Below are 47,334 nucleotides of genomic sequence, written 5' to 3'. Positions count from 1 at the left end.
ACAACTCATAACTCGAAAACACTCCTTTGTAGATTTTTATTGTCAGTCTTAAATCTTATGTCTTATAACTTATTACTCAAAACTCAGAACTTAAAACCCGCGTTAGGGATAGCAGTGGAAATCCTTTTGTAGAAATTGTATTTCCTGTAATCACTTCTAATCTTCTTTTACAAAAGATTGCAACGGATAGCCCGACCGAGCGATTTGCATTAGCTGTGTTTGTATTATTTTGCTTATTCTATGAATAATATAAATGGAAGGCAAAGAGCGAGGGAACGCCCAAATTTATTATCTTTACTCAAAACCTATATATTATGGAAGAAAATCAGTATGATAATCAATTGTTACCAAAGGAAAGTTGGTTTAAACGTAATTGGAAATGGGTTGTGCCTGTTGGCTGTTTGTCGTTTGTGATTTTATTTTTTGGATTGTTAATTGGTGGTGCTTTTTGGGGTTTTAGTAAGATAACTTCGGATAGTGATGTAACGAAACATGCAATTAATATTATTAATCAAAATGTTGAAGTTCAGCAGAAATTGGGTACGGATGTTAAAACGAACGGAGTTTTTACTGGAAATATTTCTATTACAAATGATATTGGTGAAGCTAACATTTCTGTACCTATAAAAGGAACAAAAGGTTCTGGAACTGCAATTATTGTAGGAGAGAAAGAATTTGATAAATGGAATTATGAAAAGATTGCGGTTCAGGTTGATGAAACTGGAGAAGTGATCGAAATAAATAAAGTAAAAGAATAAGCTAACGAATGAGTTAGCTTTTTTTATTTAGCTATTATTGATAAAGATTTAATTGTTTATTCAAAATAATAATTTTACTTTTGATTAACATTTGGTGCGAACTTAACCGTTCGGTAACAGGGAATCAGGTGAAAATCCTGAACAGACCCGCTGCTGTAAGCTCCATATTTTTTAGATACATTATATCCACTGTTTTTAATGGGAAGGATTTCTAAAAAAGGAGTAAGTCAGAAGACCTACCAAAATGATAAATGTTGAATGCTTTCGGGGACTAAAGCGTGAAGTTCAAATTTTGGATAGGTTCGTCCTTTCAATACTTCTTCATATACTCTCGTTAGCAACAATTGATTATTGCTAAATGAGAAATCTAAAAACTATAATTATTTGTTGCAGCTTGATTTTGCTTTCATGTCGCATAGCCTCTGCGCAAATTATTCATGATAGTATTTTAGAGCTTCAGCAAGTTAATATTTTAAAAAATAATGTAAAAGCCGTTGTTCCTGTTCAGGAATTGAAAGGAGCGGAACTAGAGGCTTTAAATAGCCATTCTGTGGCAGATGCTGTTCGTTTTTTTGCAGGAGTGCAAATTAAAGATTACGGTGGAGTTGGAGGTTTAAAAACTATTGATGTTCGTGGGATGGGATCTCAACATGTTGCAGTTTTTTATGATGGAATTCAACTTGGAAATGCGCAGAATGGAATTGTCGATTTAGGAAAATTTTCTTTAGACGATATGGAAATGATTTCTTTATATAATGGTCAAAAAAGTAATATTTTTCAATCAGCGAAAGATTATGCTTCTGCTTCTGCTATTTATCTTCAAACCAAAAAACCTGTTTTTATTGGTGATAAAAAAACGAATGCTACACTTCGTTATAAGTTAGGCTCGATTCAATTAATCAATCCTTCTATTCGTATTGAACAGAAAATTACGGATAGATTATCAGCTGTTTTGAGTGCAGAATATGTTAAAACGAATGGTATATATAAATTCCGTTATCAACGCAAAAATTTGGATGGAACTACTGCATACGATACACTTTTGAAACGTAGAGATGGACAAGTTGATGCAAAACGTTTGGAATTAGGATTGATCGGAAAAGGAAATCAATCGAATTGGAATGTAAAAGGATATTTGTATGATTCGGATCGTGGAATTCCTGCTGCAATTGTGCGTGGTCGATTTGATGGACGTGGACAAACTTTGGTTGATAGAAATTATTTTGTTCAAGGTAAATATGAGAAACGATTCAGAAATTTTCAATCGAAGATAAACGCAAAGTTTGCTTACGATTTCACCCATTATACAGATACAGTTTCGACAGTAAAAATAGAAAATAAGTACACACAACGCGAGTTTTATGTGTCTTGGGCGAATCTTTATTCGATTACAGATAATTGGGATGTGAATGTTGCAACAGATTATCAGTTTAATAATATGGGAGCAGATTTAAAGAATTTTTCTTTTCCTACTCGTCATACAAATCTTGTTGCGTTCGCGTCTACTTATCGTCTTGGACGTTTGAGTTTACAAGGAAGTTTATTTGGAACTTTTGTAAAAGAATCAGTAGAAATGAACACAAGTGCGCCTGATAAAAATATATGGACGCCAACGATTATCGCCAATTATCAACCATTCAAATCTCACGATTTTAATATCAGAGCGTTTTATAAACGTATTTTTAGAATGCCAACGTTCAACGATTTGTACTACACAGACATTGGTTATGCGAATCTTCGACCAGAATATTCTACACAATATAATGTTGGTTTTACTTATTCTAAATCATCTCAAAATTTCTTCAAAAATATTACGATTCAAGCCGATGCTTTTTACAATGAAGTAACTGATAAAATTGTGGCTGCGCCTTCTGGAAGTTTGTTTCGTTTCACTATGCTCAATTTGGATGAAGTCAGAATAAAAGGGTTGGATGTTAAAATTCGATCAACATTTCAATTAGGAGAAATAGAGGTTTCGCCAATGCTTAACTACGGTTTTTTGCAAGCGTTAGATTATTCGAATCCTAAAAAAAGTTACTACAAAAATCAAATTCCATATACACCAAAACATAGTGGCTCTTTTGTTTTAGCGGCTTCTTATAAAACATGGAATTTTAATTACAGTTTTATTTATGTGGGAGAACGTTACAATGTTCATCAAGATAATATTAAAATAAATCGTCTTAATCCTTGGTTTACAAATGATTTAGGGATACATAAAGAGTTTAGGTTGAATCAAAGTCTATTCAAAGTTTCTTTTGAATTAAATAATATTTTGAATCAACAATATGATGTGGTTTTAAATTATCCAATGCCAGGAAGACAATTCAAGCTAATATTAAGCGCAAACTTATGAGAAATTTCAAACAATTATTCGTCTGTTTTTTAACAGCAATTACTTTTTATGCTTGTCAGCAAGATACTTATTTGATCGAGAAAGAGGAAGAAGGTGTAACCGATCCCGAAAAAACAGATGTCGTTGGTTTTTATTTACTAAACGAAGGAAAAATGGGAAGTAATATGGCTACGGTAGATTATATGGATTTTACAACAGGAACCTATAATAGAAATATATATGCAACCGTAAATCCTACTATGGTAAAGGAATTGGGAGATGTTGGGAATGATATCAAAATTTATGGAAATAAGTTATATGCGGTTATCAACGTATCAAATTTTATCGAAGTAATGGATGTAAGAACAGCCAAACATCTGGGAACAATTCCTTTAGAAAATGGTCGTTACATCACGTTTGCAAATGGGAAAGCGTATGCATCTTCGTATGCTGGTCCTGTTACAATCGATCCGAAAGCGCCTTTGGGAAAAGTGGTCGAAATAGATACGATTAATTTATCGGTTACGCGACAAGTGACCGTAGGTTATCAGCCAGAAGAATTAGAAGTTGTTGGGAATAATTTGTATGTAGCAAACTCAGGAGGATATCGAGTTCCTGAATATGATAAAACGATTTCTGTGATTGATTTATCAACGTTTAAAGAAACTAAAAAAATTGATGTTGAAGTAAACCTTCATCGTTTAAAAAAAGATGCAGATGGCGATTTATATGTGACTTCTCGTGGTGATTATTACAACGTTCCATCAAATTTATATGTGTTGGATAGTAAAACGCATCAAATCAAAAAGAAATTTGATATTCCTGTTTCTAACTTTACAATTGTTGATAACAAACTCTATTATTATTCAAACGAATTTAGTTACACAACTTTCGAATACACAAAAACTTATGGTGTAATTGATACCAAAACAGAACAAGTTATCAACAAAACATTGGTCAATGATCCTGTTATTAATGAAATCGAAACGCCTTACGGAATTGCTGTAAATCCTCAAACCAAAGATCTTTTTCTAACCGATGTCGGAAATTATGTTTCGATGGGTTACATCTATTGTTTTGATAAAAATGGTGCTTTTAAATGGAAAACTGCTGCTGGAAATATTCCTGCTCACTTTGCTTTTGTCTATAAATAAAATTTACATATGAAATATTCTAAAATCTTACTAACCGCACTAAGTTTTGCTTTAATACAAAGCTGTAGTGATGATGAAAACATTATCGAGACTAATCCTGATAATGCTACTTTACAAGTATCTTATGATGCAGCACGTTTAAAAATTGTTTCAATTGAACCAACTGTTTCTGGTTTCGAAAATGCAACATATACATGGAAACTTGGCAATGAAATTATTGGTAATGAGAAAACCTTAGGTTTTGTTTCTGATAAAGTTGGTGCTTACGATTTAACATTAGAAATTACTTCAGGAGTAACTTCTAAAACGATAAAAACAAAGGTTAATGTTACACAAGAATTATCTACTTACAGTAAATATATTTCTCAAGTCTTTGATTATTTGCCAGCAGTTGGACAATTCACAAATGCTTTACCATCTTATGTAACAGGAGAAACTCAAGCTGATATGACAGCCAAAGCTGCTAAGGCTTTAGTAGGAGAAAAATCTACAATGATTACACTTGGAGGTTACGGAGGATATGTGGTATTTGGTTTTGACCATACGATTATGAACCAACCAAACAAACGCGATTTTAAAGTTTTAGGAAATGGTTTTGCTGGATCTTCTGAACCTGGAATTGTGATGGTTGCATATGATAAAAATAAAAACGGAAAACCAGATGACGACGAATGGTACGAAATTGCAGGAAGTGAGTACACGAATCCAAATACAATAAAAAATTATAGTATTTCTTATCAAAAACCAACCGAAGAAGATAAAATACCTAATCCTGAATATGTAAAATGGACAGATAATCAAGGAAATTCAGGTTATAAAACTAAAAATTCTTATCATAAACAATCATATTATCCATTGTGGTTTGGTTCGGATCAGTTAAAATTCTCAGGTACACTTTTGGCAAGCAATTATACAGAGAAAAATGGTATTTGGACTGGTAAACAATTGGCTTATGGTTATGTAGACAATGCACCAAATAACAGCGAAGATTCAAATATTGATATTGATTGGGCTGTTGATAAAAATGGAAATCCTGTTAAATTATTAGGAATCGATTTTATCAAAGTTTACACAGCAACAAATCAAGAAGCGGGTTGGTTAGGCGAAATCTCAACAGAAGTTGCAGGTGCTTATGATTTGCATTTATAATATAACAAAACTAAATAAAATGAATTTTAATTTTACAAAGAAATTATTCTTTAATTTCTTATTTGCTACATCATCAATCTTTTTATTGACTTCTTGTAATAATGATGACGACAATACTGAATTAGTAGATCAACAAAAATATGAAACTTTAGATTTATCAAAGTTTGATTTAACAAAAGGAACTGCTACAGCCGGAGGAAAAATTTGGGAAGGTACTTATACAGAAGACGCTGAATTAACTTCAGGTATTTTCAAGTTTAAACATACAGCTTGGCCAGAGTATTTAACATGGATGGGATTCACGGTTTCTAATAGTAATGACAATTCTGATCAAATAGATAAAGAAGGCGGTTGGTTAGATAATCAATGGGGTACAATGGCAAAAGGTGGTGCAGATGGACAAGGAACACCATTTTTAGTCTCTTTCGCTGATCACAAACCATCTGAGAAAGTTTTGAAATATGGAGAAGAAGTTAAGATTGACAGATTTTCGAGTGTAGTAGAAATTACTGATACAGCTAATAAATACAAAGCAAAAAATGTAAAGTTAGCTATTAGTCCGTGGCCATATTATGGGATTTTGAATGGTGATGCATATGCAAGAAAGTTTGTAAAAGGAGATTATTTCGCGATTCATATTTATGGTGTTTCAGCAAATAAACAATTGACTACAGAAAAACCTGTAACTCATTATTTTGTTGATTTTAGAAATGGAATAAATAATATTTCAACAAATTGGCAAGATGTGGATCTTTCTGCTTTAGGAGAAGTTAAATATTTAATGTTCTTTTTAGAAACTACAGATGTAGGAAATTGGGGAGCAAACACAGCATTATACTTTACAATGGATAAATTAAAAGTAGAAAAAATACAATAATCTAACATTCTAAATATTTTTATCCGAGGCTGTCATTTTTGGATGATGGTTTCGGATTTCTAAAAAAACAATACATGAAGAAATTTTTACTTTCGATTTTTACAATAGCTGCAATTCAAACAAGTTTTGCACAAACAAAAGAATATACAAACGGCGTTTTTATTGTGAATGAAGACTGGTTTGGTAAAGCAAATGGGGCAATTAATTTTATCAATGCAAATGATTCGGTTGATTATAATGTTTATAAAACAGTTAATCCTGGAGAAAAATTAGGTGTAACTTCTCAATATGGAACGATATACGGTGATAATTTTTTCATTGTTTCGAAACAAGAAAATCGTTTAGTTGTAGCTGACTCGAATACATTACAGAAAAAAGCCAGCTTCGAAACAATTGGTGGTGATGGAAGAAGTTTTGTAGGGGTTGATGCTAAAACAGGATATGTAGGAACTTCAAGTGGACTTTATTTGTTTGATATCGAAAATATGAAAATTGGTTCGATAATCGATGGAACTTCTAAAGTTGGTCAAGTAGGAAATATGATTCGTACATCTAAATTTGTTTTTGCTGTTTCAAGTACTGGAGGAATTTTAGTTATCGACCCAAAAACACATCAAATAAAACAAACGATTGCTGGAAGTTTTATTTCTGTAGTTCAATCTAAAGATGGAAATGTGTGGGGGGCTTTATCTAAAAAATTAGTCAAAATAAATCCTACTACTTTAGAAACTTCAGAAATTGCTATTCCTACGAAAACAGTTCCAGCTCCTTTTGCTTGGAATGCTGGTACTTTTTGTTCTTCAACACAAGATAATACTATTTATTTTTTATCAGGAATCAATGTTGTGAAATACGATGTAACAAATAATAAATTTGAAGAAAGTTTTATATAGATTCCTGGTCAAGATACAACACCAAAGGAAACATATTATGGAGCAGGTTTAAGAATTGATCCGTTGACAAACGAACTAGTATTAACTACTATTGGTTCAGGTTGGGGAACTAATTCTCAAATTAATTTTGTGCATAGATTTTTTGATAATGGAACTCTTAAAGAGTCGGTGAAATTAAGTGAGTATTATTGGTTTCCTTCAATGCCTGTTTTTCCAGATAATGCGGCACCAATTATCAATGATTTAGAGACAACTTATCAAATTAACACAGCAACAACAATTGATTTGAAAGATAAAGTTTCGGATGTTGATAATTTATCAGCAGCGATTGTAAAAGATTTAGAAATCATTGAAAATGATGATGTAGCTGAAATTTCGATTAATGATAAGGAAGAATTAGTGATTAATCCACTAAAAAATGGAACAGCTAAAATTAAACTTTCTTTCAATTCGAATGGAAAAGTTGTTTCACAAAACATCACAATTTCATCAGCCGTTTTAGGTACAAATGATTTAGCTAAATCTGTTGTAAATGTTTATCCAAATCCTGTTAATAATGTATTGTTTATTGAAACAAATGAAGCTTCAAAAGCCGAAATTTTCGCTATTACAGGAACTAAAATGACAGAGAAAACACTTCAAAAAGGGAAAAATCAATTAGATGTTTCCTCTTTACCAAAAGGTGTTTACATCATAAAAGTTAACAATTCTACTTTCAAGGTAATCAAAAAGTAGTGTGTTATTTATTTGTGGAAAAAAGGTTGAGCATTGCTCAACCTTTTGTTTTTTTTTTTAAATATTGATTCCGTACGTATTTTTTATTTCAGCCATCACAAAAGAGCTGTGCGTACTCCCGATGCTTTCTAAAGCGCCCAATTTATTGAAAACAAAATCTTGATATTGCTTCATATCCAAAACTTGTACTTTTAAGATAAAATCATATTCGCCCGAAATATTATAACATTCCACCACTTCATCAATCAACAAAATATCTTCCACAAGTTTATTCCCAATCGTGCGATCATGTTGTTTTAGCTTAATGCTGCAAAAAACCATAAAGCCTTTGTTCAGCTTTTCTGCATCCAAAACCGCTCTATAATTTTTGATATAACCTTGTTGTTCCAACCTTTTTATACGTTCAAAAACGGGTGAAGGAGATAAATTAACTAAAGCAGCAATTGCTTTTACTGTCAATTTCGAATCTTTTTGTAGAATTCTTAATAATTCTAAATCGGTTTGATCTAATGTTTCCATCCAAATAATATTCTTTTCAACACGATATTTTATCGTTGTTTAAGTGTTTTGTTTTGTAAAAATATTAATAATAAGTTGTATAATCTTATTTTTTCAAGTTTTACAATCGTTTATTTTGTCTTGTTACATTTGTAAAGAAATAAACAACAAATTATTGGGGAATCGTGTGAGAATCACGAGCTGTCGCGCAACTGTAAGTAATGCAAATTACAAGTCAGATTACCAATAGAAACAAAAGATGATACTTTCGCGATTTGAAGTCAGTCTGTCACAATAGGTTTACTATTTATCAACTCGCGTTTGTGTTTTTGAACATTAAAAAACAATCAAAATGCAAACACAAATTTTAGGTTATCCAAGAATTGGCGCTAACCGTGAACTAAAAAAAGCCTGCGAAAACTATTGGGCAGGTAAAATTGAACTACAAGCTTTATTGCAAACAAGCCGTACAATTACCAAACAAAATTGGGCATTGCAACAAGCTGCCGGAATTGATTTAATTCCGTGTAATGACTTTTCTTTTTATGATCAAGTTTTAGATTCTACGTTATCAGTTGGTGCAATTCCAGCGCGTTTCAATACGGTTGCGTTAAATAAAAAGAACACAGAATTAGACTTGTATTTTGCGATGGCAAGAGGTTATCAAAAAGATAATTTAGATATTACAGCGATGGAAATGACAAAATGGTTTGATACCAACTATCATTATATCGTTCCGGAATTTGTAAAAAATCAAGAATTTAAATATTTCTCAAACTCAATTGTAAACGAATTTATCGCTGCAAAAAAAGAAGGTTTTAATCCAAAAACTGTTTTAATTGGACCGATTACGTATTTATTATTAGGAAAAGAAAAAGAAGAGGGATTTGATCGAATTGATTTAATTCAGAATTTATTGCCAGTTTACTTTGAAATTATTCATGATTTAATCAATCATGGAGCAAATACAATTCAGTTCGACGAACCTTTTTTAGCTTTAGATTTAGACGAAAAATCGAAAACAGCTTATCAAGAAGTTTACAAAAAAATAAGAAAAGAATTTCCTCAACTTACAATTCAGGTCGCAACTTATTTTGATGGATTGAAAGATAATACAGCTTTAGCAATCAATTTACCAATTGATATTTTGCATCTTGATTTGGTTCGTGACGAAAATCAAATCGATGAAATATTGAATCTAATTCCTTCTCAATTAAAACTTTCTTTAGGTTTAGTTGATGGTCGAAATATTTGGAAAAATGATTTTCAAAAATCGCTTTCAACCATAGAAAAAGTTGTGAACAAAATTGGAGAAAAACGTGTTATTATTTCAACATCTTGTTCATTATTACATTCGCCTTGTGATTTAGATTTAGAAACAAACGAAAAAAATCTTCCGACAACAATCAAAGATTGGTTTGCATTTGCGAAGCAAAAATTAGAAGAAGTTGCTTTCTTAAAAAATTATTTTTCAAACCCGAATGACGAAAAATTGATTCAACAATATGAAGCGAATCAATTCTCTATTAATAATAGAAAAAATTCTCAATTAATTCATCAAACTCAAGTTAAAGAACGAGTAAATGCAATAAAAGATGAAGATTATAATCGTACAAATAGTTTTGGACAACGAAAAATTGTGCAACAAAATGTATTGAATCTTCCGCCTTTCCCAACGACAACAATCGGATCTTTTCCACAAACACAAGAGGTGAGAAGTTGGCGTGCGAAATATAAAAAAGGAGAATTATCTGCCGAAGAATATGATACTTTATTGAAACAAGAAACCAAGCGTACGATAGAGTGGCAAGAGGAAATTGGCATTGATGTTTTGGTGCATGGTGAATATGAGCGCAACGATATGGTGGAATATTTTGGTGAAAAATTAGCCGGATTTGTCTTCTCTAAAAATGGTTGGGTTCAGAGTTATGGAACGCGTTGTGTAAAACCGCCTATTATTTTTGGTGATGTTTATCGCCCAGTTCCAATGACGGTTTATTGGTCGAAATATGCGCAATCTATCACAGAACAAAAAGTAAAAGGAATGTTGACTGGTCCAGTTACGATTTTGCAATGGTCTTTTGTTCGCGATGATCAACCAAGATCTACGACGTGTAAACAAATTGCATTGGCGATTCGTGATGAAGTTTCAGATTTAGAAAAAGCTGGAATTAAAATTATTCAGATTGATGAACCTGCAATTCGAGAAGGTTTACCATTGAGAAAAGATGAATGGCAAAATTATTTGAAATGGACGGTTGATTCGTTCAAATTAGCTTCAAGTAATGTTGATGATTCTACTCAAATTCATACGCATATGTGTTATTCAGAATTCAACGATATTATTCAAAATATTGCTGATTTAGATGCGGATGTTATTACAATTGAATGTTCGAGAAGTCAAATGGAATTATTAAATGCTTTTTCAGATTTCAATTATCCAAATGATATCGGACCTGGAGTTTATGATATTCATTCGCCTCGAGTTCCGTCGAAAGAAGAAATGGTTGATTTGATAGAGAAAGCGGCAAAAGTTATTCCGGCAGATCAATTATGGGTGAATCCTGATTGTGGACTAAAAACGCGTCATTGGGAAGAAACCGAAAAAGCTTTGATTGAAATGGTTGCGGCGACAAAAGAATTAAGAAAAATATATACGCCAAAAGCGATTTAAGCTTAACATCCTACTTTTATGACTTAAGTAGTGTAGTGTTATTTATTTGTGAAGAAAGGTTGAGCAACGCTCAACCTTTTGTGTTTTAATAATAATTTATCGTTCGTTTTACAACATATTTCAATTCTCCATTAGTTGAAATAGAGGCTTTTATCCAATTATTTTTCGAATCATATTCATACGAAACTTGATAAGAAGTTAAAACTACTTGTCCATTTCGGAAGGATTGTTTTTTAAAGTTGACAATTTCATTTTTCGAATCGAAATCAGCTTGATAGGCTAACGTTTTATTGGCGTGAAATGATTGTAATTTAGAAATATTTCCATTCTCAAAAAACATTATTTTGCTCGAATTTCCAGCAATTTCTTCCTGAAAAATAGGCGTTTCTTTATCATAAATATAATACGATTTTCGTCCTTTTTTTCCATCAAAAGAAGTTATTTCATCCAAAACCAATAAACCATTTTTGTTATACGTCAAATTATTTTCACTAATCGTAGAACCTTCCACTTTTGTTGTGATTTTATCCAACTTATTCGAATAATTAAAAATCGTTTCATAATTAGATTTTGACGATTTCCCTTCGATTTTTTCTGTCAAGTTTATCAACTGATTTTTATTGTCATAAACGAAGTTTTTGTCCGAAGCAACTCGTTTTGGATCTTCACCATTGTTAATAACTGTATTCGTTTGTTTATCAATTAAATTTGAGTTATTGTAGTCGTAATTAACATAGTTATAAACAGCTAATTTTCCTTGATAATCCAAATAATTTGTTCGTTTTGTTAACAAACCTTTTGAATTAAATTCTAACGAAATTTGATTGTAAAATTCATTTTCTAAAAAAGGTAAAGTTGTGGTGTTTCCTTTTGCATTTGTTGCGTTTGAAGTCACTTTTTCAACCTTTCCTTTTAGATTAAAGTCAGCTAAAGTTGTTTTAACTTCATAATCATTCGTTGAAATTTTTTGTGCAAAATTAACTTGTGAGACAGCCAAACAAATTGTCGTTAAAATTATTTTTTTCATGTTTTGTTTAAAATTGATAACCGATTTTAAAGTTAAGATTTAAATTGAAATCTGTAGAAGAACCTTCTTTTTTATAATGATTTTCTAAACCGCTCATAAAATAATCAAAAATTCGAGTATCAACACTTTCTAAATTTGTAATATTCGAATATTTTACATTTCTATTTTTTACACCTAAACCAACTTTTGGCATTAGTATAAGACCTTTGTGCAACTGTATAAAAACATTATAATTAAGATTTATTCCATATTTTTCTCGCTTGTAATCGGCAGTATCATAAGAATATAAATAAGAAAAATTTTGATCATCTTTTCGATAAAATTCTCCATTTTCAAGATGATCAGTGTGATGAATATAGAAAAATTCAGAAGAAATAAGATGTTTTACTCGTTTGTTTTCGCTTAGATTGATAAAAAATTCTGGTCGAATCTCAAAAAGTTGATAATCTTCGTTGATTTTATATTTTGGTTTGTGACTAAGAGGAATGCTATGATAACTTCCGTAGCCGATTTCAGAGCCAATCCAATAACGTTCGTTGAGTTTATAAATGTATCCAAACGTCCATCTTGGAGGTGATAATGCTGCTGAAAGAACGCTAAAAGTGATGACATTTTTGCGCTCATCGCTTGATTTTTCTTGTGCTGAAATGAATTGTCCAAAACCAATAACGAACAAAAAAAGTAAAAAATTCTTTTTCATATAAATAGTATTTAAAAGAAAGAGAATCAATTGCTTAAAAGGTTGCGTGAACCAAGATTATTTTGAAGTTAATTATTTCTTCAATTCATACCAAAAGCAATCCAAATCCCACATGTCAAGATGAAAAGTTTCAGTGACTTCAAATCCCATTTTTTCTAACACATTTCGAGAAGCTTTATTATCAACATGCGTTATTGCGTTTAGTTTAATATGTGACATATTTTTTCTGTAAAAGTCCATGCAAGCTTCGGCAGCTTCAGTTGCATAACCTTTTCCCCAAGTTTCTTTTCTGTAACGATATCCGATATCAATAAAATCGAATTTATTATTCATCGATTCGCTTTCTATAATATATTTAAAACCAGTCCAACCAATCATTTTACCTGTTTCTTTTTCAACAACAGCAAGACGACCATGTCCAAGTTCTTCATATTGTTTTTGGATATCTTCAATAATTTCTTTTGTTTCTTCAATGGTTTGAATAGGTTCTGCTTTTAGAAATTCATGAACTTCTGGTTGTGAATCCATTTCAAAAAAATCTTGTAAATCATCAATCGTAATAGGTCTGATGATTAACCGTTCTGTTTCGAGTGTTGGTAAATATTTCATTGAGTTATAGTTTTGATTAAAGATAGTATAAAATATAAAATCCTCGCAATTGCGAGGATTTTATCTATATTCTCAATACTAAAATCTAGTATCTAAAATCTTTTTTTATCCAACGATATTAATGATTTTTCCAGGAACAATAATAATGTTTTTCGGAGTACGATCACCCAATTGTTTGATTGTACGTTCGTCGTTCATTACAATTTCTTGAATTTCTTCTTTCGATAACGACAAAGGTAATTCTAACAAAAATTTCATTTTACCATTGAATGAAACTGGATATTCTTTAGCATCTGCAATCAACCATTTTTCTTCGAAAACAGGGAAATCTGCATGTGCAATTGACGTTTCATGTCCTAATTTTGACCACAATTCTTCTGCAATATGCGGTGCATAAGGAGAAATAATAATAGCCAAAGGCTCTAAAATTGCACGTTTAGTTGTTTTTAATTTTCCTAATTCGTTTGCAGCAATCATAAAAGTAGAAACCGATGTATTAAAAGAGAAATTGTTTACATCTTCGTCCACTTTTTTGATGGTTTGATGCAACACTTTCATTTCTTCTTTTGTTGGTTCATCTTCCGAAACAAAAAATGTTTCTTCTGTTCCTGAATGATATAATCTCCAGAATTTTTTCAAGAATGAATAAACTCCAGATAAACCTTGTGTATTCCATGGTTTAGACTGTTCAACAGGACCTAAAAACATTTCGTATAAACGTAAAGAATCTGCTCCATATTGATTACAAATATCATCAGGATTTAAGACATTGTAGTAAGATTTTGACATCTTTTCAACCTCACGTCCTGTGATGTATTTCCCATCTTCTAAGATAAATTCTGCATTAGCAAAATCTTCTCTCCAAGTTTTGAATTTTTCTGTATCTAATTCGTCGCCTCCATCTTTTAACAACTTAACATCAATACGGATTGGTGTTGTTTCATGTTGATCTTTCAAAGATTTAGAAACAAAAGTATTTGTTCCATTAATTCTATATGCATAAGCGGTCATTCCCAAAATCATTCCTTGGTTGATAAGTTTTTTTGCATACTCATCCGTTGGAACTAAACCTTTATCGAATAAGAATTTTTGCCAAAAACGAGAATATAATAAGTGACCAGTAGCATGCTCAGATCCACCCATGTATAAATCTACATTTTGCCAATAATCAACAGCCTCTTTAGATACAAAATCGTTGTCGTTTTTTGCATCCATATAACGTAACCAATACCAAGAAGAACCTGCCCAACCTGGCATTGTATTTAGTTCTATTGGGAAAATAGTTTCGTTATTGATTAAAGTATTATCTACAACTTGATTAGTTGTTGTATCAAAAGCCCATTTTGTTGCACGCCCTAATGGTGGCTCACCTTCAGATGTTGGTAAATATTCGTCCACTTCAGGTAAAATAATTGGTAAAGCTTCTGTAGGAATTGTGTAAGGCATCCCGTCCTTGAAGTAAACAGGAACCGGTTCTCCCCAATATCTTTGACGAGAGAAAACAGCTTCGCGTAAACGGAAGTTTGTTTTTCCTTGTCCAAAACTTTTTTCTTCTAAAGCTTCAATCGCTTTTGCAACCGCTTGTTTATAATCTAATCCGTTTAAGAAATCAGAATCTTGTAATTCGAATCCACCTTTTTCTGTAAAAGCAGCTTCAGAAATATCTTGATTTTTGAAAATATTAATAATTGGTAAATTGAAATGATTTGCAAAAGCAAAATCACGTTCATCACCAGCAGGAACAGCCATTACAGCTCCAGTTCCATAAGAAGCCAATACGTAATCACCAATCCAAATCGGAATTTGTTTTCCTGTAAATGGATGAATGGCGTAAGCCCCGGTAAATTCTCCTGTAATATTTTTAGCATCCGCTAAACGATCACGTTCAGAACGTTTTGAAGTATAATCGACATAAGCATCAACTTTTGCTTTGTTTTCTGCTGTTGTAATTTGAGAAACTAAAGGATGCTCTGGCGCTAATGTTACATAAGAAACACCAAAAACAGTATCAGGACGAGTAGTGAAAACTTCAATTTTTTCATCGTTTCCTACAACATCAAAAAAGATTGATGCACCTTGAGATTTACCAATCCAATTTTTTTGAGATTCTTTGATCGGATCTGGCCAATCTAATTTATCTAAACCAGTTAACAAACGATCAGCGTAAGCCGTGATACGCATCATCCATTGTGTCATTTTTTTGCGCACAACAGGGAATCCTCCACGTTCAGATAATCCGTTAATTACTTCGTCATTCGCTAAAACAGTTCCTAAATCTGGACACCAGTTTACTTCTGCTTCTGCTAAGAAAGTTAAACGATATTTTAATAAAATTGTTTGTTGTTCTTTTTCAGAATAGGCATTCCATTGATCTGCGGTAAAGATTTCGATATCATCATCTGCCACAGCATTTACACTTGCATTACCCTCAGTTTTGAATGTTTCAACTAATTTTGAAATGGATTCAGCTTTATCGGTTGAATTATCATAATATGAATCAAATAATTGATTGAAAATCCATTGTGTCCATTTATAATATTCAGGTTCTGAAGTTCTGATTTCACGATCCCAATCGTATCCCAAACCAATTTTTTTCATTTGGTTCTCGTAACCAGCAATCACATTTCCTTGTTTATCAACACCACCTTCGATATTCGTTGTTGTTGTAATCGCAGGATGTTGACCAGTTTGAATCGCATATTGTTCCGCAGGCAAACCAAAAGAATCGTAACCCATTGGGTGTAAAACGTTGAAACCCTTTAATTTTTTGTATCGAGAATAAATATCAGACGCAATGTATCCAAGTGGATGACCTACGTGTAATCCTGCTCCAGAAGGGTAAGGAAACATGTCTAATACGTAAAATTTAGGTTTTTCTGATTGATTTTCAGCTTTGAACGTCTTGTCTTCAATCCAAAATTTTTGCCATTTTGGTTCGATTTCATTCGGATTATATTGCATTATTGGAAGTTATATTAAAATTAAATTTATGCAAATTTACATTTTTTATGTATCTTTTAGAATAGAATGGCGATATTTGTACATTAACAATCAACAACTAAACCTAATCCATGAAAAAAGAATTGATATTATATTGGTATCCTTATTTTTTTTTACTGTCCTTATTTTTTCTGTTCGTCATATTGTAAATACGACACGTATTTTTGTGGGGTACGATGATGGTTTTAATCCTATTAATATCAAATGGAATTTTGATAAAAAGGATTCAACACTTCGTGTCAAAGATCCTATTTATGTCAGAAGTGATTATTATTTGATTGATTATAAAGACAAAGCATTCTTAAAAAAAGATACTGTTCTTTATGCAGAACTTTTTGAGGATTCATTGGCTGTAAAAGGAAATGTATTGAATTTGAAACCTCCTTATTTTTTGTGGAAAGAGACTAAAAACGACACGTTGAAAGTTTTTAAACACAACATTACCTTGAAATTTACTAAGAAGCAAGAACAATATTAAGCCTTCTGTAAATAGAACGAAAAAGTAGAACCTTTTCCTATTTTACTTGTCACATAAATTTTCTGTTTATGGGCTTCTAAAATATGTTTTACAATTGCCAAACCTAATCCAGACCCGCCATTATTACGATTTCGAGATTTATCAATTCGGTAAAAACGCTCAAAAATTCGGTCAATGTCTTCCTGTTTTATCCCAACTCCTTGATCTTTTATTGAGATTTGAATTTTATCATCATATTCTTCAAAATCGATGTTAATTTCTGTATTTGGATTAGAATAATTGATGGCATTTACAATCAAATTGATTAAAACCTGTTGAATTTTCTGAATATCACCTACAACTTTTATCGGTTGATGAATAGGGTAATTTAGAGAAATTTTGATGTTATTTTTTTCAGCTTTAATTTCTAATAAATCAATCACATCTTGTACAAGTGCCGTCAAGTTGAAAACTGAAAATTCGATATTGATTCGTCCACGTTCAAGTTCTGCAATCATGTCCAAATCTTTGACTAAATAAATCAATCGATCAACCGATTTATTGATTCGGTTTAAGTATTTATCGCGAATAGATTCATCTTCAACTCCACCTTCTATCAGCGTTAACAAATAACCTTGTACCGAAAAAAGGGGCGTTTTTAATTCATGCGAAATATTTCCAAGAAAATCTCTTCTGTAATTTTCTCTCTCATTCAAAACATCAATTTCTTTGGATTGATCTTCTGTAATTGTAGAAATTTTTTGAGAAAGTTCTTCAAAATCCATTGTGCTGGATTGAAATTGTGGAATATTTTTCGAGATTTCAGTAAAATCTTTTCTTCGTTGATTTTTTAAAGAAAACCAATAAAATATTGATAATCCAATCAATAAAAGAAGCATTAAACTAATGAAAAATAGTTTTTCTTGGAGAATAAAATCAATATTTCCAAACCATAAAAAAGAGAACAAAACAAATCCTAAAGCCAAGAATAATGTACTGAGAAAGGCAAATAGAAAGATGTTTTGAACTTTGAAAGTTGAAGCCATTACGAGCTTTTAGTCATTTATTTTGTATCCAATTCCTTTGATTGTAGAGAAACGATCGTTCCCAAATTTTTCGCGTAATTTGCGCATATGTACGTCAATTGTACGTCCGCCAACTACAACTTCATTTCCCCAAACTTTCTCCAAAATTTCTTCACGTTTGAAAACACGTTCTGGATTTGAAGCTAATAAAGCAATCAATTCAAATTCTTTTCGAGGTAACAAAAAGTCTTGTCCTTGGTAATTTACTTTATAGGTTTCGCGGTTAATCTCGAAATTATTCAATTTGATGAATTCGTCTTTTGCCGCTTCGTTAGGTTGTTTTAATTTCAATAAAGCATTTAGTTTACTAATTAAAACTTTTGGTTTGATAGGCTTTAAGATGTAATCATTTGCACCAGCATCATAGCCAGCTAATTGAGAAAAGTCTTCAGCTCGAGCAGAAAGAAAAACAACTAAAGTATCCTTGAAAGAATCTAACTTTCTTAATTCGGCACACATTTCCATTCCATCCATTTGCGGCATCATAACATCTAGTAGAATTAAATCTGGACGAAAAATTTTAGCTTGTTTCAAACCTTCTAGTCCGTTTTGAGCTGTTTCTACTTCAAAACCTTCTTTTTTTAAGTTGTAACCAATAAATTCTAAGATATCTGGTTCGTCGTCAACTAATAAAATTTTAATGTTCTTCATAATTGTTTGTAATAACTAAATAAAATTAGTCGATGTAAAATTAAGCTTAAATTTTAGGAGAAATTAGGTAAAAACATTTCTTAACATTCATTTAAAGTTACGATAATTTCATAACAATTACCTAACAAAACCTTTACAATTTCTAAAAATGTTTTTCATTGGATTGAAGCAACTTTGCCATCAAACAAACACGAATTATACAATCGCAATGAAACGCAATTTAACTTTACTTTTATTATTAGGTTCGGCAGCACTTTTTGCACAGACTAATATTAAATTAGAAGGAACTTTATTTGATCAAAAAACAAACCAACCACTTTCTGAAAAAACTTTTGTGGTTGAAGGGTTAAATATTCAAGCAAAAACAGACGATAAAGGTCACTACGAAATTTCTGTTCCAGATGATACATATCAATTAGATATTAGAGTAGACGGTTATCAATCTGTTTCTCAAAATTTATCAGATTCGAATACATTAAACATGTATTTGAAACCAGAAGATTTTAAAGATGGTAAAATTGATTTATCTACAGCTGTTGTAACAGGTAGAAAAGATAAATCTGGAGAAGCTTCTTTACTTAATATACAGAAAAAATCTGTAAAAATGGTAGAGAATATTGGTGCAGCAGAATTGGATCGTAAAGGTGTAAGTGATGCGGCTTCGGCAGTTGCGAAAATGGCTGGTGTTACAAAACAAGAAGGTACAGGAGATGTTTTTGTACGTGGATTGGGAGATCGTTATAACTATACTTCGTTGAATGGTTTACCAGTTCCGTCAGAAAATCCTAGTAACAAGAATATTAAATTGGATTTATTTCCAACAGACGTTATTGATTACATTTCGTTGAGCAAAACATTCAATGTAAGAATGATGGCTGATTTTGGAGGAGCAAATATCGATATTGCATCAAAATTATACGAAGGAAATGGTTTATTAGAAATTGGAACAGGATTAAATTTAAATTCTAATGCGATTACCAATAAAAACTTCAATTTGCAAGATGGACCAAATTGGTTTGGTTTTCAAAAAACAAAAATTCCAGCAAACGCAACAACTGGATATCATTTTACAAATAGTTTCAATCCACAATCTAAATCTGCTGTAGCAGGAGGTTTCAATATAAAAGGAGGAAAAAGTTACAAGTTTGAAAATGGAGCAAAATTCGGATTCTTTGCAACAGCTGCTTTTGATAACTCAGCTCAAAGTATCGAGAAAGGTTTAGCACGTTCTGTTGATGCTCAAGGAAATAATTTGAAAGGTTTCAACGATTATACAAAAGATAGTTATAATACGAATACAACAGGAATGGTTAATTTGTATTATGATTTTAATCCAAATAATAGATTAAGAGCAAATAGTATTTTTATTAATAACACTTCTCAAAGTTTACAAGAATACAAAGGATTTATTAGAGATTTAGCGGAAGATAATAATGGATTTATTCGTCGTGGAACTTATGAAAGAAACCAAGTTTTTGTCAATCAATTATTAGGAGATCACAGATTAGATGATAAATCTGAGTTTCATTGGGGCGTTTCTTACAATACAGTGAAACAAGATATGCCAGACCGTTTACAAAATACCATGCGTTTGGATAAGCAATCTGGACAATATGTGTTAGCTTCTCAAGATGCTTCGTTAAGTAACCGTTATTATCAAAATCTTAATGAGAACGAGGTTTCTGCGAACTTGGAATATAATCGCGTTTTTGGTGGAGATTTGAAAGACTATAAAGCTAAAATTTCTATTGGATATCAAGGTAGACACAAAGAAAGAGATTTTGAAGGGAATCAATTTAACTTCAAAATTTTGAGAAGTGGAATTCAAGTTGACCCAAATAATTTAGATGCTTTCTTCAATCAATCAAATTATGGTTCAGGGTTCGAAATTACAACATTTGATATCAAATCTGACGGAAGCTATAGATCGCAAGTTTACAGTGGACAAAAAGATATTCAAGTTGGTTTTGCTGAGGTAGAATACAATTTTACAGATCGATTAACAGCAGTTTTGGGAGTTCGTGCTGAATATCTTAAACAAAGTATTGATTGGTACACAGCTTTATCACAAGGTAAAAACTCTTTCGATCAATTCGAATTATTACCAAGTTTGATGTTACGTTATAAATTAACAGATAATCAAAATTTACGCTTCGCTACATCTAAAACATATACACTTCCTCAATTCAAGGAAACAGCTATGTTTGTTTATGAAGATGTAACAGAAACTTTCCGTGGGAATCCAATGTTATATCCATCGACAAATTACAATGCAGACATTAAATGGGAATGGTTCCCAAAAAGTGGAGAAGTAATCTCTTTGGGAGGTTTCGGAAAATATATTCAAGACCCAATCAATACAACAACAATTGCTTCATCATCTAATGATATTTCTTATGCAAATACAGGTGATTGGGGATATGCAGTTGGTGCAGAATTAGAGGTTAGAAAAGCAATTTTAGATAATAAAACATCTAATCCAGAACAATTAACAGTTGGGTTTAATGGTGCTTATATGTATTCTAATCAAGAATTAAACAATGAAAAAGTATACAAAGAAACATTGTTTAATGGACAACGAATCAATACCAACTTTACAAATGCAGAAGATGCATTTACAGGAGCTTCTAAATTTATTACTAATGCAGATTTATCTTATTCTAAGAAATGGGCAAGTGGGGGAAGCGTAATGGCAACTGTGGCTTACAACTATTTCTCTGATCGTATTTATGCGCTTGGAACTGAAACAAGAGGAAATCAAGTAGATAAAGGATTTAGCACATTAGATTTCATTTTACGTTCAAAATTGAATAAAAATATCGGAATCAATTTTTCTGCTAAAAACTTATTAAATCCTACAATAGACCGTGTACAAGAGAATTTGAATGGAGATGTAAAAACATTAAGTTATAAAAAAGGAATGAACTTCGGTTTATCTGTTAACTATCAATTTTAAAACAAAATAAAACAAACACAATAAAACATTTAATTATGAAAAAATCAATTTTAAAACTATTTTTAGTAGGAGCATTTTCTACATTAGCCTTAACAAGCTGTAGTAATAACGATGATAATGGAGATATTAATACAAATCCTTCTGGGTTTGTTGCGAATCCTGCTGATTTTAAAGGTGAATTAAAAAGTGGAGATAAAATTACTTTAGATCCATCAAAAGTATATTATTTAACAGGGAAAATTCAGGTTAACGACGGTGCTGAATTAACAATTCCTGCTGGTACACAAATTGTTGCAAACGGAGGTACATCTTCTTACATTGCAGTAGCACAAGGTGGTAAAATATTTTCTAACGGAACTTCTGCTAAACCAGTTGTATTTACATCAGACAAAAAAGCACCAGGTTCTTGGGGTGGAGTAGTTTTATGTGGTAAAGCACCAATTAACAAAGCAAAAACAGCTACTGCTGAGGTTTCTGAATTAACATATGGTGGTGATGTTGCAAATGATAATTCTGGTACAATCACATATACTCGTATCGAATATGCAGGAGCAATTTATAATTCTGAAAAAGAGTTTAATGGACTTTCTTTATTTGGTGTAGGTAACGGAACTAAAATAGAATATGTACAAATGTATGCAGGTTCTGATGATGGAATCGAATTCTTTGGAGGAACTGTTAATACAAAATATATTGTATCAAATGAAAATGAAGATGATCAATTTGACTGGACAGAAGGTTGGGTTGGTACAAACGAATATTGGTACGGAAAAGAAGGCCGTAGTAAAGGAAATAGAGGTATAGAGGCTGATAACAATTCAAGTAATCATACTTTAACTCCAATTGCAAATCCTACAATTAGATATGCTACTTTAATCGGTTTAGGTAAAGATTATGTAGGAGAAGGAGAAAACCAAGCAATGAAATTACGTGTTGGTACAAAAGGAAAATTTGAGAATTTTGTTTTAGCAAACTGGGCTAAAGGTATCGATATCGAGCATGATGCTACAATTTCTTGGATTCCGAATGACTTATTCTTGAAAAACGTTCAATTCATTAACGTTGGAGTAGAAGCAACAGGTAAATCTTCTGCAGGTACTGCTGTTGATGTATCAAAAGCTTATGCAAAAGCAGATAATACTGGAGCTGGAAATGGTGTAGATACACCAACTTGGGCAAAAGGATGGACAGTAGGTTTATAATTAAAACTATATAATGATTAAACTTTTCTTATAAAAAAGTTCTTCGTGTTTGTAAATCGCTTTTTTGGGTTCTCCAAAGAAGCGATTTTCTTCTATTATAACTATTTTATTTTAAGTCATTAAAAATAGTTATTTAGAAAAATTCCACGTAAGATAAAGTATTTGTACATTTGTACCATTAAGAATTGAAACAATGGCATTAACAGAAGAACAATTAGATTCGATTGGAGAAAAATTGGTTGAAAAATTCAAGACCGTTTTTGATCCAGAGATTCCAGTAGATATATACGAGTTAGGATTAGTTTATGATGCGCAAGTAAATGCAGATGGTGAAGTAAAAGTTACCATGACTCTTACATCTCCAAACTGTCCAGTTGCAGAAAGTTTACCATTAGAGGTAGAACAACGCGTAGAAGAGATAGAATATGTAACGAAATGTTACGTAGAGATTACGTTCGATCCACCTTGGGATAGAGATATGATGAGCGAAGAAGCAAAATTCGAATTAGGAATGTTATAACTTAACATTCCTAATTTTTTTTGTATCTTAATCCAACAAATTCAAAACACTAAAACTTATGGGATATTTAGGCGTGATCGTTTTTCTTGGAATTATTTTCCTTTTTTTATTCGTCTTTACAGTAAAACAACAAACGGCGGTTGTAATCGAGCGTTTCGGAAAATTTAATAGCATTCGTAATCCAGGATTACAATTCAAAATTCCGATTGTGGATAGAGTTGCAGGAAAAATGTCATTAAAAATTCAGCAATTAGACGTTGTTGTCGAAACTAAAACAAAAGATGATGTATTTGTTCGATTGAAAGTTTCTGTTCAATATCAAGTCATCAAAACTCAAGTTTATGATGCATTTTACAAATTAGATAATCCTTATACACAAATAACTTCTTTCGTTTTTGACGTTGTTCGAGCTGAAGTTCCAAAACTTCGTTTAGATGATGTTTTCGAGAAGAAAGATGATATTGCGGTTGCTGTAAAAAGTGAATTGCAAGAAGCAATGAATTCATATGGTTACGAAATTGTCAAAACATTGGTAACCGATATCGATCCAGATGAGCAAGTAAAGCATGCGATGAATCGTATTAATGCTGCCGAACGAGAAAAATTAGCTGCACAATATGAAGGTGATGCAGCTCGTATTTTGATTGTTGAGAAAGCAAGAGCCGAAGCAGAGTCAAAACGTTTGCAAGGACAAGGTATTGCAGATCAGCGTCGCGAAATTGCAAAAGGTTTATTGGAATCTGTAGATGTTTTGAATGGAGCAGGAATTACGTCGCAAGAAGCTTCTGCGTTAATTGTGGTGACGCAACATTATGATACCTTGCAAGCAATTGGAGAAAAATCTGGAAGCAAATTAGTTTTGTTACCAAATTCACCAACTGCCGCCTCGGAAATGCTGAATACAATGGTTACTTCCTTTACAGCTGCACATGAACTGAATGAGCATCAAATAACAAAAGAAGATAATCCAACTCAACGAAAAAATAAACCAAATACAGGAGATTCGTTTACTTTTCCAGAACATCCTTAGAAGATCATTATATCAAGTATTTTCTTAATATTATATGAAAGTCAAATCCACTAAAAAAAGAAACTTAAATAAGTGTTATTTTTTGTTTTTGGTAACCGTTTTAATGACTTTTTCGTTATATGGACAATCTAATAAAACAATTAATCAGGATTCTATCAATCAATCAAAATTATATGATGAGTTTAGAATTGATTTTGATAAATATGAAAAACAATATGGTCATTATATTCAGACAGATAATGTGAAAATGCATTATTTAGAGTGGGGAAATCCTAAAAATCCTACTCTTATTTGGATTCATGGAACTTATAGTAATAGTTATGAACTTTATGAAATTATTGATAATCTTGTCAAAATGAATTTGCATGTCATTGCAATAGATTATTATGGACATGGTTTTACTGAGATTCCTAAAAAAGATGTAAGTATCTATCATGTTGTTGATGATATAAAATTCTTGATGGATAAAAAGAGTATTAAACAAGCTATTATTGGTGGTTGGTCGAGAGGAGGTACAATAAGTTCTGCATTTTATGATGCATATCCAAAATCTGTACAAGCATTGATTTTAGAAGATGGTGGCTCAGTTGCTTGGGATTTTAATGAAAAAGTGGCTAATATTGTCAAGAGTATTGAAGAGGCAAATCAGTATTATGCAAATAAAAAATCATTGATTTTCGATTCAGAATTTGACGCTTATTGGTACATTTATAATAATTGGGGAGTAAGAGGAAAACAAGATGAAAAACTTAAAAAAGAAATTTTCATTTTGTATGCAAGAATTAAAAAGAATAATCAAAACAAATTTGAAATAAATCCAGGTGCTGAAGAGCTTACAGGAGAAAATTCTGCTGAAGAAAACATTTCAATTATTTATACTCCTTTTACTTCAAAAACAGCTTTTGGAGCTTCAACACATCAATTAAATCCTAAAATTATTTACAGAAATTTAGATAAACCTATGTTAATTTTTGATCCGATAAATGATCAAGATTGGTTTGATTTTAAAGCTGAAAATGAAAAACTAACCAATGAACATAAAGCTTATATTACGCACAAAGTTTATGAAAAAACATGGCATGGAGTAAAAGATGAAAGACCGAAAGACGTTTTAAATGATATAAAGTCTTTTTTACAATCTAATAAAATAATTAAGAAAAACTAAATATCGTAATGGCAATTAACGATTTAAATCATCAATATGTTATTGCAACTGAATTTAAACTAAAATAAAAATAAAAGCCACTTCGATGAAGTGGCTTTCTAATATCTCAATACTTATATCTAAAATCTAAGTCTATCCAACTTGAACGCCGTTTGGCGTTTCTTCTTCAGGATTTACAAATGTTAATTTTCCGTCTACTTTATCAGCGAATAATAACATTCCGTTCGATTCGATTCCACGAATTTTACGAGGCGCTAAATTTGCTAAAACCATTGCTTGTTTACCAATGATTTCTTCTAATGTAAAATGTTCTGCAATACCAGAAACAATTGTACGAACATCCATTCCTGTATCAACTTTTAGTTCGAATAATTTGTCTGCTTTTTCAACTTTTTTCGCTTCTAAAATAGTTCCGATACGGATATCCATTTTTTGGAAATCATCAAAAGAAATCAATTCTTTTTGAGGTTCTGCATTTGGATTTGTCATATTATTTTTGACTTTACTTTCGTTTAATTTATTGATTTGTGCTTCGATTGCTTCGTCCTCAATTTTTGCAAAAATTAATTCAGACTGTCCCAATTGATGTCCAGCTTTTACAAATTCGTCAGTTGATTCTAAATCGTCCCAACTCATTTTTTCTACATTCATCATAGCCAAAATTTTCTCAGAAGCGAATGGAATAAATGGTTCTCCCAATTGTCCTAATGCAGCAGCAATTTGCGTTGCAGTGTACATAATTCCTTTCACAGCTTCAGGATCATCACCTTTTTTCCAAGGTTCTTGCGCTTGTAAAAATTGATTTCCAAGACGAGCCAAATTCATATATTCTGTCAATGCAGCACGGAATTCATATTTCTCTAAATGATCACCAATGCGTTTTGCAAAATATTTGATTTCAGTTAATTCTTCAAATTCAATTGTTTTTGCAGGAACAATTCCTTCGTAATATTTGTGAGAAAGAACCATTACGCGGTTGATAAAGTTTCCTAAAATTCCAACTAATTCAGAATTATTTTTAGTTTGGAAATCTTTCCACGTAAAGTTATTGTCTTTATTTTCAGGCATATTCGCCGTTAACACATAACGTAATGTATCTTGTTGATTTGGAAAATCTTCTAAATATTCGTGTGCCCAAACTGCCCAATTACGAGAAGTTGATATTTTATCATCTTCTAAATTCAAGAATTCGTTTGCAGGAACATTGTCTGGCATAATGTAATCGCCATGCGCTTTCATCATAGTTGGGAAAATGATACAGTGGAAAACGATATTGTCCTTTCCGATGAAATGAACCAATTTTGTTTCTTCATTTTGCCAATAATCTTTCCAATTTTTACCGTTTTTCTCTGCCCATTCTTGCGTGAAAGAAATGTAACCAATCGGTGCATCGAACCAAACATACATTACTTTTCCTTCAGCACCTTCTACTGGAACAGGAATTCCCCAGTTCAAATCGCGTGTCATTGCACGAGGTTTCAAACCATCGTCTAACCAAGATTTTACTTGACCATAAACACTCGATTTCCAATCATTTTTGTGACCTTCTAAAATCCATTTTGATAAGAAATCTTGGTACTGATCTAATGGCAAATACCAGTTTTTAGTTTCTTTTCTGATTGGTGTATTTCCAGATAAAGCAGAACGAGGGTTAATCAATTCTTCTGGACTTAATGTTGATCCACATTTTTCACATTGGTCTCCATAAGCATCTGTGTTTCCACATTTCGGACATTCACCACGAATGTATCGATCTGCTAAAAATTCGTGCGCATCTTCGTCATAAAATTGTTCCGTAACATCTTCTGTAAACTTGTTGTTGTTATATAACGTTTTGAAGAAATCTTGTGCAACTTCTCTGTGTTTATCTGATGTTGTACGAGAATAAATATCGAATGTCACACCAAAATTTGTCAATGTATTTTTGATATTTTCGTGGTAACGATCAACAATGTCTTGAGGTGTAACGCCTTCTTTTTTGGCACGAATTGTAATTGGAATACCATGTTCATCAGAACCTCCAATAAATGCTACATCTTTTCCTTTTCTTCGTAAAAAACGTGCATAAATATCAGAAGGAACGTAAACACCTGCCATGTGACCAATATGCAATGGTCCGTTAGCATAAGGTAAAGCCGCTGTAATTGTATATCTTTTTGGTTGACTCATTTGCTTAAAAACTATAAACGACAAAGATACGATTTGTTGTTTGTTTTGTTAAAACCTTTTTCTAATTTTATAAGGTTAATTAATTTATGATGGAATGAATATTAGAAAAGAGGAGAAGAGAGATTATGAACAAGTTTTTAAATTGATTGAAAAGGCATTTGAAAATGAAGAATATAGTGATCATCGTGAACAATTTTTAGTAGAGCGATTACGAGATTCTGATGGTTTTGTACCTGAATTGTCTTTGGTATTTGAAATGAATGAGATGATTGTTGGTTATATTTTATTGACAAAAATTAAAATTAATCATTCGGATTCTTCTTACGATTCTTTAGCACTTGCTCCTGTAGCGGTTTTACCTAATTATCAAGGAAATGGAATTGGTGGTCATTTAATAGCATTTGCTCATAATAAAGCGAAAGAATTAGGTTTTGAATCTGTTATTTTATTAGGTCATCCAACTTATTATCCTAAATTTGGTTACAGAAAAGCATCTGATTTTGATATTCAGTTACCTTTTGATGTTCCAGATGAGAACTGCATGGCAATTGAGTTGATTGAAGAAGCTCTAAAAAATGTGAATGGAATGGTAGAATATCCGAAAGAATTCTATCAATAAAAAATATTTCCTATGGAAGAAAACGCTGTTGTAACGCCAGATGAGGTGGTAACTGATACAATTACGAACTTATTTACGTATGTTAATTATTTTTTAGTTGCAGCGCTTGTTGTGTTGTTAACCTATATGACGATTCGAGACTATAAGAAAAAACAACGCGAAAAGAAATTGGCACAAGAGCGTGAAGCGTACAACAATCAGTTTGATAACGAAGACGAAAAAGAGGAATTATAACTAATAAAAATAGCCACTCAATTTTGAGTGGCTATTTTGTTTATATCAATTTAATTATTGACCTTCTTCATCAGGAATTTCATAGTTTTCGCCTACGCTTTCACTACCACTTCCTTCGATAATTGGACCTGGATCATACATTTCATCATATTGATGGAATCCGTATGTATTCGAACAATCCCAATGTTTTTCAATGTCTTTAGGTTTGTCAAATTTATCTCCAACTGTTACCCCAAATTTACCTCCTTCTTTGTAAACGCCTTGCATATAATAAGCCCAAATTGGCATAGCTGTATTGGCTCCTTGCCCTGTGGCTGTACTCGCAAAGTGAGCAAATCGGTCTTCTGCACCAACCCAAACTCCAGTAACTAAATTTGGTGTTAATCCCATAAACCAACCATCAGAGTTTTCGTTTGTTGTACCTGTTTTACCAGCAATTTCGGCAGTCATTCCGTAGCGATTTCTTAATCTCGCACCAGAACCTCTGTCTATAACACCTTTCATCAAATCAATCATAGTGTACGCTACGTTTTCATTAACAACTTCTCGTGTTTGAGGTGTATAATCTTTGATAACTTTTCCTTGTTTATCTTCTATTCTTAAGATTAATTGGGGTTTAATGTAAATACCACCATTAGCAAAAGCACTCATCGCACCAACCATTTCATATAAAGATAAGTCAGCAGAACCTAATGCAATTGTAGGATCTTTTACGATAGGAGATTCAACTCCAAGGTCCCGAGCCATTTGAATTACAGGTTCTTCACCTGTTTGCATAATCAAACGGGCAGCGACAATATTTGTTGAATAAGCTAATGCAGTTCTTAAATCTTGAGATCCACCATATTTACCGTTAGCATTTCGAGGAGACCATTTTCCTGGTATTCTCTCATTAGAAACGGTATGACAAGGTGTTAATCCTAATTGGTTAATAGCTGTTGCATAAACAAACGGTTTGAACGTAGAACCTACTTGACGACGTGCTTGTTTTACGTGGTCAAATTTGAAATAATTCCAATCGATTCCTCCAACCCAAGCTTTGATTGTTCCATCTTTTGGATCCATTGACATCAAACCAGCTTGTAAAATATGTTTGTGATATTCGATTGAATCCATCAATGTTTTCCCTTTTTTGTACTGAATTCCGTTCCATGTAAAGAACTGAACAGAGTCGCGAGGTGTATTGAAAACAGTTTCAATTTCAGCTTCAGATTTTCCTTCGGCTTTCATCTTTTTGTATAAATCTGTACGAGCCATTGCTTGCTTAAAGATTTGTGTTCTTTTTGCAGCAGAAATATTATAAAATGGTGCTAAACTACGTCCACGTTGCTCTCCAAAGAATTGATCTTGTAAAACTTTTAATTGTTTTTTAACCGCTTCTTCAGCTAAATTTTGCATTCTTGAGTCTAACGTTACATAGATTTTTAAACCATCTTTTTCAAGGTTATAAGATTTTCCTGTTTCTTTCTCATAATCAACCATCCATTGTTGAATTTCCTTTCTCAAAGCAGATTTGAAATATGCTGAATGTGATTCATCATGTTTCATAATATCTTGTTTATCTGTAACCAAAGGCGCATTTTGCGCGGCTTCTCCTTCAGCTTGAGAAATTTTGTTGTATTTCATCATTTGCTTTAAGACAAGATTTCTTTGCTTTTTAGAAACTTCAGGATATTTTACAGGATTATACGCAACAGGATTTTGAAACATCGAAACCAATGTTGCAGCTTCATCTAAATTTAATTCTTTCGTTGTTTTGTTGAAATAAACTTTAGAAGCAGATTCAATTCCTTTTGCATTATAAATAAAGTCGAACTTATTGAAATACATTGCAATAATTTCTTCTTTTGTGTACAATTTTTCTAACTGAACAGAAGTTACCCATTCTTTTAATTTCTGTAAAACACGTTTTACTTTATTAGAAGAAGGATCTTTTGTGTACAATTGTTTTGCTAACTGCTGTGTAATTGTAGAACCACCTCCAGATTCTCCTCCAGAAGTAATTGCACGAGCTGCTGCTTTTATGTCTACACCTGAGTGATCAAAGAAACGAACGTCCTCTTTTGCTAACAATGCGTCAACTAAATGTGGAGGTAAATCTTTGTAATCGACTGGTGTTCTGCGTTCTGCTTCGAAACGATCTAACAAAACACCATCAGAAGAAATAATTTCTGATGAAACATAAATATCAGGATTTTCTAAATCGCGTACATTGGGAATTTCACCTAACCATCCGTTAGATGTAGCCCAAAAGATTCCGAAAATTCCTAATACGGCACAAAAAAACAGTACCCAAATGGTAACGATTATTTTTTTGGCTAATGAAAAGCTATTGAACTTCTTTTTTGCTTTAGAAGTTGTGCTTGTTTTAGAATTTTTATTGTTTTCCATTCTGTATTATTCAGCTTTATCAACAATCAAACTAATGTCTTCGATTCCTTTCAAATTTTTTGTTCGCATACCTTGCCAAACTTTTAGTTGATAGCGACCAGAGTCTTTTATTGGTAAATTTTCGCGATAAACCAACATCATTTCTTTTGTTGTCATTCCTTTACCAATCCAGCTTCCATCGGGATTTGCAATATAATACTGTAAAGTATCAATCATTTCATTTCCTTTAGGATCGATGAATTTCGTGAACAAATATAAGTTACTATATTCATACGACGTATTATTTCTTAACACAAATCCAATGTTAACAGCCGAAGGTTTAGGATCTTTTACATCAAACGTAAAGGTTTGAGGTTGATTATTCTTCCATTCGTCTTTCACATCTTTTGTGTCTTGATAATAATGTTTAGCCTCGCAACTAAACAATAAAAAGACTAAAATAAAAAGCAAACTACTGTTGCGTATCATCTGGTTTTGGCCCACGATTAAATCTTTTTTTATTTCGATTCTTCGATTTATTTGGATTCGGTTGAGAATTATTTGCTTGATTCTCGTCCTTAGTTTTCGGTTTTTGCTCAGCATTTTGATTATTTTGCTGAGGTTGTTTTTTTGGTTGTTGAGTTGACTGATTAGCCTGATTTGTTTGATTATTTTGTTGGCTATTATTGCTCGGATTATTCGGTTTTCGCTTTTGTTGATTGCGATTGCGATTATTTCCTTGCGGCTTTTGCTGATCAGTATTTGGTTGAGCTTGTTGCTCTTTCGCTTGAGTTGGCTGTTGCTTCTCTTTTGGCTGATTTTGTTGTTGCTGATTCTGATTAGGATTCGAATTTTTGTTCGGTCTATTTTGATTATTCTTTTTAGACTGATTTGGATTCTTTCCTTGTTTATTTTCAGGACGATTTGCTTTATCTTTCGTCTCGTTAGGCTGTTTTTGTTTTGCCTTCTGAGGTTTCAGATTATTAGCATTCGCCGCAACTTTTTCGTTTCCAGAATTTTGATTATTCTTAATTCTTTTACGTTTTTTGTTCTGTTTTTCTTTACGTTCAAAACGTTCTAAAGAATCTTCACCAATTACATCTGTAAAATCTGGTTTCGATTCTTCTACATTTTTAGCTAAATCCTCTAAAGGTTCAGTTTTTTGACCTTTTGCAGTGATTGCTAAAAACTCTTGAATATCGTCTACCGAAAATTTGTACCAAACAATTCCGCCTTTGTCATAAGCAAACCACATTTCTTTCTTGAAAACGTCGATTTTAACACAATGTGCCCAACCTTTTTCAGTCTCGAAACGGCTTTCCATTGATGGAAAACTATTTAATGCATCTAAATATGAATCCAATTCAAAATTTAAACAACATTTTAATTTACCACATTGTCCAGCTAACTTTTGCGAGTTAATTGACAATTGTTGATAACGTGCTGCAGCAGTGCTCACAGAGCGGAAATCTGTTAACCAAGTAGAACAACATAATTCGCGTCCACAAGATCCAATTCCACCAACTTTTGCTGCTTCTTGACGATATCCGATTTGTTTCATTTCAATTCTTACGCCAAATTTCCCAGCGTATTCTTTGATTAGTTGTCTGAAATCTACACGTCCTTCTGCTGTATAATAAAATGTAACTTTCGCTCCATCTCCTTGGTACTCAACATCACAAATTTTCATTTCCAAATTAAGGTTTTTCGCCATAATTCGAGAATCAACCATTGTTTGTTTTTCTCTATCACGAAACTCTACCCAAGTTTCTATATCTTTTTGGTTCGCTTTGCGATAAACCTTCTTGACATCTTCCGCAGTCCACGAAAGATTCTTTTTTTTCATCTGGATTCTAACAAGCTCACCCGTAAGTGTAACAACCCCAATATCATGACCAGGTGTTCCTTCAACAGCGATTACATCGCCAATATTTAGAGATATGTTGTTTTCGTTTTTATAATAAAACTTTCGATCGTTTTTGAAACGAACTTCCACAAAATTGAACTTTTCTTGTCCATTTGGAAGTTGCATATTCGATAACCAATCAAAAACTGATAATTTTCCACAACCATCAGTGCCACAAGCACCATTATTGTTACATCCTTTCGGAAGGCCATTAGAAGTTCCACAAGATCCACATCCCATGCTTCTATAATTTTTTTAAATGACAACACAAAGGTATGAAAATATTTTTCTGAATTTGTGAAATCATTTCGGTTATGAAATTGATTTTAAATTGAATCAAAAACTTCTGAAAATGAATAGGTTTGATCTAATCTAACCCCTTTTTCTGTTAATTTTAACGTAGCTAATTCGTTGACATGGTCATGTTCAAAAAACAAAATATATTCATTTTCGACTGCTTTTTGTAAAAACGTTCCTTTTTCTTCAACTGTTATTAAAGGTCGTGTATCAAACCCAATTACATAAATTAATGGAATATGCCCTACAGTTGGGATTAAATCTGCGATATAAACTATTTTTTTGCTTTTATATGTAATGATTGGTAACATTTGCTTTTCGGTATGTCCATCCACAAATAAAATACCAAAACCAAGTGGAGAATTTTCTAAAATTGATCCATTTTGAGGCAAATCAATCAAATTAAGTTGTCCACTTTCTTGTAGAGGTAAAATATTTTCTTTCAGGAAAGACGCTTTTTCACGTGGATTTGGATTTACTGCCCAATCCCAATGATTCGCATTCGACCAAAATTTTGCGTTTTTGAATGAAGCTTCTAAATAATCTTTCTCTTTGTTGTATTGAATTGCGCCACCACAATGATCAAAATGCAAATGCGTCAAGAAAATATCTGTAATATCATCGCGATGAAAACCATGTTTGGCTAAAGAGTTATCTAAAGTAGCATCGCCCCATAAATAATAAAAACCAAAGAATTTTGCATCTTGTTTAGTTCCGATTCCTGTATCAATCAATATTAATCGTTTACCATCTTCGATTAATAGACATCTCATCGCAAGGTCGATTAAATTTCTATCATCAGCAGGATTGGTTTTATTCCAAATCGATTTTGGTACAATTCCGAACATGGCACCGCCATCTAATTTAAAATTTCCTGTTTCTATTGTATATAATTTCATTTTTATGTGGTTTTATTTTGTTGAATTTTCGTTTTACGAAGATAAAAAATAGAATATTATTTAAAATAAATATCTATTATAGAATTGAACGACTTAAATTTGCAAAAATTTTGATACAATGGCAAAAGAAGTTCGTGTAAGATTTGCGCCAAGTCCAACAGGTGCGTTACACATCGGAGGAGTCCGTACTGCGTTATACAATTATCTTTTCGCAAAACATAATAACGGAAAATTCTTATTAAGAATAGAGGATACAGACCAAACACGTTATGTGGAAGGTGCTGAACAATATATTATCGATTCGTTGAAATGGTTAGGCTTAACTCCTGATGAAGGTGTTGGTTTTGGTGGAGATTTAGGTTCTTACCGTCAATCAGAGCGTAAAGAAATCTACAAACAATATGTAGACGAATTATTAGCTTCTGGAAATGCATATTATGCGTTTGATACAGCAGAAGAATTAGATGCTGCGCGTGTAAAAGCAGAAGAAAATAAAGAAACATTTATTTATAACTGGTCGACAAGAGGAAAGTTAAAAAACTCTTTATCGTTGACGGAAGATGAAACAAAAGCTTTAATTGGGAATGGAACTCCTTATGTAATTCGTTTCAAAATTGATGATTCTCGTACAGTTTTATTGGATGATATGATTCGTGGAAAAATAACGATTGATGCATCAACTTTAGATGATAAAGTTTTGTTTAAATCTGATGGAATGCCAACGTATCACTTAGCAAATATTGTGGACGATCATTTGATGGGAATTTCTCACGTAATTCGTGGAGAAGAATGGTTACCATCAATGGCTTTGCACGAATTATTGTATGATGCATTTGGTTGGGAAGCACCTCGTTTCGCACATTTACCATTAATCTTAAAACCAGAAGGAAAAGGAAAATTAAGTAAACGTGATGGAGACAAACACGGATTTCCAGTTTTCCCAATGGAATGGAAAACAGAAGAAGGAATTGCAAAAGGATACAAACAAGAAGGTTATTTCCCAGATGCAGTATTGAATATGTTAGCTTTATTGGGATGGAATTCTGGAACTGATCAAGAGATTTTTACAATGGAAGAATTGATTCAATTATTTTCATTAGAAAAAGTTTCAAAATCGGGTGCACGTTTTTCTCCGGAAAAAGCAACTTGGTTCAATCATCAATATTTACAACAAAAATCTGTTGAAGAATTATTACCATCTTTCGAAGAAGTTTTAAAAGAAAATGGAATCGAAGCGAATCCAGCTTTAGATGCAAAAGTGGTTGAATTGTTAAAAGAAAGAGCAAACTTTGTAAAAGATATTTACGAACAAGGTCAATTCTTTTATATAGCTCCTTCTACTTACGATGAAAAAGCAGCTAAAAAAGCTTGGAAAGATGATTCTAAAGAGATTTTAGGAAAATTTGTTGAAGTTTTAAATTCATCAGAATTTACTTCAGAAGTTTTACACGATGCAATGGCAGAATTTGTTACAACGCAAGAAATTGGATTTGGAAAAATCGGAATGCCTTTACGTCTTAGTTTAGTTGGTGCTTTACAAGGACCAGATGTTCCTGTAATTATGGCAACTTTAGGAAAAGAGGAAACGATTGCACGTATCAACAAAGCGATTGAAGTTTTAGGATAAAATTATTTCTATCATAAATAAAAAAGCCATTTGCAATGCAAATGGCTTTTCTGTTATAAATTGATTTTGACTTCGTCTAATTGATTAAGTTCTTCTTGAGAGAATATTCGATAATTGACTTTAAATGTTTTGCCAAGCGGAACTTCTAACGAAAAACCTCCTGCGCCAATCGCATCAATAACATCTAATTCGAAATGAGCATGTTTCCAATATTCGAACAAATCTTTGTCAATCCAAAATTCAACTCCATCAATTTCTCCAATGCAAACATCTTTGTATCGAAGATAAAATTCTCCTTTTCTGAAACATTGCGGTTGCGTTCCTTCACAGCAACCTCCTGCTTGATAAAGCATTAAATCGCCATGTTTTGCTTTTAATTCATTCAATAAATTAATCGCTTTTTCTGTTGCATCAACACGTTTCATTTTTTGAGATTTTTAATTAATTATTGATTTAGAAGAAACCTAATTTCTTTTTGCTGTAAGAAACTAACATGTTTTTAGTTTGACGATAATGATCTAACATCATTTTGTGGTTTTCACGTCCGATACCAGATTGTTTATAACCTCCGAAAGGCGCTCCAGCAGGATAACTATGATATTGATTAACCCAAACACGACCAGCCTGAATAGCACGTGGAACTTGGTACAATTGATGTGCATCACGCGTCCAAACACCAGCTCCTAAGCCATAAATAGTGTCATTAGCAAGCTCAATAGCTTCTGCTTCATCTTTGAAAGTTGTCACAGCTAACACAGGTCCAAAAATCTCTTCTTGGAAGATACGCATCTTGTTATTTCCTTTAAATAAAGTTGGTTTGATGTAATAACCTGTTTCGCATTCACCTTGTAAATGATTAGCGTCACCACCAGTTAAAACTTCTGCACCTTCTTCTTTTCCTAATTTAATATAACTTAAAATTTTGTCATACTGAATTTGAGAAGCTTGCGCACCAATCATTGTTTCAGGATCAAGAGGATTTCCTGCTTTAATCATATTTACACGTTCTACAACTCGCGCAATAAACTTATCATAAATAGATTCTTGAATCAATAATCGCGAAGGACACGTACAAATTTCACCTTGATTTAAAGCAAATAATACAGCTCCTTCAATCGCTTTGTCTAAGAAATCATCATCATGATCCATTACAGATTCGAAGAATACGTTTGGCGATTTTCCACCTAATTCTAACGTAACTGGAATAATATTTTCTGTTGCATATTGCATCACGAAACGTCCTGTAGCTGTAGATCCTGTAAACGCAGCTTTCGATACTTTAGGATTTGTCACCAATGCGCGACCTAATTCTCCACCAAAACCATTTACAATGTTAACAACTCCTGGAGGTAATAAATCTCCAATTAATTCGAATAAATATAAAATCGAGATAGGAGTAGATTCAGCAGGTTTTAAAACCACACAGTTTCCAGCAGCCAAAGCTGGAGCTAATTTCCAAACCGCCATCAAAATTGGGAAGTTCCAAGGAATAATTTGCGCAACAACACCAATTGGCTCGTGGATAATAATTGAAACTGTATCTTTATCTAATTCGTTGATAGAACCTTCCTCAGCACGAATTACCGAAGCAAAATATCTGAAATGATCGATTGCTAAAGGAATATCAGCATTCAATGTTTCACGAACTGGTTTTCCGTTATCGTAGGTTTCTACAGCCGCAACATTTTGTAGATTTTCTTCGATTCTATCTGCAATTTTATTCAAAATAATGCTTCGTTGTGTTGGCGAAGTTTGACTCCAACTTTTGAAAGCTTCGTGAGCAGCATCTACCGCTTTTGCTAAATCTTCTTCTGAAGAATGCGCAGCTTTTGTAAAAACTTTTCCAGTAAGTGGTGTTACAACATCAAAGTATTTTCCGTTTGTAGGTGGCGTAAATTGACCATTGATGTAATTGTCATAATGATCTTTGAATGTAGGTACATTAACTAAGTTTCCCATTTTATTAAAATTTTTGTGAATTGAATTTTTTCTAATTTATTCAAATTTGTTCAATAATTATGTTTAGAAAAAGTTAATTCTATTTGGTATAAAATTTGTATATTTGGCATCCGTCAATTATTTATTGACAATTTACTTTATGGGGCTGACTGGTTTTGACAGCAGGGCCAATGGGTAAGTAAGCATGCAGTGATAGGTTGTGTACTCACTTTAATCAGGCACTTCAACTTTTTAACTGGCAACGAAGAGTACGCTTTAGCTGCATAATTCTGAATTTTAGTAAGAATACGCCACGTCTATACTAGGTATAGAAGCTGAATGTCCCTCAAAAGCCTTGACTTACGGCGTTTGATACAGGGACACGGGAAAGTAAGAATAGAAACCTTAGTGCATCGGATAGGTTTTGAGATTTTAGATGATAAGCGGATGACAGAGTGTTTATTCTCAGGATTTCGTCGAAAATTAATAATAAACTAAGCATGTAGAAAGCTTATTTGTTGCTTGTTTGGACGCGGGTTCGAATCCCGCCAGCTCCACACAAACAACTTTTATAAACACTAAAAGTTATTAAACCCTCTAAAATAGAGGGTTTTTTTGTGTCCATACTTTTTGGAATTATATAAAAATCGGTGAAAAAACGCTATTTCATCCCCTAATTCATCCCCTCGTATATCAGCTTGAATCCCTCTCATAGAAAGGAATTTTAAAAAAATGATATATGATAAAGACAACATTTGTATTGAAAGAGCCAAAGAGTAGCTCAGAAACGATTATTTATTTGGTCATGCGTTGGGATGGTCTACAGATGAAAATCTCAACTAAGCAGAAGGTTAATCCGAAGTTTTGGAATAAAGACAGGTTAAAGGTCAAGGAAACCATTTCAGAAAAGAATCATCAACATATAAACAAAGAATTGGTTGAAATTGAAAAAGTGGCTTATAAGATGTTTAACAGTTTTACAGATACTTTCAAAAGAAAACCAAATTCGGAAGAGTTAAAGAATTTGATTGAACAGGAATATTTTCAGAATAATCCAATGTTTAAGAAAGTCGATAAGAAAACAATTTTAGATTATTTTGATGACTACATTGAGACTATAAAATCTACAACAGCTCATACCACAGTTCAAAAGTATAAACAAGCCAAAGAAAACTTCAAAGTTTTTCAGAAGGATAAGAAGCGTATTTATAATACTGAGATGATTGATTTGAAGTTTAGAAATGAATATGTAGAGTATTTAATCGAGACAAAGAAGTATGCTCCGACTACTGTTTATCGTAAAATGAAATTTTTGAGAACAGTTTTATATTTTATTGAGAATTTAGGTATCAAGGTTAATCCATTTTTGCATAATAGTAGATTTTTAACAAAGGATATTGAAGTAGATAACATTGCTTTGAGTGAAAATGAAATAGATGAAATGGAAAGATTAAACTTATCTAATAACAAAAGATTGGAACAGGTAAGAGATTTGTTTTTAGTTGCATGCTATACAGGTCAACGATTTTCAGACCTCAACAAAATAAATCAATCAAACATTATTGACGATGAGTACATAGCTATACGACAGCAGAAAACAAATGAGCAATTAACTCTTCCATTGCTGAAAGTTGTAAAAACAATTCTTGTAAAGTATAGTTATAAACTTCCGAAGATATCTAATGTCAAGTTCAATGAGTACATCAAAGAAGTTGCTAAACTATGCGAAACACTCAATAAGCAGTACAACGGTGACAATAAAAAAGTGAGATGGCAGATGATAAGTAGCCATACAGCAAGAAGAACCTTTGTAACGCTTAATTATGGAAAAGGGGTTGATTTAGATACGTTGAAACTTGGTACAGGACACAAGCAAACTAAAACCCTACAAACATATATAAAGATGAACGATAAGCAGAAAGCAGATTTGTTGAGGTCGAAACTTGAACCAAAAAGAAAATAAAATTATGAAAAATAGATTTGAACATTTAGATGAATTAAAACAACATCTTAACAAGCTTAGGAACTTACAAAGCGATAAGGTTACGAAGGCTCTTGATATTGAATATACGTATGAAAGTAATAGGATAGAGGGAAACTCTTTGACACTACAAGAAACAGCTCTTGTAATTGAAAAAGGTTTAACGATAGGTGGAAAGTCTTTGAATGAGCATTTAGAAGCAGTTAACCATCAAAATGCAATTGAATATATCAAAGACCTTGCAAAGCAAAATGAAACAATTACGGAAAGAGATTTATTACAAATTCATTATTTAATTCTACAAGGAATCAACAACGAACAGGCAGGAAAATATAGAAATTTACAAGTATTGATTTCGGGAGCAAAGCACGTTCCACCTCAACCATATTTAGTTCAAAAGGAAATAGAAAGTTTGTTTTTATGGTACAATGACAATAAAGACAAATTACACCCTGTTGTATTAAGTGCCGAAATGCACGAACGTTTAGTAACTATACACCCATTCATAGACGGAAACGGAAGAACCGCCCGCTTATTAACGAATTTAATCTTATTACAAAATGGTTTTCCAATTGCAATTTTAAAAGGCGATATTGACAGTCGATTAAAATACTATTCTGCTTTAGAAACCGCACAAGTAGAACATAATAAAGAGTCTTTTATTAATCTTATTATTCAAAATTTAGAAGAAATGTTACAACGAATGATTAGAATATTGGGAAACTTGTAAACTTGTAATTTTTGTAAGAAGCTACTATGGTAGATTACAGGCTCAGGAGATAAAGAAGAGGTTTTATATAGTAAAACAATCCTGAGCCTTTCAATAATAATATTTAAACTACTATTTTTACAATAATACAAAAGTTACAAAAAATACATAAAAATGGAAGTATTCAATCTTTATATTATCGATCATTGTAAATGTGGAAAAGAAATTAATTATAAAAAAAATGGAAATGACGATTTTATACAAAAAGTATTTAATAAAGATGTTTTAGAGTCAACACTACTAATACAATGGGGCTACACTTCTTACAAAATACCTGCTATTATCGATAATCTTTTAGCTTTGTTGTTAAAAGAGTATAATCTTTCAGAAGATATAGAATTTTACAGAAGTTTAGGAGTTTATTTTAATTATCAATTTATAGAGGGGTTAAATAGAAAAGAGCATAAAGCAACATATGATGAGTTTAATTCTATAGATGGAGAGCTTTTAGACTTAAAAAAATTCTTTATTACATTAAAAGAGGACTTGACCAAACAAGAAGGTCATATTCCTATTGACTTATTTGATTCAATAAAGTTTAATCCAATCTATGGAAAATCAAAATCTATCAAAAATGCTTTCGTTATTACTATGTTAATAAATTTTTTAGAATCTGGAATTGATGAGTTTTTTGATACAGTAGTTTTAGATAAAAAAGGATTTGTTAAATATGGTACAGATGTTAAAGAAGAATTATATGTTTTATTAAACAAGAGATTAGGAGATATTGATTTAAAAGCCAAATTTATTGGTATTTTTTCACACCTTTTTCAAATACCTGTTATTGCAAAAGATGTAGCATTTACAAAGTTGGAGGAAGGAAAAGATATTGATGAATATATAGATAGTGATAGTGAGAAATCAATTCGTTCAGCTATTAAAAGAAGAGAGAAACTAAATCAGTAAAAAAATAGCAAAAGTTTAGTTTCAAAGTTCTGTTTGGATCATCTCTAGATTTGTCAAAGAATTCAGGAAAACAAAAAATTAAACTAAAAACCTGAATCATTATAAATTATGAGATTAAATCATATTAAAACGCCCCTAGGAAGTTGGGCTCAAACAGGATTAAGTAGCTATGACTACAGTTTTAGTGAAGAAGTTAATACTAAGGAAGAGCAAACTTTACAAACCAAGGTAGTAGAAACTACAACAGAAGAAAAACATTTAACAGAGAAGGATGAAACTGGTAATGTTCAAGAAGTAACTGAGCTTTTAAAAAGTGAATTAGAAGTTTCACAAGAAAAGGAGGAAATAACAACAGAGGAGGTTACATTTGAAATACCTGATGATGGAAAATTTCCACAGGAGGTGTTTGACTTGGCTCCTGATGTGTTAAAACCTTTATTAGAAACCTTTACAGGGCGAGAGAAGGATATCGTTCTCCTCTCAAGTTTAACACATCTTAGTGCAATTTTCCCAAAAGTATTTGGCTATTATAGAGATGAGTTGTTCTTTCCAAATCTCTACTTATTTGTTATTGGGCAAGCAGCTACAGGTAAATCTAAGTTATCGATTGGAGAGAAAATTATTCAAAAAGTAAAAGAAGAAATTCTAACAAGAAATTCTAACTTCTTTATTCCAGCGAATAACAGTAGTTCAAAATTACAAGAAAGTTTATCAAATTCGTTCTCGGATGGGAGTTATATTCATGATAACGAAGCTGATACTTTATCTTTTGTATTAAAGAGGGAGTGGGGAAACTACTCAGAGATATTACGTAAAGCATTCCAACACGAACGCATTAGTATTTCTCGTAAATCTTATCCAGAAATTATATGTGATACTCCGAGATTAACGGTGGCTATTTCAGGAACTGGAGAACAACTAAAACCATTGATACAATCAAGAGAAAATGGGTTGTTCAGCAGGATTATGTTCTACACCTATTCAGAAAGATCAAAATGGAACGATGGATCTTACGTAGGTAATCGTAGACAAGAAATTAATAATCTCAACGAGTATATATTCAACGTATATGAGGTTGTTAATTCTTTAGAGCGTGAATTTTATTTAAACGAGGAGCAACTTGCAGATTTTAATAATTTCTTTGAAGGTTATTTTAACGCTGTACAAGACATTGATGAAAATCTAGTAGATATTGTGTTGCGACAAGCAATAATGATGTTTCGTTTGATGATGATCTATACTGTTTTGGAGAAAATCGAAGAATTTTCTGATGAAATGGATAGATTTGAATGTTCTGACAGAGCTATTGATTTTATAAAAGTTATTCTGCCTTACTTACTAAAAAATTCTTTAGATACGGCTAGTTTATATGACAAATCAATTGATTTGAAGGCTTCTGAGTCTGAAATTTTAGAATTGCTACCTCAAAATTTTAGAAGAGGAGAAGCGGTAAAAATTGTCGTTGAGAAACTTTCGGTTTGTGCTAAGACCGTAGATAATACATTAAAAAACCTGCTTGTAAAGCGTTTGTTGAAAAAGTCGGGTAAGGTGTACTCAAAACTTAATTAGAAAATAAGGAGGTTTTTTTACCTCCTTATTTTTTACAAATCAAAAAACAACAACATAGGTTAACAAAGCAATTTTTGTTTTATATTTGTCTCAATAACATATCGTAAAACTAACGTGAAGCGTTAACGAAAATCTTACCTATAGGAATCTGGTAAATTCAAAATGAGGAGTAAGGTTAAGTTGATTCTCATGTCCTTTATAAATAAAGGGCGTGGGTTTCGCTTATCTATGCCTCAAGGCTTACCAGAGCCCCTATAGATAGATAAGAGTTCCGAGCCTACGCTTTCTTTTCTAATCTAAATTATCTATTTAGGCTCATTAGATATTCAAATTATAAATGCAAAAAATTTTTATTCTATTTTCTGTAATATTATTTACAGTTAGTTGTAGTTCTACAAAACAATATGTAGAATTTACACATGGGAAAGAGTTAGCAAATAATGAAGGAAGAATTTATTTAGTAAAACCTTCATTTGCTGGTTCAGCAGTAAAAGTTGCAATCTTTTGTGATGATATTCTTATAGGCAATGCTACAAATGGAAGCTATCTTTCTTGGGATATCAAGGAAGGAATGCATACTATCGGAAATACTCAATTTGCACATGCAGGTGCAACATTAGGCTCAGGAGTAGGAGAAGATATTCTTAGAGTAAATGTCAAAGCGGGAAAAATTTATTATGTGAAGGTTACACCTAAATTTATGGGTGGATTTAATTTTGAAATTTTAAGTAAAGAAGATGGAGAAAAAATAATAAAAAATCGTAAAAAACCTACATTAAATTATATTGAATAGATATTGTTTTGATAAAATTAGGTTCTTATATAAATATTTATAATTTAAACGAATGAAGAATATTATTTTACTAATCTTATTTGTTTTTACTCCATTGGTAAAAGCACAAACCACATCTTGTCAAGATGTTTATGAATTTATCTTAGATAAAGGCTATAAAGCAAACTCTATTAATTTGGCGGTGTACTCTTCGTCAATGCTTGTAAAGGTTGAAAGATATACTTACGATGGAAAGAATTTTGTAGTGGGATTTATTAAACAAAATGATTATGATTCAAAAGGAGCACCATATCTTTTTTGTGGAGTTTCTAGTTATGATTGGAGTTCATTCCAATATAATTACCTTAGCTCAGCAGGAGAAGCTTTCCATAAATATATTATGCCTTATAAATGTAATTGTAGATAATATTAGGATTAATCAGTTTTAATAAATATAAACCTCAGCTAAAAATTAGCTGAGGTTTTTTGTATTTGTAAAAATTGTACACTTTGTAACTCTGTAATCTATGTAATAGTTAATCAATATATCTTCTATTTATATGTAAGCACAGGAGGATTAAAAAAGGTAATGTAAAATATAATTAATTAAAAATCAAAATACATATATAAAATAATAAGCTTACAAGATTTACAATGTTACAAAAAGTACAATAACTGCAAATTCAACAGATATCTCTTTTACATCTCCTGAGCTTGAAAGCCATCTTGAAACTTAAATATAAACAGCGGACAAAATCTATATTAACATAACTTGTTGTTATAGTCGCCTACGGGCTATCGGGGACAAGCCCACTATAACCAAATTATGTTAAATATATTTTGAGAGTTGTTTGATTTATTAATTTCCAACTAATATTTAACTCTTTTATCTGGTCAAATTATTGTTAATTTTTTATATTATATTCTATCTCCAAAAGGTAAAGATTTTATTATATCTTCCATTAGTTCCCAGTTAGGTACAAAACCTTTCTCAGAGTATATTTTTTTCTTATCTATACAAGCTTCATTTCCGTTTTTTTTAATAGGAAGTTTAACCGTAAAATCTTTCCTAATATGCGAGTTTAATTCTCTACCAAAAGCTAAGTATTTTATCTTACATTCATTTCGGATTAATGTAGAAATAAATAATTTAGTGTGAATTGATAATGGTTCTTTTTCTTGTAATATTGCTACATTTTGAGCAGTATAAAAAGGTTCATTTTGAATAAAACAAGAGCCTAAAAAACTTCCTCCTAAAGATACAGACATTGAACCAGCTGGAAATGCAATTTGCCCAGGTATCTCATCTACAACTCCAACAACTCCATTTCCATTGCTGTCACGAGATACATAGTTATATTTTGGGTCAAAATCTGTAGTTTTGTTTGAGTCAATACCATTACCCATTGAAATATTAAAAAGTTTATGTAATAAAAACTCTTCCCAATGTAAATTATGTAACTTATCTTCATTGTTAACTGTAATTTTAGTACTAATAGGTTTACAATTAAGATTTTTAGTAAAGTTTTCCATCAATATCCAATCAGGTTTGCCGTTTTTCGTAGCAGGTAGAAAAATTTTAGAATTTTTCATTCTGTCTGGTCTCCATTTTCTACCATACCCCCATTTGTATCGATCTTTCATAATTATTGAAGCAACAAATAAACCTGTATACATATTGAATTCTCCATCAATTCTGTATAAAGGATTAACATCATGACTACAAGTAAATTGATTTTCTTGATAGTAAGCATAACCAACGGATCCATTATTTGTCACACATATAGCTTTGCCACGGAAAATCTTTCTTTCTATTGACTCGTTAGGTTCTTTTCCTGTTTTGGATGCCGATTCTATCTCGTCTATTGTATAATACCCTGTAACTCCATTGTTGCTATCGGTAGCTCCTAAAAATGGGATTGTTCCCTCACCTGATGACTCAGGTTTTTTGTTATAGAATCCTTTTTCAATTTTGAAAATTTCTGGAAATTCAAATAATTTCCAGTTATCAGTATTAATTTTCATAAATATATCCTTCTTTTACTAAGTGTGCCAGGTATGAGTTGATTACATTTTGAAAATCTTTTGTTTCCAATTTTGTATAATCTGTTTCCATATATGCTTCAGCCAACCATTCATCACTCCAATTAACTTTTTTCATAACAGATAAACCAGGTACTTTCTTTTTGTTTTTATATAGGTCAAGCCATAATTTTTCAGTTTTTGCCCAAAGACTATTTCCATTTTCATCTGTCATTTCTATCCTACCGAGTCCCTTTCTTTTTGTAAAGTTGTCATCTCTATAATAACCAAAAAATGTTTCTTTATTTGATTTGTCATGTTTTTGAGATAAATCAAATACCATACATACAGCTACAGCTGCCGCTCCAGGATAGAATATTTCAACAGGAAGTGAAAAAACAGCATCTAATGTATAGTTATCTAACATTTTTTTCTTGAACTCTTTTACTTCCTTACTACTTCCTATAGCTGCTTGCATAGGAAGTAGAACAGCCATTTTACATAAAGGAGAAGCTTTTTTAGCTACCCATTCAACGAAATGAAATCCTTTTGATGGATCTTCTTTTTTATTATTATCCCAAACTTCAGTATAATCTGGATTACAAAACTTTTTTGTAGCATTATAGGGAGGGTTCATAAGTACGACATTTATATTGTTATCTTCAATCCACTTTCCTCTATTAAATAGTGAATCTTGAACAACATTTGAATTCCCATCACCATGTATAAGCATATTTGTAGAAGATAAACCAAATGCTCCAGCTTCATATTCGATACCAAAAATTTGTTCTTGCTTTACTTTTTCACGTTCATCTTCTGTATCGCAGTCATCCATTGCGTCTGTCATAGCTCTAACAAGAAAAGCTCCACTTCCGCAACATGGATCTAAAACTCTTGAATGTTTATTGACACCAACTACTTTACTCATAAAACTACAAATATGGTCAGGAGTAAAAGCTTGATTTTTATCAGATTTACCTACATACTTATTAAATGTTGTAAAAAATAAATTTAATAAGTCCTGACCAGCGGTATTTTTATCATTAATGAAAGGAATAATATTAATATCAATAAATTTTAGAATATCTAGTAATTCTTTATAAGTGAGACTTTGTACATCTTGATCGTCTAAAACTTTGTTATTTAAGATAGCTAGTTTACTTGCTTTATTAATACTTCCATTTTTCGTTAGTAAACCTTCTAAAATATCTTTTATACTATTTATTATAACAGCCTCTTCCTTTAAAGGTTTACCTGTTTTAGGGTTGATTGTTTCTTTAATATTTTCATAAACTAATCCATTTTTTAAAGCTAAAAGGCAAGTTCCTACAAATTGACTTCTTAATTTTTCATTTACACCATTAGAATGTAACTTTTCATTAAGAGTTTTTATGGAATCTATAACTTTAATCTTATCATTTACTTTACCAAAGCATATTTCTTCATACTCTTCAAATGTTTTTAGTTTTGTTTCTTCTTTTATAATATGTTCATCATCAATTATTACAGATTGACCATACCATACCCAAATATTATCACCTTCTGTTTCTGCTAATATTGCAACAATTTTTTTATCTGAATAAACTTTCTCATAACGAACATAATTTTGTAATTGCTGTTGAATTTTTATCTTATCCCATTTACTGAATTTGTTCTTAGTTTCTACTAAAATTGCTAATCTTTCATTTTCAAATCTTATATCAAGATATTGATTTTGTTTTCCACATGTGTAATCTTCCCTAAAAAACGGTACGTTTAAAAATATAGTTTATTAACTTAGG

Annotated in this window: 38 protein-coding genes, 1 other RNA gene, 1 pseudogene and 2 riboswitches; of the genes and pseudogenes, 24 read left to right on the top strand and 16 right to left on the bottom strand. The window is 31.8% G+C overall.

Translation table 11 applies throughout. The features are described 5' to 3' along the window. Positions 1-314 precede the first annotated feature (314 nt). From B3578_RS01955 to B3578_RS01925, 7 genes and pseudogenes are all read left to right on the top strand, one after another. A complete protein-coding gene (locus tag B3578_RS01955) occupies positions 315-758 on the top strand; it encodes a cytochrome c oxidase assembly factor Coa1 family protein (protein ID WP_291046770.1) in 444 nt (147 codons plus the stop codon). 75 nt (positions 759-833) lie between these two features. Continuing rightward, positions 834-1,017: riboswitch (cobalamin riboswitch) on the top strand. 99 nt (positions 1,018-1,116) lie between these two features. Then, on the top strand, positions 1,117-3,114 hold the full coding sequence (locus B3578_RS01950; protein ID WP_291046769.1) for a TonB-dependent receptor: 1,998 nt from the start codon (positions 1,117-1,119) through the stop codon (positions 3,112-3,114). Continuing rightward, positions 3,111-4,247: a YncE family protein gene (locus tag B3578_RS01945; protein WP_221856352.1), complete on the top strand. Its 1,137-nt coding sequence runs from the start codon at positions 3,111-3,113 to the stop codon at positions 4,245-4,247. The genes B3578_RS01950 and B3578_RS01945 overlap by 4 nt, the downstream gene beginning before the upstream one ends. Positions 4,248-4,256: 9 nt before the next feature. After that, the gene (locus B3578_RS01940; RefSeq protein WP_219035417.1) at positions 4,257-5,396 is read left to right on the top strand and encodes a PKD-like domain-containing protein; all 1,140 of its coding nucleotides are present in this window, start codon (positions 4,257-4,259) and stop codon (positions 5,394-5,396) included. A gap of 19 nt (positions 5,397-5,415) precedes the next feature. After that, a complete protein-coding gene (locus B3578_RS01935; protein ID WP_219034856.1) occupies positions 5,416-6,273 on the top strand; it encodes a DUF4465 domain-containing protein in 858 nt (285 codons plus the stop codon). A gap of 74 nt (positions 6,274-6,347) precedes the next feature. After that, positions 6,348-7,370 (top strand): annotated as a pseudogene (locus B3578_RS01930) (DUF5074 domain-containing protein); the annotation flags it as partial. Next, positions 7,368-7,901: a T9SS type A sorting domain-containing protein gene (locus tag B3578_RS01925; RefSeq protein ID WP_349676193.1), complete on the top strand. Its 534-nt coding sequence runs from the start codon at positions 7,368-7,370 to the stop codon at positions 7,899-7,901. The pseudogene B3578_RS01930 and the gene B3578_RS01925, both read left to right, overlap by 3 nt. Before the next feature lie 57 nt (positions 7,902-7,958). Here B3578_RS01925 and B3578_RS01920 read toward each other — a convergent pair whose 3' ends face one another. Continuing rightward, positions 7,959-8,420, bottom strand: a complete 462-nt coding sequence (locus B3578_RS01920) for an Lrp/AsnC family transcriptional regulator (RefSeq protein WP_038336827.1) — start codon at positions 8,418-8,420, stop codon at positions 7,959-7,961. A 109-nt stretch (positions 8,421-8,529) separates the two neighbouring features. Beyond that, a riboswitch (cobalamin riboswitch) is annotated at positions 8,530-8,665 on the top strand. 86 nt (positions 8,666-8,751) lie between these two features. Between B3578_RS01920 and metE the strand changes: the two genes are divergently transcribed. Then, positions 8,752-11,073: a 5-methyltetrahydropteroyltriglutamate--homocysteine S-methyltransferase gene (metE, locus tag B3578_RS01915; protein WP_291046757.1), complete on the top strand. Its 2,322-nt coding sequence runs from the start codon at positions 8,752-8,754 to the stop codon at positions 11,071-11,073. An 85-nt stretch (positions 11,074-11,158) separates the two neighbouring features. Here the strand turns inward: metE and B3578_RS01910 are convergent, their stop codons facing one another. The 4 genes from B3578_RS01910 to leuS form a co-directional block, all read right to left on the bottom strand. Further along, entirely contained in the window at positions 11,159-12,100 is a 942-nt protein-coding gene (locus B3578_RS01910; protein WP_286495042.1) for a hypothetical protein, read from the bottom strand. 7 nt (positions 12,101-12,107) lie between these two features. Then, positions 12,108-12,800: a hypothetical protein gene (locus B3578_RS01905; protein WP_286495041.1), complete on the bottom strand. Its 693-nt coding sequence runs from the start codon at positions 12,798-12,800 to the stop codon at positions 12,108-12,110. 72 nt (positions 12,801-12,872) lie between these two features. Continuing rightward, entirely contained in the window at positions 12,873-13,409 is a 537-nt protein-coding gene (locus B3578_RS01900; protein ID WP_125348865.1) for a GNAT family N-acetyltransferase, read from the bottom strand. A gap of 105 nt (positions 13,410-13,514) precedes the next feature. Further along, positions 13,515-16,370, bottom strand: coding sequence for a leucine--tRNA ligase (gene leuS / locus B3578_RS01895; protein ID WP_291046754.1), 2,856 nt, complete (start codon positions 16,368-16,370; stop codon positions 13,515-13,517). Between the two features lie 28 nt (positions 16,371-16,398). Here leuS and B3578_RS01890 point away from each other — a divergent pair, with 28 nt between their 5' ends. Further along, the gene (locus B3578_RS01890; RefSeq protein WP_291046752.1) at positions 16,399-16,887 is read left to right on the top strand and encodes a hypothetical protein; all 489 of its coding nucleotides are present in this window, start codon (positions 16,399-16,401) and stop codon (positions 16,885-16,887) included. Here the strand turns inward: B3578_RS01890 and B3578_RS01885 are convergent. Together B3578_RS01885 and B3578_RS01880 are read right to left on the bottom strand one after the other, a co-directional pair. After that, entirely contained in the window at positions 16,884-17,912 is a 1,029-nt protein-coding gene (locus tag B3578_RS01885; protein WP_291046750.1) for a sensor histidine kinase, read from the bottom strand. The genes B3578_RS01890 and B3578_RS01885 overlap by 4 nt on opposite strands. Positions 17,913-17,921: 9 nt before the next feature. Then, a complete protein-coding gene (locus B3578_RS01880; RefSeq protein WP_291046748.1) occupies positions 17,922-18,602 on the bottom strand; it encodes a response regulator transcription factor in 681 nt (226 codons plus the stop codon). 148 nt (positions 18,603-18,750) lie between these two features. Here B3578_RS01880 and B3578_RS01875 point away from each other — a divergent pair, with 148 nt between their 5' ends. The 5 genes from B3578_RS01875 (at position 18,751) to B3578_RS01855 (ending at position 25,475) form a co-directional block, all read left to right on the top strand. Next, positions 18,751-21,558, top strand: coding sequence for a TonB-dependent receptor domain-containing protein (locus B3578_RS01875; RefSeq protein WP_291046747.1), 2,808 nt, complete (start codon positions 18,751-18,753; stop codon positions 21,556-21,558). A 35-nt stretch (positions 21,559-21,593) separates the two neighbouring features. Further along, positions 21,594-22,760, top strand: a complete 1,167-nt coding sequence (locus B3578_RS01870) for a hypothetical protein (RefSeq protein ID WP_291046745.1) — start codon at positions 21,594-21,596, stop codon at positions 22,758-22,760. Positions 22,761-22,953: 193 nt separating this feature from the next. Then, positions 22,954-23,280 (top strand): iron-sulfur cluster assembly protein, encoded by a 327-nt coding sequence (locus B3578_RS01865; protein ID WP_291046743.1) that lies wholly within the window; start codon positions 22,954-22,956, stop codon positions 23,278-23,280. A gap of 58 nt (positions 23,281-23,338) precedes the next feature. Continuing rightward, a complete protein-coding gene (locus tag B3578_RS01860) occupies positions 23,339-24,310 on the top strand; it encodes an SPFH domain-containing protein (RefSeq protein WP_291046741.1) in 972 nt (323 codons plus the stop codon). 103 nt (positions 24,311-24,413) lie between these two features. Continuing rightward, a complete protein-coding gene (locus B3578_RS01855) occupies positions 24,414-25,475 on the top strand; it encodes an alpha/beta fold hydrolase (RefSeq protein ID WP_286495033.1) in 1,062 nt (353 codons plus the stop codon). A 132-nt stretch (positions 25,476-25,607) separates the two neighbouring features. Here the strand turns inward: B3578_RS01855 and metG are convergent, their stop codons facing one another. Then, positions 25,608-27,644 (bottom strand): methionine--tRNA ligase, encoded by a 2,037-nt coding sequence (gene metG / locus B3578_RS01850; protein WP_286495032.1) that lies wholly within the window; start codon positions 27,642-27,644, stop codon positions 25,608-25,610. 94 nt (positions 27,645-27,738) lie between these two features. Here metG and B3578_RS01845 point away from each other — a divergent pair, with 94 nt between their 5' ends. Further along, positions 27,739-28,263, top strand: coding sequence for a GNAT family N-acetyltransferase (locus B3578_RS01845; protein ID WP_291046737.1), 525 nt, complete (start codon positions 27,739-27,741; stop codon positions 28,261-28,263). 12 nt (positions 28,264-28,275) lie between these two features. Then, a complete protein-coding gene (locus tag B3578_RS01840) occupies positions 28,276-28,497 on the top strand; it encodes a hypothetical protein (RefSeq protein WP_291046735.1) in 222 nt (73 codons plus the stop codon). Positions 28,498-28,551: 54 nt separating this feature from the next. Here the strand turns inward: B3578_RS01840 and B3578_RS01835 are convergent, their stop codons facing one another. The 4 genes from B3578_RS01835 to B3578_RS01820 all read right to left on the bottom strand — a co-directional run bounded on the left by B3578_RS01835 (position 28,552) and on the right by B3578_RS01820 (position 33,969). After that, a complete protein-coding gene (locus B3578_RS01835) occupies positions 28,552-30,888 on the bottom strand; it encodes a transglycosylase domain-containing protein (RefSeq protein ID WP_291046733.1) in 2,337 nt (778 codons plus the stop codon). A 6-nt stretch (positions 30,889-30,894) separates the two neighbouring features. Beyond that, positions 30,895-31,356: a gliding motility lipoprotein GldH gene (locus B3578_RS01830; RefSeq protein WP_221854739.1), complete on the bottom strand. Its 462-nt coding sequence runs from the start codon at positions 31,354-31,356 to the stop codon at positions 30,895-30,897. Further along, complete coding sequence (locus B3578_RS01825) at positions 31,340-33,013, bottom strand: PSP1 domain-containing protein (RefSeq protein WP_221854738.1); 1,674 nt, start codon at positions 33,011-33,013, stop codon at positions 31,340-31,342. Before B3578_RS01825 ends, B3578_RS01830 begins: the two co-directional genes overlap by 17 nt. A gap of 86 nt (positions 33,014-33,099) precedes the next feature. Continuing rightward, complete coding sequence (locus B3578_RS01820; RefSeq protein ID WP_291046730.1) at positions 33,100-33,969, bottom strand: MBL fold metallo-hydrolase; 870 nt, start codon at positions 33,967-33,969, stop codon at positions 33,100-33,102. A gap of 118 nt (positions 33,970-34,087) precedes the next feature. Here B3578_RS01820 and gltX point away from each other — a divergent pair, with 118 nt between their 5' ends. Then, positions 34,088-35,596 (top strand): glutamate--tRNA ligase, encoded by a 1,509-nt coding sequence (gene gltX, locus B3578_RS01815; protein ID WP_221854737.1) that lies wholly within the window; start codon positions 34,088-34,090, stop codon positions 35,594-35,596. Between the two features lie 53 nt (positions 35,597-35,649). Here gltX and B3578_RS01810 read toward each other — a convergent pair whose 3' ends face one another. Further along, positions 35,650-36,021 (bottom strand): DUF779 domain-containing protein, encoded by a 372-nt coding sequence (locus tag B3578_RS01810; protein WP_180905490.1) that lies wholly within the window; start codon positions 36,019-36,021, stop codon positions 35,650-35,652. Positions 36,022-36,049: 28 nt separating this feature from the next. After that, positions 36,050-37,555: an aldehyde dehydrogenase family protein gene (locus B3578_RS01805; RefSeq protein WP_221854736.1), complete on the bottom strand. Its 1,506-nt coding sequence runs from the start codon at positions 37,553-37,555 to the stop codon at positions 36,050-36,052. A gap of 141 nt (positions 37,556-37,696) precedes the next feature. Here B3578_RS01805 and ssrA point away from each other — a divergent pair. From ssrA to B3578_RS01770, 7 genes are all read left to right on the top strand, one after another. After that, positions 37,697-38,094: a transfer-messenger RNA gene (gene ssrA, locus B3578_RS01800) on the top strand. Between the two features lie 179 nt (positions 38,095-38,273). Beyond that, a complete protein-coding gene (locus B3578_RS01795; protein WP_291046723.1) occupies positions 38,274-39,497 on the top strand; it encodes a site-specific integrase in 1,224 nt (407 codons plus the stop codon). Next, positions 39,478-40,245, top strand: coding sequence for a Fic family protein (locus tag B3578_RS01790; RefSeq protein WP_291046721.1), 768 nt, complete (start codon positions 39,478-39,480; stop codon positions 40,243-40,245). The genes B3578_RS01795 and B3578_RS01790 overlap by 20 nt, the downstream gene beginning before the upstream one ends. A gap of 153 nt (positions 40,246-40,398) precedes the next feature. Beyond that, entirely contained in the window at positions 40,399-41,190 is a 792-nt protein-coding gene (locus tag B3578_RS01785; RefSeq protein WP_291046719.1) for a hypothetical protein, read from the top strand. Between the two features lie 108 nt (positions 41,191-41,298). Then, positions 41,299-42,759, top strand: coding sequence for a DUF3987 domain-containing protein (locus B3578_RS01780; protein ID WP_291046717.1), 1,461 nt, complete (start codon positions 41,299-41,301; stop codon positions 42,757-42,759). 337 nt (positions 42,760-43,096) lie between these two features. Further along, positions 43,097-43,552 (top strand): DUF2846 domain-containing protein, encoded by a 456-nt coding sequence (locus B3578_RS01775; protein ID WP_291046715.1) that lies wholly within the window; start codon positions 43,097-43,099, stop codon positions 43,550-43,552. 52 nt (positions 43,553-43,604) lie between these two features. Then, complete coding sequence (locus tag B3578_RS01770) at positions 43,605-43,958, top strand: hypothetical protein (RefSeq protein WP_291046712.1); 354 nt, start codon at positions 43,605-43,607, stop codon at positions 43,956-43,958. 491 nt (positions 43,959-44,449) lie between these two features. On the opposite strand, the gene B3578_RS01765 is transcribed toward B3578_RS01770, so the two are convergent. Next, positions 44,450-45,556, bottom strand: a complete 1,107-nt coding sequence (locus B3578_RS01765) for a restriction endonuclease subunit S (protein ID WP_291046709.1) — start codon at positions 45,554-45,556, stop codon at positions 44,450-44,452. Beyond that, complete coding sequence (locus B3578_RS01760; protein ID WP_291046772.1) at positions 45,546-46,601, bottom strand: HsdM family class I SAM-dependent methyltransferase; 1,056 nt, start codon at positions 46,599-46,601, stop codon at positions 45,546-45,548. The genes B3578_RS01765 and B3578_RS01760 overlap by 11 nt, the downstream gene beginning before the upstream one ends. Positions 46,602-47,334 lie beyond the last annotated feature (733 nt).

Origin of the sequence: Empedobacter sp. UBA1574 (genome assembly GCF_002322895.1) — a bacterium.
GTDB lineage: Bacteria > Bacteroidota > Bacteroidia > Flavobacteriales > Weeksellaceae > Empedobacter > Empedobacter falsenii_B.
This window is presented reverse-complemented; position numbering and strand designations above follow the sequence as displayed.

Excerpts from the sequence above, each read along its gene's own strand:
- B3578_RS01855 (WP_286495033.1), top strand. The coding sequence starts at position 24,414 with ATGACTTTTTCGTTATATGGACAATCTAATAAAACAATTAATCAGGAT.
- B3578_RS01910 (WP_286495042.1), bottom strand. The coding sequence starts at position 12,100 with ATGAAAAAAATAATTTTAACGACAATTTGTTTGGCTGTCTCACAAGTT.
- B3578_RS01810 (WP_180905490.1), bottom strand. The coding sequence starts at position 36,021 with ATGAAACGTGTTGATGCAACAGAAAAAGCGATTAATTTATTGAATGAA.
- B3578_RS01885 (WP_291046750.1), bottom strand. The coding sequence starts at position 17,912 with ATGGCTTCAACTTTCAAAGTTCAAAACATCTTTCTATTTGCCTTTCTC.
- B3578_RS01840 (WP_291046735.1), top strand. The coding sequence starts at position 28,276 with ATGGAAGAAAACGCTGTTGTAACGCCAGATGAGGTGGTAACTGATACA.
- B3578_RS01945 (WP_221856352.1), top strand. The coding sequence starts at position 3,111 with ATGAGAAATTTCAAACAATTATTCGTCTGTTTTTTAACAGCAATTACT.
- leuS (WP_291046754.1), bottom strand. The coding sequence starts at position 16,370 with ATGCAATATAATCCGAATGAAATCGAACCAAAATGGCAAAAATTTTGG.
- B3578_RS01955 (WP_291046770.1), top strand. The coding sequence starts at position 315 with ATGGAAGAAAATCAGTATGATAATCAATTGTTACCAAAGGAAAGTTGG.
- B3578_RS01900 (WP_125348865.1), bottom strand. The coding sequence starts at position 13,409 with ATGAAATATTTACCAACACTCGAAACAGAACGGTTAATCATCAGACCT.
- B3578_RS01875 (WP_291046747.1), top strand. The coding sequence starts at position 18,751 with ATGTTTTTCATTGGATTGAAGCAACTTTGCCATCAAACAAACACGAAT.
- B3578_RS01925 (WP_349676193.1), top strand. The coding sequence starts at position 7,368 with ATGCCTGTTTTTCCAGATAATGCGGCACCAATTATCAATGATTTAGAG.
- B3578_RS01765 (WP_291046709.1), bottom strand. The coding sequence starts at position 45,556 with ATGAAAATTAATACTGATAACTGGAAATTATTTGAATTTCCAGAAATT.
- B3578_RS01835 (WP_291046733.1), bottom strand. The coding sequence starts at position 30,888 with ATGGAAAACAATAAAAATTCTAAAACAAGCACAACTTCTAAAGCAAAA.
- B3578_RS01830 (WP_221854739.1), bottom strand. The coding sequence starts at position 31,356 with ATGATACGCAACAGTAGTTTGCTTTTTATTTTAGTCTTTTTATTGTTT.
- B3578_RS01820 (WP_291046730.1), bottom strand. The coding sequence starts at position 33,969 with ATGAAATTATATACAATAGAAACAGGAAATTTTAAATTAGATGGCGGT.
- B3578_RS01950 (WP_291046769.1), top strand. The coding sequence starts at position 1,117 with ATGAGAAATCTAAAAACTATAATTATTTGTTGCAGCTTGATTTTGCTT.
- B3578_RS01940 (WP_219035417.1), top strand. The coding sequence starts at position 4,257 with ATGAAATATTCTAAAATCTTACTAACCGCACTAAGTTTTGCTTTAATA.
- B3578_RS01865 (WP_291046743.1), top strand. The coding sequence starts at position 22,954 with ATGGCATTAACAGAAGAACAATTAGATTCGATTGGAGAAAAATTGGTT.
- B3578_RS01770 (WP_291046712.1), top strand. The coding sequence starts at position 43,605 with ATGAAGAATATTATTTTACTAATCTTATTTGTTTTTACTCCATTGGTA.
- metG (WP_286495032.1), bottom strand. The coding sequence starts at position 27,644 with ATGAGTCAACCAAAAAGATATACAATTACAGCGGCTTTACCTTATGCT.
- B3578_RS01825 (WP_221854738.1), bottom strand. The coding sequence starts at position 33,013 with ATGGGATGTGGATCTTGTGGAACTTCTAATGGCCTTCCGAAAGGATGT.
- B3578_RS01845 (WP_291046737.1), top strand. The coding sequence starts at position 27,739 with ATGAATATTAGAAAAGAGGAGAAGAGAGATTATGAACAAGTTTTTAAA.
- B3578_RS01785 (WP_291046719.1), top strand. The coding sequence starts at position 40,399 with ATGGAAGTATTCAATCTTTATATTATCGATCATTGTAAATGTGGAAAA.
- B3578_RS01805 (WP_221854736.1), bottom strand. The coding sequence starts at position 37,555 with ATGGGAAACTTAGTTAATGTACCTACATTCAAAGATCATTATGACAAT.
- gltX (WP_221854737.1), top strand. The coding sequence starts at position 34,088 with ATGGCAAAAGAAGTTCGTGTAAGATTTGCGCCAAGTCCAACAGGTGCG.
- B3578_RS01775 (WP_291046715.1), top strand. The coding sequence starts at position 43,097 with ATGCAAAAAATTTTTATTCTATTTTCTGTAATATTATTTACAGTTAGT.
- B3578_RS01860 (WP_291046741.1), top strand. The coding sequence starts at position 23,339 with ATGGGATATTTAGGCGTGATCGTTTTTCTTGGAATTATTTTCCTTTTT.
- B3578_RS01935 (WP_219034856.1), top strand. The coding sequence starts at position 5,416 with ATGAATTTTAATTTTACAAAGAAATTATTCTTTAATTTCTTATTTGCT.
- B3578_RS01870 (WP_291046745.1), top strand. The coding sequence starts at position 21,594 with ATGAAAAAATCAATTTTAAAACTATTTTTAGTAGGAGCATTTTCTACA.
- metE (WP_291046757.1), top strand. The coding sequence starts at position 8,752 with ATGCAAACACAAATTTTAGGTTATCCAAGAATTGGCGCTAACCGTGAA.
- B3578_RS01880 (WP_291046748.1), bottom strand. The coding sequence starts at position 18,602 with ATGAAGAACATTAAAATTTTATTAGTTGACGACGAACCAGATATCTTA.
- B3578_RS01890 (WP_291046752.1), top strand. The coding sequence starts at position 16,399 with ATGCAAATTTACATTTTTTATGTATCTTTTAGAATAGAATGGCGATAT.
- B3578_RS01905 (WP_286495041.1), bottom strand. The coding sequence starts at position 12,800 with ATGAAAAAGAATTTTTTACTTTTTTTGTTCGTTATTGGTTTTGGACAA.
- B3578_RS01920 (WP_038336827.1), bottom strand. The coding sequence starts at position 8,420 with ATGGAAACATTAGATCAAACCGATTTAGAATTATTAAGAATTCTACAA.
- B3578_RS01780 (WP_291046717.1), top strand. The coding sequence starts at position 41,299 with ATGAGATTAAATCATATTAAAACGCCCCTAGGAAGTTGGGCTCAAACA.
- B3578_RS01795 (WP_291046723.1), top strand. The coding sequence starts at position 38,274 with ATGATAAAGACAACATTTGTATTGAAAGAGCCAAAGAGTAGCTCAGAA.